This is a genomic window from Breoghania sp. (genome assembly GCF_030066895.1).
Classification (GTDB): Bacteria; Pseudomonadota; Alphaproteobacteria; order Rhizobiales; family Stappiaceae; genus Breoghania.
On sequence record NZ_JASJAV010000010.1, the window covers coordinates 55298 to 109088 of the forward strand.

The window sequence follows — 53791 nt, forward strand, 5'->3', positions numbered from 1 at the left end:
AGAAGACCTGTGCCGCCACCATGGCCTACGGCATGGAAGCGGTCGTGGGCGGCATCGATCTGCTGGCCATCGGTGATATGGGAATCGGCAACACCACGATTGCCGCCGCCATCATGCACGGCCTGTTCGGCGGTGAGGCGCGCGACTGGGTCGGCCCGGGCACCGGCATGTATGCCGCCGGTGTGGCGCACAAGGCCGAGGTCATAGCCCGTGCGGTGGAACGCAATGCCGGTTCGCTGAAGGATCCGCTGGAAGTGCTGCGCCGTCTCGGCGGTCGCGAGATCGCGGCCATGGCCGGTGCCATTCTGGCTGGTCGGATGCAGCGCGTCCCGGTCATCGTCGACGGCTACGTCGCAACGTCCGCCGTCGCCGTTCTCTACGCGATGGACCCGAGTGCGCTCGACCATTGCCTCTTCGGCCATGTGTCGGCCGAACCCGTCCACCGTTGTGCGCTGGAAATGATGGGCAAGCGTCCGCTGCTCGATCTCGGCATGCGGCTGGGTGAGGGAACGGGAGCTGCCATGGCTATGGGCATCGTCAAGGCCGCCGCCCGGACCCACGACGGCATGGCGACCTTCGCCGATGCGGGCGTAAGCGATAACGGCTAAGGGGCGCGTTTATTGCCCCTTTTCACTCTCTTCATCGTCATTGCCCGGCTTTGTCCGGGCAATCCAGCAGGCCACGGCATATGCGGAGGGTGCTGGATTCCCCGGACTTCGCCGGAGGATGACGGCGGAGAGTTCGGGGCTGACGACGCTTTCGAAGGTTAATTCGATCGACAAAACGGGGGCCCGCTTCGGATCTGAGCCAGCGCTAGGCGTGCGCTACGACGCCCGCTTCATCGACGACCGGTGCGTCGGCTCCAGCGCGGGCATCTCTTCCAGAACGCACGAGCACGGGAAGATGATGATCACTTTGGTGCCTTTGTGCAGCTTCGATTTCAGCTCCAGCTTGCCATCGTGCATGTTCATTAACGCCTGCACGATCGGCAGGCCGAGGCCCGTGCCCTGTTCGGCGCTCTTGATCGCCAGCGAACCCTGACCAAAAACCTGCAAGACAACCGGAATTTCATCCGCCGGGATGCCAGGGCCGTTGTCGCGCACGCTGACATACTGTCCGCCGCCCGCCATCCAGCCCGCCTTCACCGATATCTCGCCGCCTGAGGGCGTGAATTTAATGGCGTTGGAAATCAGGTTCAACACCACCGGCCGGATGGCGCGCTCGTCGGCCCACAGCTTCGGCAGATCTTCCTGGAACTGCTCGGAGATCGTTAGCCCCTTGTTCTTGGCGCGAAGCTTAATCGGGTGGATGCAGTCCTCCACCAGGAAGGGCAGGGTGATCGATTCCTCGTTCAACTCGTAGCGACCTGCCTCGATGCGCGAGAGGTCCAGAATCTCGTTGATGAGGTTCAGCAGATGCTCGCCCGAGGTATGAATGTCGCCCGCATATTCCTTGTAGGTTTTGTTCTCCAGCGGCCCCAGAACCTCGTTCTTCAGAACCTCCGAAAAGCCAAGAATGGCATTGAGCGGCGTTCTCAGTTCGTGGCTCATGGTGGCCAGGAAACGGGACTTGCCGAGGTTTGCCTCTTCGGCGCGGCGACGGCTGTTGTCGCTCACCGCCTTGGCCTGTTCCAATTCGATGATGAGCTCGTCCTTCTGGACGCGATATTCTAGCATCATCACGTTTGAGGAGAACATGCGGTGGCCGAGAATGGCGAAGAAGACCTGCGCCCCGCCGCCCATCGCCGCCATGGCGTAATAGATCGGCTCGTGATGCTGCAGGAACACGTAGGCCATGGCGATGGTTACCGGCAGCGTCGCGGCATAGAGCGCGCCGAGAATGCTCGATGACAGCATGGTCATCATGGCGATGATGACGAGCACGATGGCGAACTGAAAGATCTCGAAATTTTCCGTTGTGCGGTCCGCCTGCAGTTGTGCGGTCCGCCTGCAGCAGCATAATCGTCACCCAGGAGAAGCACTACAGAAAATCGCCCATGACGAAGTTGCGCCGCCATCGCTTCAGGTCGATGCCTGCGGTCGGCAACTTTTCGAAACGGTGCGCCATGGACAGGATCAGCAGATGGGCAAGCGTCACCAGGCTCAACCACGAGAGGATGGTGATCGCCCCGATCCAGAAATAGCAGATACCCGCGATGATCAGCGCGAAGGCGGGAAGGGCGAACGTCGCCGAAATCCGCGTCTTGGCGTAGATGAGCGTCAGTTCGTAATCGAAATCGGGGCGCATGCCGGAGGTGTTGCCAAGCTGTTCCCGCGCCGACTTGACTGTGCGCGAAACCGCGCGGCGACGGCCTGTACGCAGGCTGTTTTGCGCCGTTTTCTCGTCGGTTGATGCGTAGCTGTCGGCTGGCATGGGCAGGTGTGCGGGTTCCTGGTTTTGCGGCGCCGAAACCGCCGAAACCCTTGCAGCGTCCCCCATTCAAGGTGAATGACGCCGCTCAGGGTAGGCTCGGTCTTAACAGATTGTGGCCACAATTCCTTAAGAACTGATTCAACGGAGTGGTTAATCGGTAACCAAATGGCATTTCACGACGGCTCCTTTGTTGTCCGTGGACATGCGCGGAGAAGGACTTGCAGCGCCCCCGTGCGCATGCTCGACTTGCCGAGAAATGCAAGAATGGGGGAGGAGATAACGATGAAGCTTTACGACGGCGTCCTTGCGCCAAACCCGCGGCGTGTCCGGATATTTCTCGCGGAAAAGGGAATCGACGTGCCGTTGGCGCCGGTGGATATCGGGGCGCTGGAGCACAAGAGCGCCGAGTTCACTGCGCTCAATCCCGACCAGCGGGTGCCGCTTCTCATCCCCGATGACGGCACCCGTATCTCCGAGAGCGTGGCTATCTGTCGCTATTTCGAGAAAATCCATCCCGAGCCGCGGTTGATGGGCGTCAACGCCGTCGACAAGGCGCTGGTGGAGATGTGGCAGCGGCGCGTGTAGCTGGGCCTGTTTCTGCCCGTCGCCGCCGTCTTCCGTCATCTTCACCCGGCCATGAAGGAGATGGAGGTGCCGCAGATACCCGACTGGGCGGAAGCCAACCGGCCAACAGCGCTCGCGCAGATGCGTCTTCTCAATGAGGAACTGGCCGGGCGTGCCTTCATTGCCGGGGATCACTTAACCATCGCCGATATCACCGCAATGGTCGCGCTCGATTTCTGCAAGCCTGCGCGGGTGGAGATCCCCTCCGATCTCGCCAATCTCTATCGCTGGTACGAGACGGTAAAGGCGCGCCCGAGCGCGAAAGCCTGAGCGGGGGAGGGGCGCACCCTCTCAATCGTCATTACCCGGCTTTGTCCGGGCAATCCAGCGGGCGCCCATATCTGCTGAGGGTGCTGGATCCCCCGGCAGAGCCGGGGGATGACGACGGAACCTTTGGGACGCGCAAACGCATGGGCGTGGCGGGCCGCCTTTCCTTCATGGTTCGCCATTTCCTCCGCGCGGCGCAGTGCTTATCTTGGCTCCATGAAACAGGATGCGTCTCCGCCCAATCTCGACACTCTGCTTGCTGAAATCCGTGCCTGCCGTCTGTGCCTCGAGGCGCCGTTGACGCGTCCGTTGCCGCACGAGCCGCGTCCGGTGGTGCAAGCGGCCGGATCCGCGCGGCTCTGCATCTGCGGTCAGGCGCCGGGCACGCGGGTGCACGCCACGGGCCTTCCCTTCAACGATCCCTCAGGAGACCGTTTGCGCGACTGGCTGGAGCTTGATCGGGAAACCTTCTACGATGAGAGTCGCGTTGCCATCATTCCGATGGGCTTCTGCTTTCCCGGTCACGATGCCAAGGGCGGAGATCTCCCGCCGCGGCGCGAATGCGCGGCCACGTGGCACGATCGGCTGTTTCAGGCTTTGCCGGGGATCGAGCTAGTGCTCGCCATCGGTCAGTACGCGCAGGCCTATCATCTGGGAGCCGCGCGTCGCCGGACCTTGACGGAAACAGTCGCCGACTGGCGGACGATCATGAGCGCGGATCGCCATCCCCGCGTTCTGCCCTTGCCGCATCCATCGTGGCGCAACAACACGTGGCTGCGCCGAAATGCGTGGTTCGAAGCGGAGCTGCTTCCGGTGCTGCGGGAGGAGGTAGCGCTTCTGGTGGAGTGAGGGGGGAGGCCGAGCAAGCGGCCCATCCTTCCTCACGCCCGCTCCCGTGCCTGGCGAAATGCGGCGTTGCCGCTTAGCCCTTGTTCGGCTCGCCCATTTCCACCGGGCGCTTGGGATCCATCGTCCAGCCAACCATCGACACGTCGTAGAGCTTCACGTTCTCGTAGCCCAGAAGCTCGTGCAGCACGAACCAGTTGGCCGAGGCCCAGTGGCCGGTGTTGCAGTAGGACACGATCCTGCGCCTTCGGATCGCCAACCTTCGCCGCCGCGAGCATCGCCAGCCCCGCCTTCGGCTTCAGCTTGCCGGTGGAGGCGTCGAAGAACGTGTCCTGATCGAGATTGATCAAACCGGGTAGGCGGCCCCGGGGCGCGGCGCGAGCTTGTGCTTGGTTTTGCCGGTGAAGAAATCCATCGGGTGCGCATCGAGCAGCGCTGTCTTCGTGCCGAGATTTTCCGCCATCTCGTCGGTGGAGATGATGATGCTCGGATCGGGCTTTGCGGTGAAATCTGTCGCGACGGGCTTCGTCTCGTCCGTGGTGAGATCGAGCCCCGCCGCCTTCCAGGCGCGGGTGCCGCCGTCTAGAATGGCGAGATTGTCGAGCTCCAGTTCCTTCAGCGTCCAGTAGACCCGCGTTCCGGCGCCCAGCGCCGAGCTTGAGGCCTCGCTCGGCACGATGACGACCACCTTGTCGTCGTTCACGCCGATCTTGGAGAGATAGGCCTCGAGAGCCTCGACCGTCGGCATCTGCGCAGGAACGCCGTCGCGCTTGGCACGCCATGCGCCGGGATAGGGAGCCGACAGCGCGCCCGGCACATGCCCGCTCACATATCCGTCCGCCTTGTCCTTCGCATCGTGCGCGCGGACATCGAGGATGACGAGATCCTGGTCGCCCAGATGGTCCTGAAGTCAGTCGGTCGACACCAGCGGCGTGAGGGTGGGGGCAGCGGCAGCCGGCGCAAGAGCGCAAACCGAATCGTCGCAAGCGTGGCGGCGAAGGTCTTGATGTGGGGCAGCATGGCAGTTTCCATCAATTAAAAGATGAGGAGTGAATTGACATTCACACCGAAAAAGACAAGCGTGTCGATACTCAAAAATAGAAGAAAAATCTCAAATTCTACAAACACGGGAACTCTCAAGAAAGCGCATGTCGGATTTGACTGTGAATGTAGATTAAAATTCCAAGGACGTTTGCCGATGATCGACAAGGTCGACCGCCGTATCCTCTCCATTCTGCAAATCGACGCCACCGTTCCCGTGGCCGAGATCGGCCGTCGTGTCGGATTGTCCACCACGCCGTGCTGGCGCCGCATCCAGAAACTGGAGGAAGACGGCGTCATCAAGAAGCGCGTCGTCCTCCTCGACGAGACCAAGGTCAACGCCAAGGTGACGGCCTTCGTCGCCATCACCACCAACCAGCACACTGACGATTGGCTGCGAAAATTCGCTGACGTGATCCGCGAGTTCCCGGAGGTCGTGGAATTCTACCGCATGGCGGGCTCGGTCGACTATCTGCTGCGCGTGGTGGTGCCCGATATCGAAGCCTACGACGCCTTCTACAAGAAACTGATCGCCAAGATTGATATCGCCGACGTCTCCACCACCTTCGCGATGGAGCAGATCAAGAACACCTCCGAACTGTCGCTGAACTACATCGTCATCGGAAAGGATCGAGGGCAGTCGGAGTAGGGGGGCCTCTTGCGTCCTGGCGGATGCTGGAGAGCGTGTCTGCCGGACGGAACACGAGAGGTCGCGTGGCACGCCGTTCTCTCCGCCGTCATTGCCCGGCGAAGTCCGGGCAATCCAGCAGGCAGCGTCATGCACGGAGAGTGCTGGATCCCCCGGACAGAGCCGGGGGATGACGATGGATGGGGTCGGGGAGCAGGGCAATCCTCGAGCGGAGCCTCGGTCCCCACGGGCTGTGCCCCCGATCTCGCGCGCGCCTACTCCCCCGTCTTCTCAAGCCGTGCGATGAGGCTCGACGTATCCCAGCGCCGGCTGCCCATGGCCTGCACTTCCGAGTAGAACTGATCGACCATGGCCGTGACCGGCAGGCTGGCCCCGTTGGAGCGCGCCTCCTCCAGGCAGATGGAGAGATCCTTGCGCATCCAGTCGACCGCGAAGCCGAAATCGAACGTGCCTTCGGCCATGGTCTTCCAGCGGTTTTCCATCTGCCAGGACTGCGCCGCCCCCTTGGAGATCACGCCGATCACCTTTTCGATGTCGAGATCGGCCTTGCCCGCGAAATGGATCGCCTCTGACAGGCCCTGAACGAGCCCGGCGATGCAGATCTGGTTAACCATCTTGGTGAGCTGCCCGGCCCCGGTCTCGCCCATCAGGCCGACCGTCTTCGCATAACAGTCGATGACGGGTTTTGCCCGCTCGAAGGCATCCGCATCGCCGCCCACCATTACGGTGAGAGCGCCGTTCTCCGCGCCGACCTGACCGCCGGAGACGGGGGCATCGAGGAAGGAAAACCCGTTGGCGCGCGCCACGTGGGCAGAAGCGGTCGTGTTGTCGATGAAGACGGCGCCGTCCTTCATGCCCTTGAAGGCACCGTCGGGGCTGAGCGTGACCGAGAGCAGGTCGTCGTCATTGCCCACGCAGGTGAAGACGAAATCGCATCCTTCAGCCGCGACCACCGGGGTGGAGGCGCGCTCTCCGCCATATTCCTTGACCCAGGCCTCGGCCTTTTCCGCCGTGCGATTGTAGACGGTCACATCGTGCCCGCCCTTCGTCTTCAGGTGTCCGGCCATCGGGTAGCCCATGACGCCCAGACCGATAAACGCGACTTTTGCCATCAAATCCCCCTCGAGATGTTCCTCCAGCGATGGAGAGAGTGGCGCTCCCCGTTCGCCCGGCGCGAAGCCTAGTCCAAGTCGGGGCGGATGAGATAGCCCCTCAGGCGGAAAGCGCCTGGTCGAGGTCGCCGATCAGGTCGTCGACATGTTCGATGCCGATGGAAAGGCGCAGCAGGTTCTTCGGCACGCCCGTCGCATCACCCTCGATGGAATAGAGGTGCTCCACGAGGCTCTCCACGCCGCTCAGCGACGTCGCACGCAGGAAGATCTGAAGACGCCCGGCAAAAAACGGCCAGCGCCTCTTCCCGGCCACCCTTGATAAGCACGGAGACGAGCGAACCGAACCCGCCGGTCATCTGCTTGATGGCGATCTCATGCCCCGGATGGGTGGCGAGCCCCGGATAGAGCACCGTCTCCACCTTGGCGTGGCCTTCCAGGAATTGGGCGACCGCCAGAGCATTGGCGTTCATCCTCTCCACACGCAGCGACAGCGTGCGCAGGCCGCGCACAAGCAGCCAAGCCTCGAATGAGCCCAGCACAGCGCCCGCATCGTGGCGTTCCTTGCAGATCAGCCGCCAGTGCTCGGAAGAGGCGTCGCACGTGGAGACGACACCGGCCAGCAGGTCCGAATGCCCGTTCACGCCTTGATGGCGGAATGGATGACGAAATCTGCCCCGTATTTCATCGGCTGTCAGATCGGCGGCGTGGCGGTGGTCGCATCCGCCGCCAGCACTGCGCCCGCATTATGCGCAGCGTCCGCCGCCGCCTTGATGTCGGTGACCTTCAAGGTGGGGTTGGAGGGCGTCTCGATGAAGACGAGATCGGCCGCCGTCTGCGAAAGCGTTTCGACCAGCTTGGCATTGTCGCTGACGTCGCATTCCACCAGCGCGATGCCGTTGCGCTTGCAGAATTTGCGAACCCATGCGGTCGTGTCCCAGTAGATGCCCGACTGCACGATTACGACCGCCCTTGCGGCACGGAGCGGAAAACGGCGGCGATCGCGGCCATGCCGGAGGAGAGAACAGCCGGGTTTCCTCGCCCCTTCCATGCGGGCGATCAGCGCTTCTGCCTGGCGGTAGAGATCGTTGTCGTCGCGCGAATAAAGGTGGCTGGCGCTTTTCAGCGCATAGGTCGCATAGGTTTCGTCGCGCGCGAACGTGGTGGCCGGATCGATGCCGGGCACCACGGCGCCCGTGTGCTGATCCGGCTTGCCGCCTGCGTGGGCGAGGTGGGTGGCGATATTCTTTTCTGCGCTCATGATGGCTCTCAAAGGCGGAGCTTGCCGGGGGGCGGGACGGCGATAGGTGCGAGTCGTGCGGCCCGGTCGGGGAAAAGGGGCACGGTCGCGAAATCGGCGGCGAGAAAAGCAGCAGTCCCAGTTTGCCAGTCTCGGGCTTGAGCGCGACGGTTACCGTTTCAGGTGCCGTGTAATGCGGGCTTCCAGCCTGTCCCACAGCCTGCGGAGCTCTTCCACGACGGTGATATAGATTATGGCGGCCCACAGGTCGGCTTGGAAATCGTAGGTGCGGGCGTAGATGCGCCGCGTCTCGCCCATCAGATCGTAGACCGTGACGATGGAAACGATGGCCTAGCCCTTCAGCATCAGCACCAGCTCGTTGCCATAGGGGAGCAGCGCCGTGATGAAGGCTTGCGGCAGCACGGCGGAAGAAGATCACCACGCACGAAAGTCCCAGCGTCTCGCCCGCCTCGATCTGTCCCTTGGGCACGTTGCGGATCGCACCGGACAGGATCTCGACCTGATAGGCGGAGGTGTTCAAAGTGAAGGCGAGCAGCGCGCAGTCCCACGCGTCACGCAGGAACCACCACAGGCCGATATCTTGAAAGAACGGCCAGAAGGAACCGACGCCGTAATAGATCAGGAACACCTGTGCGATCAGCGGCGTGCCGCGAAAGAAATAGACATAAGCCGCCGCCATACGGCTGAAATAGGGGTTCTGCGACAACCGCCCGAGCGTCACCGGCAGCGAGACGACCGCGCCCACAACCACCGAGATGATGATGAGCTGGATCGTGATGACGAGGCCTTCAATATACTTGAAGCCGTACTTCTCCATGAATTCCGGGTCATAGGATCTGACGAGGAACAGGATCAGTCCAAGCGCGAACAGGATCCAGAAGCCCATCAGCGCGTAACCGGCGATACGCGCGAAGGTCTAGGGCCGCGGAGCGGTGCTTGCGGGCGGCGGGGCGACGTCTACGGCTTCGGCGTCGATGCTCATCGTTTGATCTTCCCGCGCCGCGCCCAGTTGTCGATGCGCGTCAATCCGATGGAGGAGATGGCCGACAGGGGCAGGTAGACCAGGTTGGCAACGCCGAAGAACAGGAAGGCTTCCTTGGAAACGCGCGCGGCGACGCCGGCCATGCGCAGGAGTTCGGACAGGCCGATGACGGAAACAAGCGCGGTATCCTTCAGAAGCACCAGCCAAAGGTTCGAGAGGCCGGGAAGGGCGAGGCGGATGAGCTGCGGCACGATGATGAGCCGCATGGTCTGGTAGCGCGACAGGCCCAGCGCGTACCCGCCCTCGTACTGGCCATATGAAATGTCTCAGAAGGCCGACAGGAACACTTCGCTGGCATAGGAGGAGAAACACCACGCCGAGCGCGACCATCCCGGTCAGGAAGCCGTTGATCTCGATGTAGAAGCCTTTGACGAACAGTCCGATGAAGGCTTGCAGCCCGATCTGCACCCCGTAATAGACGAGGAACAGGGTCATCAGCTCCGGCAGACCGCGAAAGATGGTGGTGTAGATGTTGGCAGCGCGATTGAGATTGGCGTCGCCCGAGTTTTTCGCCAGCGCGAGAGCGACGGTCAGGAGTGTCCCGGAAGCGATTTCGTCGCCCCATCCCTCGTTGCCGAAGGAGAGCAGTGTCAGGGCATGATCCATAAGTGGGCCGGTTGCGCAGAGCAAAAACAATAGCGCCGGCGGAGGCGGACTCCGCCGGACGCAACGGTGAGCCGGGAAGCAAGAGATGCACGGAACATCGTTCTCACATCCCGGCTATCGGGAACAACGGACAATCAGTCGCCGTAAACGTCTAACTTAAAGTACTTGCCGTTGATCTTCTTGTAGGTGCGTTCTTTGTAGGTGCGTTCTCGCGGATGGCAACGATTGCCTTGTTGAACCGCTCGCGCAGGTCGTTGTCTCCCTTGCGCAGGGCAATGCCGATGCCTTCGCCGTAGATGGCGGGATCCGGCTTCAGGGAGCCGAGGATCTTGCGGCAGGAGCCGGCGTCGCTGTCGATCCACTCACCCAGCACGACCACGTTGTCGATGATCGCATCGAGACGGTCGTTGGTGATGTCGAGCTTGTACTCATCCGCGGTCGGATAGGCCTTCACGTCCGAGCAATTGCGGCTGCGCGGATAATGAAACGCATAGTGTTCCTCTGGATACAGGTTTGTTGCCTTGCTACGGTGCACGTGCCGCGACCGACTGTCGGCTCGCTAAAATTGCAAGACCAATGTCTGTCCGCATACTCCCATTAAAAATTGCGACGGCGCAATCATATTGGGCCAGGGATGGTGTCGCATTAGCACCTTTTTTCACCGCAGTGCAGAAATTGAGCAGCCCCGGTGCGAGCGGACCAAACGTAAACTGTGCCGGGGAGGGGGGCGAGAGGGGCTACGCGCAGAGACGGTCGAGTCGGCCGCTCATGGGTGTCTCCTCGAGAGATCTCATCCCCTCACCCGGCGTATATGCGCCGATCTCTCCCCATGGGAGAGGTAATTTGGGGCCTTACCCGATCCCCATGGAGTGGTACGCTTGACTTGGCTCGACGTGAACGAGTTCCCTCTCCCATGGGGAGAGGGCTAGGGTGAGGGCGGGCTATCCGTATTCCGGGCCGCCCTCGGCCTCCGGTTACTTGTCGGGAAGCTCCAGTTCGGTGAAGGGGATGAAGTTCACCGTCGAACAGCGTTCCACCTTGGTGGTGTCTTCCGCGATCTCGATCAGGCCGTCCGCTTCGCGAAGTCCGGTGATCAGGCCGGATCCGTCACGCTCGAACTTGTTGACGCATAGCGTCCCCTTGTGGTCGCGGGTCAGTCAGCCGCGCGAGAACTCGCGCCGACCGGGCTTCTTCTTGATCTCGAAGGCGGCGGGAAGCTGAAAGCGGATAGGCTCCGGCCACGGTGCGCCCGACATGGCGATGAGCACGGGGCGCACATAGAGCAGGAAGCACACCATCGCGGCCACCGGATTGCCCGGAAGGCCCAGCATGATGCAGTCGCCGATCTGTCCGAAATTCATCGGCCGACCGGGCTTGATGGCAAGCTGCCACATGTGCCGGGTTCCCAGCGCATCGAGGGCTGCAACCAGATGGTCCTCCTCGCTCTTGCTGGCCCCGCCCGTGGTCAGGATCGCGTCGTATTTGCTCGATGCCGCCTTGATCGCGGCTTCCGTCGCTTTCCGGTCGTCCTTGAGAATGCCGAGATCGACCGCTTCCGCATTCACGCAATTGATCAGCGCGTGCAGCAGATAGTGGTTGGCGTCATAGACCTGACCGGGCTCGATCGGGTTGCCCGGGCGCACGATCTCGTCGCCGGTGGATACAAGCGCCACCTTCAGACGTCGCGCCACGGTCACCTCGGGGCCGGTCCGACGGACGCTATGGCGGCGATTTCCTGCGGCCGCAACCGGCTGCGCGCGGGAATGAGCTCCGCCCCCTTGGCCACGTCCTCGCCCGCCCGGCGCACATTGGTGCCCTTTTTTAGTCCCGGCGGAATGATGACGAAGGGCTGGCCGTCTTGTTCGTGCTTCTCGCAGTCTTCCTGCATAGCGATCGTATCGGCGCCCTCGGGCATGACCGCGCCGGTGAAGATGCGTGCTGCTCGGCCCGGCAGAAGCGGCGTCTCGGCCGGGTGACCTGCCGGGATGCGCTGATCGACGGGGAAGAACTCGCCGGTCGCCTCGTAGATGCCTTGCGCGAAGGCATAGCCGTCCATGGCCGAATTGTCGGTCGGCGGCACGTTGCGCGGCGAGGTGACGGGCTCCATCAGAATGCGCCCGGCCGCCTCTTCCAGCGAGACCGTCTCCGGCTTTGCGACCGGTTTCACCCGCGAGCGTAGAATCTCGATGGCTTCGTCGTGGCGCAGGCGTTCGTTGTCGTGCTGGAAACAGTCGTCCACGAGCGAGCGCAGTTCTGGGGGGGGGAAGGGCTTATTCGGCGTCATCGCGTTTCGGCAGTCGGCAGTAGTCGATGATGAAGTCGGCAATCGCGGAGATGTCGTTCAGGTCCAGCACCGGCACGGTTTCGCCCTCGATGGCATGGTCGGCGGCAATCGTCACGATGGCCGGATCGCCGGGCGTGAGCGGCTCGGTCTTCTTGGCATCTGAGCGTCGCGCCTCGATCTTGGCGCGTGCCTCCTGCTTGTAGCCTTCCACCAGCACGAGATCGCACGGAGAAATTCGGTTCAGCACCGCCTCCAGCGGCGGCTCGTCATCGCCGTGCAATTCGTGCATCAAGGCCCAACGACAACCGGAGACCAGCGCGACCTCGATCGCGCCCGCTTCACGGTGACGATAGCTGTCCGTGCCCTGATGGTCGATATCGAATGTGTGATGGGCGTGCTTGATCGTGGAGATCTTGTATCCGCGCCCGGTGAATTCCGACACCAGCCGTTCCACCAGCGTCATCTTGCCGGAGTTTTTCCATCCCGTGATGCCGATACGGTTTGCGTCATGCGTTGGCCTTGGTCTTTTCGTTCTCGTCCGGCGATGGCCCGGGTTCGTCCGACGTATCTGCGAGCATGCGCTCCGCCTGGACCAGGTCTTCCGGCGTGTTGATGTTGAAAAACGGGTCGGAGCCCTCGTGCGGCGGGAAGTCTACGGAAAGGTTGCGGTGCCGTTCGACCCAGGCCAGGACCTTGCGTGTGTCGGATGTCGCGGGCCACTCGGCCAGATCGTCCGCCGTCACGCGAGCAACGGCAAAATGGAGACGATGAAGGCGGCGCAATTGGGGCCGGTGGTGTGGTCGTGGGGGAGTGTGTCACGCAAGGCTCATCCTTCGAGATGCCGTCTGCGACGGCTCCTCAGGATGACGTTATCGTGTTGATGGAGCTGAAGAAGCTCGCCGCATGCACAACGTCATCCTGAGGAGGTCGCGGAAGCGACCGTCTCGAAGGATGGGCCCAGGTTCCCAGGCTCAAGGCTCCACACGCCCGCTAGATCTGCAGGATCCGGTTGGTCAGATGCGCCTCCGCCAGATCGCCCGCGATATAGGCCATGAGCGCCAGGACATCGGCCGCCGTTGCGGTCTCGGGGCGAGGCATTATCATGGCGAGTTGCGAGGGCAATTCGCGGCCGTGATCCATGCGCAGATCGGCGAAATAGAGCCAGCTGTCGTGAAAGAGCCGGTATTCGGCCGCCTTGCGCGACAGGATTTCCACATCTTCATGGCGTTCATGGCGCGGGTCGGCGACGGCGCATTCCAGCGAGGCGGTCGCGCGTTCCGCCTGCCCTTCGATGAGCTGGAAAACATGCGTGTCGGTGAAAATGAGCGCGCCCGTCACCCCGTTGAGGGCGTTCATGCGGCGCAGGCGGTGTGTGGTCTGCGCGATGGCGTCCTCGGGATCCTGGCTGAGGACGTCCGGCTTGATTCGGCTTCGGTAGCAGATCTGGTAGAGGCTCATGGCTTCCTCGCTGCCGTGTCGATTGTGAAAACGATCTGCGCCTGCTCTCCGAGCCCTCTTGCGACCGGGCCGTCGAAGGACCACGCCTTGAACGTTCATGGTCGGCCCGTTCGGGTAAAATTGAAGTAAATTTATATAGTATTCGTGCCATTACTGAGAGAGCCGGCTAAAGAACGGAAATCCGCCAATGGCGCAACAGCGTCAGGTTCGGCTCCACATGTGGCTGAATACGATGTTTTCCCAATGGCTACCGTCACCAAACTGTCGCTGATCCCGCGTAAGCCTCGCCGTAATATCGCGTACTGGCAAAAGGCCAGGTGCCGTGAGCGGAGATTGGCGATGGCCGACCAAGCTTTGAGTGATTCCTCCTGCCGCCTGAGGGAGGCGGTGCACTGCTCCGCAGCGGGCACCCGCGAGGGCTTTTTGGAGCACATGTTCACCTTTGCCTTCAAGGGGCTGGTCTATCCGCAGATCTGGGAGGATCCGGAAGTCGACATGACGGCGCTGAAGCTTCGTCCCGATAGCCGCATGGTCACCATCGCGTCGGGCGGCTGCAATGTGATGAGCTACCTGACCGCCGATCCGGCCGAGATCATTGCCGTCGACCTCAACCGCGCTCATGTCGCATTCACCCAGCTGAAGCTGGCCGCGGTGAAAAACCTGCCGAACCACGACACCTTCTACCGCTTCTTCGGCGAGGTCGACGAAAAGGCCAACATCACCGCCTACAAGCGCTTTCTGAAGGATCGGCTGGACGACACCACGCGGCGCTACTGGGAAGGGTGCAGCCTGTCGGGCTGGGGCCGTCGCCGCATCACGTTGTTCTCGCGCGATCTCTACTATCACGGGCTGCTCGGTTATTTCATCGGCGCCAGTCACTTCATCGCTCGTCTCTATGGCATCGACCCGAAGGACATGCTGCAGGTCCGCTCGCTCGACGAGCAGCGCACTTTCTTCGACACTGCGCTCGCCCCGATTTTCGACAAGCGTCTGGTGCGCTGGGCAATCTCTAAGAAGATGTCGTTCTACGGTCTCGGCATCCCGCCCACCCAGTACGAGGCGCTGGCCTCCGCGGGCGGCGGCGACATGGCGGGCGTCCTGCGCCAGCGGCTTGAAAAGCTCGCCTGCGATTTCCCCATGTCGGAGAACTACTTCGCCTGGCAGCCCTTTGCCCGCGGCTATGCGCCGAAGGGGGAGGGTGAGAGCACTGGCCCCGCCGGGTCGTTGCCGCCCTATCTCAAGCGTACACATTTCGAGGATATCCGCGAGTGGGCCGGCCGGGTCAAGGTCGTGAACCGCTCCTTCACCGAGCAACTGGCCGGCGAGGAAGATGGAAGCCTCGATGCCTATGTGCTGCTCGATGCACAGGACTGGATGACCGATGCTCAGTTGAACGCGCTGTGGAGCGAGATCACCCGCACCACGCGGCCCGGCGCCCGCGTCATCTTCCGGACCGCCGCCGAGCCGACCCTGCTGCCGGGCCGCGTGGCGGAGGAGACGCTGTCGCGCTGGACCTACCGCGAGGAGGAGAGTCTCGCCCTCAACGCCCGCGATCGCTCCTCGATCTACGGCGGCTTCCACCTCTACACGCTCAACTGATCCGGTCTCTCGCCATGTCCGATATCGCAGCCCCGCATAACGGCGAACTGATGGACCGAGTCTACCGGTATCAGTGCCATGTCCACGACCTGACCCGCAAGTACTACCTGCTTGGGCGCGATCACCTGATCGCCTCGCTGCACCCGCTCGAACGCGGTCACGTGCTGGAGGTGGGCTGCGGCACGGGACGAAACCTGATCGCGGCGGCGCGGGCCCACCCGCGCGCCCGCTTCTACGGCCTCGACATTTCCGAGGAGATGCTGGTCACCGCGCGCGCCAATATCGAGCGCGCGGGCCTTTCCGACCGCATCCATCTCGCCAAGGGCGATGCAAGCGATTTCGAGCCCACAGGCCTGTTCGGTCGGGCAGCGTTCGATCGGGTGTTCCTGTCCTATTCGATCTCGATGGTGCCGCCCTGGCGGCAGGCACTTGTCTGTGCCGCGTCTGTTTTGGTCCCCGGTGGGCGGCTGCACGTGGTCGATTTCGGTCAGCAGGAACATCTGCCGCGTTTCTTTCGCACGCTGTTGTTCCTGTGGCTGAAGTCCTTCCACGTGACGCCGCGGGCTGACCTTTTTCAGGCGCTTGCCGATATCGCGGAAGATGAGGGCGGCGCTCTTCACACCCGGCCGCTATATCGCGGCTATGCCTGGTACGGCGAGATCCGCGCGCTGTGAGGTGAGGGGACGGTTGTTGCGGAGGCCCATCCTTCGAGACGCCCGCTGACGCGGGCTCCTCAGGATGACATTGTCAGGGGGATAGCTCTGAAGAACCGCGCAAAACACACAACGTCATCCTGAGGAGCCCGCGTCAGCGGGCGTCTCGAAGGATGGGCCTCCGCAACAAACTCGGCATGGGCTAGCGACCAAAGGTCAATCAATTTACCGTTGCGTTTTCCGCTCTCTTCGCAACTATGTTTCGCACTTTGTCCGGGAAAATGGGGGGTACGATGAAACTGTCCAAATGCCTCTTGGCGCTGGCTGCTATGCTCGTCGGTGCGGTTGCGCTCGGCCCGTCCGCCGTTGCTCAGGGACCGTTGCTGGAAGTCTATGTCGCCTATCTCGGACCGGACGATCACTACAATTCCCGCGGTGCGCGCCTGACCGAGCCCTGGCAGGTGATCCGGCAGGACCGGGCGAACTTCCATCGCTTCGGCATCCACGATCGAGGCGACGAGGGCGATCGCTTCTTTGCGTCCTCCGCCAACCGCGCCCGCATGGAGCGGATGATCCTCAACGGATATATCGAGGGCAATGCGGGCTATCGCATCGTTGAAGGCAATTGCTGGATCCGGGTCGAGATCTATCGCGATTCAGTCCATATCGAAGTTCGATGATCCGGCGCCCGGCGGCATTCGCGCTGCTGGTTCTGAGCGTCGTCCCGGCTGCCGGGGCGGCGGGCCTTTCACTTGAGCGCAAGCTGGAAATCCTCGTTCAAAGTTATCCCGAAACTCTGTCCCACGTGGCGGACGGAAAGCTTTACTTGCGCGACGGCGGCCCGCCCATCGTGATCGATGATGGGCGCACGAAAACCCACGCACAGGCGCTCGTCGATGCCGATATCAAGGACATGCTCGCGCAGGTCTATCCGCCGGACCCCTGTGCGGGGATGCTCGCGGTCAATTTCGATCCCGGCCGCATTCGCTCTGAAAAGCTGATGCGGCGCATTTACGGCTCCAGCCGGAAGGCGGTGGTGGCAAAAACAGTGCGTGTCGACTGGTTCGGGCACTCGCTGCTTGTCACCCGCGTGGAAGGGGCGGCTCAAGCGTTGGAGCGGGTGCGCGCGGACATCGCCCGTTTGCCCGCCCGGATACGCAAACCGGCCATGAAGAGCGCCGGCACCTTCAACCGGCGAAAGATTGCGGGCACGGATCGCCTATCCGTCCATAGCTTCGCCGCCGCGATCGATCTCGATACCGATTACGCCGACTATTGGCGCTGGGTGGGTGGCAAGCCCGGCAACGTGCCGCGCTATGCCAACCGCTATCCTCTGGAGATCGTGGAGGTCTTCGAACGTCACGGTTTCATCTGGGGCGGGCGCTGGTATCACTACGACACCATGCATTTCGAATATCGCCCGGAAATGATCGCCATAGCGCGAGCCTCGGGCGCGAATGCCTGCAAGGACCGCTAGCGCCGCAGCTTACTCGCCTTCCACAGGAGCTCCGAAGATCACCACGGTGGCACAGACGAGGGCGAGCAGCAAAAAACCGACGGCCTTGCGCGGTTGCCTTCCGCGCACCGCACTCAGACACGCGATCCCGCATTGCAGCGCATAGAACAGTGCAAAGCACCGCGAGTCGAGCGTGATCAGCGAGTAGATATCGGTTTCCCAGGTGATGATCGCGGCAATGACGGCAATGAGCGGATAGGCGTCGTTCACCCGGATCCGTCCGCCCGCGATGTCGTGCACCAGTCCGCCCGCGCCCAACGTGTCCGCAATCGTCGCGCTTGACTGGTTGGCCAGCGCCCCGATCATGATAAGGATCGGCAGCATGAGCGAGATCGGCGCCAGCATGTCGACGATCGCGGCGATACCGCCGCCGTTCCCGCCATTGCCGAGGAGAGGTATCATGGCCGCGAAGAAGGCGAGATAGATGACGCCCACCAGGAATCTGGGCCTGTTGCATGGTGCTCGCGCGCAATTCCGTCTCATAGGCGTTGCCCAGAAAGTGCGAGGTCTCGAACCCCTGCACGACGATGAGCAGGTCGAGAAAGACCGCCAGGTTCTTCGTCTCGAAATGGCCCGGGACGGTTGAAACGGTGCCGGTGGCGAGCTCCACGAGCCCGAAGATCGCCAGTCCCGCGATCAGCCCGGCGATGATCGCCATCTTCAGCGAGATGATATAGACCTACAGCCGCTCCACGGCCTTGAAGCCGCGCATGAACCCCACGACGCCGATCGGCACCAGGCAGACCGTCACGAAGATCTTGACCACCAGCGGGTCGGTGACCGCGAAGGGCTTCAGCGCAAAGGAGGCGAAGAGGATGAGGTAGTAGGTGATGGAGACGAAATAGGCGAAGGCCAGGACGAAATGGGACAACCGCTCCAGGGAGGCGATGCCTAGCGGCCTGCCGGGCTCTTCAAGGAGCGGCTCCACATGGCGGATATTGTGGCGGATCGCGCCGCCGATCAGATAGGCCAGTACCAGAAGCCCGGCCATCGGCAGGATGGCCCATGCGCCCGAGAGAGAGCGCAGGATCGGCACCGTGACCAGAAAGCCGGAGCCGATGATGGAGGCAAGCGGGGTGGCAATGGCGCGCCAGCGCTGGTTCCCGATGAGCCGGGGCAGGGCGAGAACCGCTCCCGCCGCCAGGGTTATGAGAATGGCCGTTGCGCCGATGAGCACAGGCCTCAGACCATCATGAACGTCTGCATCAGGCTTTCGAACAGCCGGCGCCCGTCCGTGCCGCCCTGGGCGGGTTCGACCAGATCTTCCGGATGCGGCATCATGCCGAGCACGTTGCCCGCCGGGCTGACGATGCCAGCGATGTCGTTGATCGAGCTGTTCGGATTGGTGCCCTCCGCATAGCGGAAGACCACGCGGCCATCGCCTTCCAGACGCTTCAGCGTCTCCGGATCGACGAAATAGTTGCCGTCGTGATGGGCAACCGGGCAGCGCCAGATCTGATCCTTCTCGAAGGCGCTGGAGAAGGGCGTCTGGGTGTTGACGGTCTGGAGCTTGACCTCCTTGCAGACGAATTTCAGATCCGCATTGCGCATCAACGCGCCGGGCAGCAGGCCCGTTTCGGTGAGGATCTGGAAGCCGTTGCACACGCCGAGCACCATCTGGCCACCTTCGGCAAACCGGGAAACCTCGGTGAGAATCGGAGAGCGCCCGGCAATGGCCCCGCAGCGCAGATAGTCGCCGTAGGAGAAGCCACCCGGTAGAACCACCAGGTCGACATTGGGAAGCTCTGTATCCTGATGCCAGACGGCGACCGGCTTTTCACCGGTGACGAGCTCCAGCGCGTACAGCATGTCGCGGTCGCGATTGGAACCGGGGAAAACGACGACGGCTGATTTCATGGGTCTCACACTTTGAGCCAGGGGCTAGATCATAAAGAAGACGGCAAGAGCTGTGAGCACGGCCGGAAACAGCATGAACACCAGCGCTTTGACGATCAGAAAGCGAACGATGTGGCGTGTGTCGCCGCCGTTCGCTGCCCTTTCGGTCGCCGGATCGCGGATCTCCGGATCGATGCCCTCAGGCATGTCGGGGCTTGCGCTGTCATTCGGGGCGTCGGTCATGCGCATTCCCATTCCGTCTCCGGCCACTCTACACCGCTTTGCTCCGGAATCGAACGCTCGGCCGGTCAGATCAGCTCGATGGCGTAATTCTCGATCACGGTATTGGCGAGTAGCTTCTCGCACATGTCCTCAAGGTCGGCCTTGGCCTTGGCCTTGTTGGCGCCGTCCAGTTCGATATCGAACACCTTGCCCTGACGAACGCCGGCGACGCCGTCGAAGCCCAACGCGCCAAGCGCGCCTTCGATAGCCTTGCCCTGGGGGTTGAGAACGCCGGTTTTCAGCGTGACGGTGACACGTGCCTTCATGGTGGGTCCTGATACGGTCGGTCGGCAAATAAGAAAAACGCCCGTGCCGTTTTCCTGCACGGGCGTTTTAGGGGTTACATCATTGTATGGCGACTTAACAAGCCGCTACTTCACCAGCACCGGGCCGGTGCCGTGGGGACGATCGTTTTCGATCAGGATCCCGAGGCGGCGCGCCACTTCCTGGTAGGCCTCGACGAGGCCGCCCATGTCGCGACGGAAGCGGTCCTTGTCCAGCTTGTCGTTGGTCTTGATGTCCCACAGACGACATGAGTCGGGGGAAATCTCGTCGGCGACGACGATGCGCATCATCTCGCCTTCCCACATCCGTCCGCACTCCATCTTGAAGTCGACGAGGCGGATGCCGGCGCCCAGGAACAGGCCCGACAAGAAGTCGTTGACGCGGATGGCCAGCGCCATGATGTCGTCGATCTCCTGCGGCGTGGCCCAGCCGAAAGCCGTGATGTGCTCTTCGGAGACCATCGGATCGTCGAGTTCATCGTTCTTGTAGTAGAACTCGATGATGGAGCGGGGCAGTTGCATGCCTTCGTCCAGGCCGAGGCGTTTTGCCAGCGATCCTGCGGCAACGTTGCGCACCACAACTTCCAGAGGAATGATCTCGACTTCCCGGATGAGCTGCTCGCGCATGTTCAGCCGGCGGATGAAGTGGGTGGGGACGCCGATTGCATTCAGGTTAGTGAAGACGAATTCTGAAATGCGATTGTTCAGAACTCCCTTACCGTCAATAACCTCATGTTTTTTGGCGTTGAAGGCCGTCGCATCATCCTTGAAATGTTGGATAAGCGTGCCGGGCCTCGGTCCCTCATACAGGATCTTAGCCTTGCCTTCATAGATGCGCCGGCGGCGATTCATGGGCACATACCGTGGTCTGTTGAGAAAATCCATTTGCGATGGATACTCCGTTTCCCGCCGGATTTCGCGCTTGTTCTAGGAGCGCGCGAAAGCGGAATCGTGACGTTTCTCCCGCGAGTGAGGCAGGAACCTACCCGAATTGAGGGGGAAATACAATCGGCAGCAATGTCTTCGTCGCACATGTCGCGAAGGCTGGGGACGTCGCCGATTTAGCCGTCCTGCGACAGCCGCGCGAGATTTATTTGGGTCCCGCGGAAAGATATGTAAGAGCCGACAATGCAAGGCGTTGTTTACGCGGCCGTAAAAGACCATATTTACATGCAGGATGCCGTTACCGTAACGGCATTCACCGGCAACCGCTCGCGGCCGGTCTCAGGGCAGGAGAAGACCATGAGCACGTTTAACAAGCGCGAGGACGCGTTCGAAAATCGATACGTCAACGATGAGGAAATGCAGTTCAAGGCCATGGCGCGCCGCAATCGGTTGCTGGGGCAATGGGCTGCGGAGAAGATGGGTGTGACCGGCGAAGAGGCGGTCGAATACGCCAAGACGGTCGTGCGCGCTGATCTCGAGGAGCCGGGCGAGGAGGACGTGTTCCGCAAGATCCGTTCCGATTTCGACGCGGCGAAGGTGGAGCAGTCAGATCATCAGATCCGTCGCACGATGGAAGAGCTGATGAGTGAAGCGATCGCGCAGGTCAAAGGCGAGTCGTGATCGTTTTCTAGCCGATCCGTTCGGGCCGTTCCGCCGAAGGGTGGAGCGGCCTTTTTGTTTGCGCTATCAGTCGTCATTAATGTTTCAGTTTCCGGCGGGAGTTCGGCTGTTCGCTGGGCGCGGCGGGAAGTCGGCTGTGTGACGGCCTTTGAGAAGAACAATCATGATTGAGCCTGCGATGACGCTTGCGAACCGGCTGCGGGCCGGCGATACGATCGTAACCGCCTGGTCGATGATGCCGGACCGCGAACTGCCGCAGGAACTGGTGCGTGCAGGCTATCAGGCGGTGACGCTCGACATGCAGCACGGCCGCCACGACTACGCATCCGTGCGCGATGCCATTTCTGCGATCCTGCAGGCGGGCGGTCATCCCGTCGCGCGCATTCCCGTGGGTGAATTCGCAACCGCCAGCCGGCTGCTGGATGCGGGGGCAGAAGCCGTCATCGCGCCGATGATCGGCTCCGCCGCGGAGGCCGAGGACTTCGTCTCCTACATAAAGTATCCCCCGATGGGCACGCGAAGCTGGGGCCCGATTCGCGCCATGGAACTGCACGGCGTGAGCGAGGCGCAGGCCTATCTCATGAGCGCGGATGCCGAAACGGTTGGCTTCGGCATGATCGAAACGCGCTCCGCGCTGGAGGTGGTCGACGAGATCGTCGCCATGGACGGACTGGACGGGGTCTTCGTCGGCCCTGCGGATCTCTCCATCGCGCTTTCCGACGGCGCGCGCTGCGATCCCGGCGGGGACGAGGTGCAGGAAGCGGCGGCCCGGATCGCGGCGTCCGCGCGCGAGGCGGGCAAGCTGGCGGGCATCTACTGCAATACGCTGGAAGCTGCGAATGTTGCACGAGCCATGGGCTTCACCTTCATCTCCTGGGCGAATGACAGCTCCATCATCCGGGCAGGGGTGTCGGCGATACTCGACCCGTTCCAGAACGCCTAGGCAAGTTCGCGAATCTTCCTGTGCGGCGAGTTGTCTTGTCTGGAGATTGAAGAATTTCAATGAGCGAATATGATCACTCCCGGAAGTTGTAAAGTGGTCGGCTGAAGCGGCCGAAATCGCATGCTCGCGGGCGGTGCGCTTCTGCTGAGATCGATGGTTTCCCAATTGCGAGGGGCATCGGATCATGTGGAAGCTTTCCGTCATCATCTTCATCATCGCCGTCCCCGCGCTCGCCGGTATCGGTGCGTTGGTGCCGCTCACCGTTTTCGGCGTCGGCCAGATCGATGCGCGCGCCATGCTGGCGGCTATCGCGCTGGGCGTCATGATCGCGCTTCCGGTCAGCTATTGGGTGGCAAAGCGGATCTCGACTCTGGTTAATCCGCACCGCGGTCATCCGGCCTGAACAGGCTCTGAGGTCAGGACGAAATCCCCGACCCATAGGGAAGGGGGCTTCGCGGTCCCTGTCTTATGGGCTGCGCCCCCCTCGTCATGTACTGTTGTGCAGCTCGTACACCCTGTCCGAGATACAAACTCTTTTCCCTGATGCGCATGTCATGTGCTTATAACATTGGCAGCATCAGGAGTACGTTCATGACCTCTATCGAAAAAGCCGGAACCTTTGCTTTGGGCGACCGGACGGTGAAGCGCATCGGGTACGGTGCGATGCAGCTCGCAGGTCCCGGCGTTTTCGGTCCCCCGAAGGACCGTGATGCGGCTGTCGCCGTTTTGCGCGCGGCGGTGGAACTGGGCGTCGATCACATCGACACCAGCGATTTCTACGGCTCGCACGTCACCAACCAGATCATTCGCGAAGTGCTTCATCCCTATCCCGACGATCTCGTCATCGTCACCAAGATCGGGTCTTTGCGCGGGGATGACGGGTCCTGGGACGCGGCCTTTTCCGCCGAGGAGTTGACGCAGGCGGTTCACGACAATCTGCGCAATCTCGGCCTGGACGTGATGGAGGTCGTGAACTTGCGTCTCATGTTCGATCCCAATGTGCCCGCCGAAGGTCCGATCGAGGAGCCGCTGACGGCCCTGGCCGAGTTGCAGCGCAAGGGGCTCGTCAAGCATATCGGCCTTTCGCACGCCACGTCCCGTCAGGTGGCGGACGCGCGCAAGATCTGCGACATCGTCTGCGTGCAGAACATGTACAACGTCGCCATCCGCAACGACGATCCGCTGATCGACGAGATGGCGGCAGCTGGCACGCCGTTCGTGCCGTATTTCCCGCTGGGCGGTTTCACGCCGTTGCAGTCGGAGATGCTGAACGCGGTGGCAAAACGGCTCGGCGCCACGCTGATGCAGGTGGCGCTCGCCTGGCTGCTGCGTCGTTCGCCCAACATTCTGGCGATCCCCGGCACGTCCTCCATCGTGCATCTGAAGGAGAACATCGCCGCCGCAGAGCTTGAGTTGCCGGACGATGCGATGAGCGAACTGGACGCCATCGGCAAGAAGTCCGCGTAGAAATAGTTTTGAAAAAGGTGTGCCGCGGAACCGTCAAGAACGGCCCCGCAGCCTCCGGTCAGCGCAGATAGGCCTCGCCCGGAGCTTCATAGTCCGGCTTCGGCGCGTCCCAGCATTCGAAGTTCGCGGCATCGGTTTCGTCACCGGTACCGGTGTAGAATGCCTGTTGTGGATAGGGGCAGTGCGGCCGCGTGAACGTGACCTCCGCGTTCGCGTCATTGCCCGCATGGTGCACGGCCATGATCCGTGACGGTGCCTCGCCGTTCTCAACCCAGGCTTCGATCAACAATTGCCGATCCATGGTGTCGGCACCCTGGTCGCCGTTGCAGTGCTCCACGCCCGGCATCAGGAACAGCCGATAGAAGTCGCCGGTGTCACCCAGCTTCTTCTGCGCCCGATCGAAGTTAGGTGATGGAATCGAGCGCCAGCACCACCGGGTCCGACAATCCGTGGTAGTGCAGCATCTTGCCGCCCGCCGCCTTGAAGCGCGAGAGGTCGGCGTTCATCGCATTGACCGTGTCGGCGATGCAGTCATCGAGGCGCTGTATGTCCATCGACAGATCCAGATCCCACCACGACCACTGCGGATCGTCGAAGCCCCAGACCTGCCAGAAGCTCACCCGCACGGGCTGATGAATGTTGCCGAAATCGGCCCAATATACAAGACCCAGCCGGGCTTGCTCTCGACCTTGATGGCGTTTTCCGAGCCGACCGGCCAGCCGTAATAAATCCGTTCGGCGGCCTGGGGATTGCAGACGCCGTCATACATCTTGGCCAGCGCGTCGACCTCTGCTTGCGTGAAGCAGTCTTCTCCGTCCTCGCAGACGAGCGCCTGGAGGTCCGGCTTGCACGACAGCGGCTCGTTCAGGAACGCATCGGAGGCAAGCCCGCCCGCGTTGCTTGCGCGCTGTGCCTTGCACTGCTTGAAGATCGCTTTGGCAACCGTGGGCATCTTCTGGTTTGGGATGATCTGCTCGGCATTGTTGCTGTGCTCGTGATTGGCCAGATAGAGCCAGAGGAACCCGGCATTCAGATGGGTGTGGTTGTTGCCCGGCGCTCCCCGGCAAGAATTACGTTGAAGTCCTCCGGATAGCGCTGCGCCTTGCTGAAGGCCTGCTGACCGCCGGTCGAGCAGTCGTCGAAATAGGAGTAGTTAGGCCCCTTGCCATAGTAGGCGGCAATCGCGGCCTTGCCGCGCAGCGCGGTCTCATGAACCGCACGGTGGGCCCAGTCGACGATAGCCTCCGGATGTCCTTTGCCGAAGATCGGATCGTTGCCCTCATGTCCGGTATCGGTGAGCGCGACCGCATAGCCTTTCGAAAGCGCACGCTCGGCCTTGTCATAGGATATCTTCGAGCTGTAGCCGCCATTGCCGAACATCAGGAGCCGTCCGTTCCAGTCCTTTTCCGGCAGCCAGATCTCGAAGCCGATCCGGGCACCTTCCACCGGAGATGCCGTGCCCGTCGCCCGACAGAAGGGCGGGACTTCGGCCGTGAGCTTGCCACCGACGGTATCCGGATCAAGTTCCAGGATGAGTTCGGCGACAGTCTCGGTGGTCTCGTTGTTGAGAGCTAGACTGACCTCATCGCAGAAATCGCCGTCTGCCAGTGCGAGTGCCGCTCCTGTCACCAACAGTAGAGCAAGCAAAGCTGTTGATTTTACCATGCATCATACCTTTCCAAGCTCGCCGCATTGGATCGCGGCGCCACCCGCATCGCGGGTCCGGCAAGGCGCTCGACCATTGCGGCATGTAATTGAAATAAATGACAGATATGCGCCAGGTCAGAAGGCGAAATATCACCTTCCGGAGGCGTGAACGTTTGGACTTTCGGCAATATTCCGTGTCTTCCGTGGTCTTGGTCGTAAGGAACCTCGAAGCAGAAATGCTCAACCCCACGGCATGGTGCGTGGAAATACGTCGACGCGGGAAGGGACGTTACGACCCGTTGCCGTCGTCTTCCCGTCAGGGCGGCGTTTATCCGTCGCACGCGGCTGCCGATATCGTGCTTATCCTAGCCGCGACATGAACCTGGCGAAGGACAACAACCCTTCCGGCCACGGGCCCTGACCGCTGTCGGCGTTGATGTGGCCGGCCTCTCCCGCATCTTCGAACTTCGCGCCCCACTGGTTGGCGATCGTCTCCGACCGGGTCCATGCGGCGTGCGGATCGTTGCGGCTGGCAACCATCACCGTCTCGAAGGGCAGGGGCTCGCGCGGGATGGGCGCGAAGTTGTGGGTTTCGGGGGAGGAGCGCGTCGTGTCCTCCACATCCGCCATGGCGACGAGATAGGCGCCGACGACCTTGCCCGGTTCGAACTCCGGTGCGGCATGGGCAACCATTACGACGCCCAGCGAATGCGCCACCAGCACCACCGGGCGCTCAGCCGCGTTGACGGCCCGCACCAGCCGTTCCCGCCAGTCGGCGAGATGCGGCCGCTCCCAGTTTCCCATATCCACACATTTTGCCGTCGACAGCTTTTGCTGCCAGCGCGTCTGCCAGTGGTCGGGACCAGAATTGCGGAGCCCGGGGACGATAAGAATATCGACTTGGGAGGTTTCATGAGGTTGATAATGTCTGTCGGGACATTGTTCCCAGATGTGTGACCTTGAAGCCGTCGACGCTCTTCAGGCCGAAGCCGAACATGCGGTCGAACCCGATATGTCCGAACCAGATGATCGCGCAGGAGACCATCACGGGCAGGCCCAGCAGGATCCCGGCAATCGCGATGAGCGCCGGTACGATATAGGCGTGTCCGAGATTGTAGACGAGCGCGCCGATACGGGCGTTCACGGCGTAGCCGAGCATGGATAGATCCGGCACGAAGAACAGCACCACGAACAGCCACCACGATGCGCCCGCCGCATGATAGCAGGCAAGGGAGGTCAGGAAGATGGCCAACCTTCGAGCCTGAGCCAGGTGAATAGCGTGCGCTGGTCCGACATTCTGCAGTTTCTCGTCTCGTGAGGACCCGCCGCAAATGTCGGCTCCGCCTCTGGCACCTGGTGTCGAGGCTTACGCCTCGCCGAAAACCCGCTTGAAGATCGTGTCCACGTTCTTGGTGTGGTAGCCGATATCGAAGCGCTCGCGGACTTCCTCCTCGGAGAGATAGAACCGCACGTCCTTATCGGCCAGCAGCTCTTCCAGGAAATCGACCGTGGCCGAACCGGAGACGTGGTAGCTGTCCCACACCTTCATGGCGTTGCGCTGGACGAGGCGATAGGCATCCTCGCGCGAGCAACCGGCCTGGGTCAGCGCCAGCAGGATGCGCTGGGAATGAACGAGCCCGCCGAGCCGGTCCATGTTGCCCTTCATGCGCTCGGGATAGACCAGCAGCTTGTCGACGACGCCGGTCAGACGCACCAGCGAGAAATCGAGGGTCACGGTGGCATCCGGGCCGATCATCCGTTCCACGGAAGAGTGCGAAATATCGCGCTCATGCCACAGCACCATGTTCTCCATCGCGGGGATGGCATAGGAGCGCACCATGCGGGTCAGGCCGGTGAGGTTTTCGCTGAGCACCGGGTTGCGCTTGTGTGGCATGGCCGAGGAGCCCTTCTGACCAGGCGAGAAATATTCCTCCGCCTCCAGAACCTCGGTGCGCTGCAGGTGGCGGATCTCGACGGCCAGGCGCTCAACGGAAGAGGCGATGACGCCGAGCGTCGCGAAGAACATCGCATGCCGATCGCGCGAGATGATCTGGGTGGAGACGGGCTCGACGCTCAGCCCCATTTCCTTGGCGACGTGCTCTTCCACGCGCGGGTCGATATTGGCGAAGGTGCCGACGGCGCCCGAAATGGCGCAGGTCGCGATATCCTTGCGCGCGGCGACCAACCGCTCGCGGTTGCGGGCGAATTCCGCATAGGCCTCGGCGAGCTTCAGTCCGAAGGTGATGGGCTCTGCGTGAATGCCGTGCGAACGGCCGACGGTGACCGTGTTCTTGTGCTCCATCGCGCGGCGCTTCAGCGCCTCAAGCAGCTTGTCGAGATCGGCGATCAGCAGGTCGGCAGCGCGCGAAAGCTGGACGGCGAGGCAGGTGTCGAGCACATCGGAAGACGTCATGCCCTGATGGACGAAGCGCGCCTCGGGGCCGACGATCTCGGCCAGATGCGTGAGGAAGGCGATGACGTCGTGCTTGGTCTCGTGCTCGATCTCGTCGATGCGGCCGATGTCGAAGGTGGCGTTCCCGACCTTGTCCCAGATGGTCTTCGCCGCTTCCTTGGGGATCACGCCCAACTCCGCCAGCGCATCGGTGGCGTGCGCCTCAATCTCGAACCAGATACGGAACTTGGCTTCCGGCGACCAGATGGAGGTCATGTCGGAACGGGAATAGCGCGGGATCATCGGCGCGGGCCTCATTTAAGGAAAAAGGGGAGGATGGCCGCCCTCTAGCAGGAAATGGGGAGGATCACAATTGGCTGGGCGCTATTCAGTGCGTGCCCGTGCCACGGTTTCTGCGATTGCGCACCGCACCGCGCCGTCCATCAGTGCGCGAAAACAGCAGTCCGGCCGCAAAAAGCAGAGGAATTCCGGCCGGAAACAGCAAGGGCATGCCCGTCACCGCGAAAATGTAGACAGCTTGCGCCCCGGTGAGCAACGTCTGCCACAGCCAGTTATGGGTAAACGGCTCCGCATGCCAGGCCGCGTAGTAGCGGTTGAAATGAAGATAGAAGAGAAAGCCCGTGAATCCGATCGTGCCGAGCGTCAGCGACACGACCATGGCCGCAAAGCGCGCTGTCTTCTGCCGTCGCCGCATCACCAGGATGACGGCGGTCGGAAAACCCGTCACCGCCTCGATGACGGCTCCGGCAAAGAAGATCGACAGGATGGCGCCCATGCGCGCATCGATCGCCCGATCATCCCCAATGAAGCGGGAAAAGACGATCAGCGTCACCGCCGCGCCCCATCCGATCGCCATCAGCGCAAGGCGCTCCAGAAGCCGCGCAAGCGGCGTGCGCGGCTTGCGCCTGTCGATCCGGCGGCGGTCGGCGGACGCAGCAATGGGGAGGGCCGGTTGGGCGTTCATCCGGCAGATTTAACATGGAAAGATTGGGAAAGCGTTGCGTCGGGCGTGGCCGACCCGATCTTAGTTTTCCACCAGCTTGCAGTCGAAAGACTTGTTCATCTTCATGCCGAAGATGTTGGTATTATCGGTGCAGTTGGTGGAGACGCGGCGCGCGGTAACGAAGCGAAGCTTGGTGATGGCGTCGCCCGGTATGGCAGCGAGGCTCTCGCGGGCCCTTTCGGTCCAGATGCTTCCCTGATCGTCGGGCGGCAGCACAATTACGGTGTCGGGTGCGAATTCGGTCACATAGGGGAACGTCTTGATACGGTAGGTCCTTTTGATCCTCTCATCGCCGTACGACACCTTCTTTGTGAGGGCGTAGCGGCCGCTGCCTTCCATCGGACTGGTCAGAACCGTCATCCGCAATCCGCTGGCTCCGACAACCGGAACGGTATGCTGCAGGGAGAAGCTTTCCGTCGGCATAATGTCGAATTCGTAGTTATTTTTCAGTCAATTACTGAAAGTGTCGTCCGCGGCGACGGGGCAGAAGACGTGCTTGAACACTTCGTTGCTATTGGACAGTTCACTATTTTGCGCTCGAAAGAAACTCACAAGATAGGTGTTGGCCGGCACGAGCCGGTAAGTGTTGCCCGATGACGAAAGCTCGCTGACGGGAGTGGAGCCGCATGAAGCAAGGATCAGCGACACGAACAGCAGGGCAAGAACACGCATGAAAATACCGCAAACAGGATGAAAGATAGCGAAAGATAGGGGTATTCTCCTGTCAGATATATCGATATTCAATAGCGTAGACAGTTCATGGTCGTATCTTCCCTAGAGTTATACGAATTATTCAACCGCGAACCCGGTAGAAATCGATAAAGGCACGCAGGGCGGGGCGCATGTATTTGCGCGAAGGCGTGTAGATGTAGATACCGTCGAATGGCGTGCACCAGTCGTCCATGACGCTGACAAGGCGTCCGGCGGCGATATCCTTCTTTACCGCGTCTTCGAAGATGAAGGCGAGGCCGGCGCCATCCACCGCCGCCTGTCGCATCAGATCCTGGCTCGGCAGGATCAGCGGACCAGAGATGGAAACGATTATTTCCTGCCCGTCCTTTTCGAGTTCCCAGCGATAGATCTGACCGTTTGGAAACCGCCGACGAATGCACCTGTACGCCGCAAGATCGCGCGGGTGTGTAGGCGTGCCGTAGCGCTCCAGATAGTCCGTGCCGCGACGACCCAGTCGCGTAATGGACCGCTGGCCTTGACCGCGATCATGTCGGGGGAGAGATACTCGCCGAGCTGCAATCCGGCGTCGCAACCAGTCTCCACCAGATCCGCGAACGCATTGTGGGTGCGAATGTCGAGTTCTATCGCCGGATAGCGCTCAAGGAAGGCAGCCACCCGTGGCATGATCACGTCTTCCGCAACGAGGGTGGGCATGGTGAGCCGCAGCGGTTCGGCCGGTGCGCTCTCCTTGTCGATCAGTTCCGAAAATCCTGCCTCGATTTCCGCAAGCGGTTCATCGATCCGTGCAAGCAGCCGTTGGCCTTCCTCCGTCAGTTGCGTGCTGCGCGTGTTGCGCGCCAGCAATCTCGTATCGAGCGAGGCTTCTAGAGCCGAGACGGCGTGGCTGACGGCGGAGGGCGCGATGCTGAGCTGGCGCGCGGCAGCGCGGAAACTGCCGGAGCGTGCGATTGTCGCGAAAACGATGAGTTGGGGGAGGCCTGTCCGGTTAATTGTACGAAAATTTAGAACAACCTGATCTCGTTTGCACGTCTTATCCGTTCAAAGAACGCGCCTATCTTGCCTCTCATGTCGACATGGGAGCGAATGGAACTTCCGCGAAAGGATAGGACGATGAAAACACGAAACCTCGGATCCGCGTTGCAGGTCTCGGCCGTCGGCTTCGGCTGCATGGGGTTGAGCCACGCCTATGGCGGCTATGATCAGGGGGCCACGATCGAAACCCTGCACCGCGCGGTCGATCTCGGCGTCACGCTTTTCGATACCGCCGAGGTCTATGGCCCGTTCGAGAACGAGATCCTGGTCGGCAAGGTGCTGGCCCCGTTTCGCGACAAGGTGACGATTGCAACCAAGTTCGGCTTCGGGATGAGCACTGGCGATGCCGACTGGGGCGCGATCGCGGGAACGGACGGACGCCCCGAACATGCCCGCGAAGTGGCCGAGGCGTCCCTCAAGCGACTGGGGATCGACCTCTACTACCTCCACCGCGCCGATCCCACGGTGCCGATCGAGGATACCGTCGGCGCGATGGCCGATCTGGTGGCCCAAGGCAAGGTGCGTGCGCTCGGGCTTTCGGAAGTCTCGGCGGAAACCCTGAAGAAGGCCCATGCCGTCCATCCGATTTCCGCCCTTCAGAGCGAGTACTCGCTTTGGACGCGCGATGTGGAGACGAACGGTGTGCTCGAAACGTGCCGAGAGCTGGGCGTCGGCTTCGTGCCCTTCAGCTCCCTCGGGTGCGGCTTCCTGACCGGCACGGTGACCTCGACGCAAGGGCTGGGCGAGAAGAATTTCCACCGCGCGCTTCCCCGCTTCCAGGCGGAGCACGCTGAGGCGAACCGTCGCCTCGTCAGCGTCATCGAGGAAATCGCCCAGCGTAAGGGCGTTACGGCGGTGCAGATTGCTCTGGCCTGGGTGCTCGGACAGGGCGAAACCATCGTGCGATCCCCGGCGCCCGGCGGATTACCCATCTGGAACAGAACGTCGCCGCGGCGGATATCGAGCTGACTGCTGAAGAAGCCGATCTGCTGGCGCGCACCTTCACACCGGATCAGATCTCCGGCGGCCGCTATCCTGAAGCCATGGACGCGATGGTTCAGAAGTAGATCCCGAGTTCACGACGAGGGGGCGGGGCGACGGCGCATCAGGCGTTGATGGTGCCGCTGAAGGTCACCCGTTCCGCCCCCGTGAACGCCCGGATGCGGTCCAGTTCCGCCTCCAGTTTCTCCCTGCGCCCGGTGGATCGCCTCACCCCGGGCTCCCACCACAGCCCCACGACGCGCAATTCTCCGTCTTTGCGGAAATGCTTCATGTCGATCCGGCCGACGAGCCGGTCGCCTTCCATCAGCGGGAAGACGTAATAGCCGTATTCGCGCTTGGCCTCGGGCACGAACACCTCGATGCGGTAGCGAAAGCCGAACAGGCGTTCGGTGCGTGCCCGGTCGCGGATCAGCGGATCGAAGGGGCTGAGAACCCACAGCCGGGAAGGGGCTTGCGGTGCGGCGGCGAGCGCTTCTGCGATGTCGGGCCGGGCAACAGCTGCGCGGGTGGAGTCGTCCGCATTCTCCACCTCCACCTTGATCAACGCATTGCCGGCGCTTTCGCGCACACACCAGTCCTTGACCTCGTCCAGTCCGACCAGTTCCCAGAAGGCCGCGATTTCCGAAGGCGTCGCAAAGCCGAGACGTTGAAGGGCCGAGGAACAGGCCCAGTCGATGAAATCGGCCCGGCTGACCTCATGTTGAAAATGGTCGGCCGGAATGACCCGTCCCGTCAGATCGTAGACCTTCTGAAATCCCTCGTGCCGCACGATCGCCAGATCGCCCGTGCGCCACAGGTATTCCAGCGCGGTCTTGGTCGGATGCCACTCCCACCAGCCCTCGTTGGATTTGCGCGGTCCCGTATCGTTGCCGAGATCGCGCGCGCGTCGGACCGTTGTCGCGAATATGGCCGCGCACCTCATCGATCATGTGTGCGAATTCATCACGCTGCCATTTGGTGAAACGTTCCAGAAGTCTTGGCTTTTCTGCCGCAAACCGATGCCGCCAATAGGGAAAGAACCGCGCCGGGATCACCGACGCATCATGCGTCCAGTTTTCGAACAGCAGCCGGTCGCGTTCGTGCAACCGCTTCAGGTCCTTGTGGCGGTAGCCTTGAGCGCGGGAAAACAGGATCTGGTGATGGGCGTGCTCCACCGTCTGAATGCTGTCCAGCTGCACGAACCCGAGCTTCTCGATGAGCGCACTGAGCGCATCGGGCGATAGCCGGCTGCGCGGCGGGATGGACAGACCCTGCAAGTCGATCAGCAGGCAACGCGCGTCTGGATTGCGGATGAGAACTCAACAGGCTGGTGCAATGCAATTGGCTTGAGAGTCCTAATGCAATTGACCTGAGAGTCTTTACGAAAGGAAGCACAAGGGCAAGGGAGGCGTTGGGGAAGGTGAGGAGGAAGACAAAGGTAAAGGCGGGCGGCTACTTGCGTTGTTTCCGCGTTCACTAGCACCTCTGGTTCGAGCTGTTCTGGCGTTACTTCGCGTCCTCTCCGCCGTTATCCCATCCCCCGGCGAAGCCCGGGGGATCCAGCGCTTTCCGCATATGCCGCTGCCCGCTGGATTGCCCGGACTTCGCCGGGCAATGACGATGGTAAGAGAGAGAGAGGGGGGCGTCAGTCGGTTTGAACTGCCCCTCGCGTGCCTCCGCACAATTGTCTTCCCCGCGCACCCTCCACAAATACGAAAACACCCGCCGGAGGTCTGGCGGGTGTTCGATCCTTCCCCTTGCAGGGATTGAGCAGGGGAAGGATTGGGCGGTGCAAGGACTGTCGATCAGGCCTGCGGCTGGTCGCCGGTATCCTGCGGGTGCGTCGTATCCTTCTGGCGGAGTTCGTTCATGAACTGATCGAACTCGGCCCAATCCTTGGACATGTGCAGCCGCTCCAGGAAGTCGTGGAAGGCGTCCTGCTCTTCCTCCAGCCGCTTCAGCGTTTCCGCCTTGTACTCGTCGAAGGCGGCGTTGCCGCTGGAAGGCGACGTTTCCCATCGGTCTCCGCCATACATGTGGGCACGCATGCGCTCGCGCATGCGTGCCATCTTTTCCTGCATACGCTGCATCTTGCGTTCAAAGCGGTCCGAACCGCGTGCGTGACATCCCATGCGTCCACTCCAGAAAAGGTAAGCCAGGACAGCCAGTACCAGCGGCCAGAATACGATGAAGCCGACGATCATGACGGCGATCCATGCGGGGCGCCCCATGTCATCAAGCTTGTTTGCAACAGATGCTGCTGCCGTCATGATTGATCTCGTGTTAATGTGAATAACATTAACACGGTTATACCCTGACGCTCTGTCAAATGGTGTTTCTCCAGTTTCGGTGACGCACGGTCGCAGGGGCGTTTAACGGCGATTTTCCGGGCTTTGGAGAGCTCTGGATCAGGGGAAAGGACGGGGGGCAGAGTGCCCCATTCGCCGCAAGACACGTGCGCACCGCAGTGCGATCATGCACGCGCATGAGCGGTCGTTATGGTCGAAGGCAGGTGCGGGGAGGGGGCGAAGAGAAGGGAGCGGGATCAGCTCTTGGGCTCAAGCCCCTGAAGATAGATCAGCATGCCGGCCTCAAGCAGGTCTTCCGGCGAAATGGGTAGCTTGCGCCGTCCTTCGTCGGAGCGGCCGAAGAGCGAGGCGATGCCGTGTGTGAACGCCCAGATATGAAAGCTCACCATCGAGGCGGGAGGGCGTCCCTTGGTGGGAAGGTCTGCCACCAGCGTCTCAGATGCCTGGCGCAGCACCGCGTAGGAGCGTTCCGCCGCCTCGCGCAGCTGCGGGGTGGCGCTGTGCGGCAGTCCGGATTCGAACATGGTGGTGTAATAGGCCGGTTCCGCCCTGGCGAAGGCGAGATAGGCGCGTCCGACACGCTCGAAAGCCACGTGGGCATCCGGCCGTCCCTCGTCCCAAGCCGTTTCGAGTGCCTCGGCGAAAAGTCCGAACCCCTGGATTGCCACGTCGACCAGCAGCTCGTCGCGGTCGCGGAAATGGCGATAAGGCGCGGCAGGGTTGACCCCGGCCGACCGCGCGGCCTCCGCGACGTTGAACCCGGAAGGGCCCTTTTCCGCAATGAGGTCCAACGCCGCCTGAATGAGCACTTCCCTCAGATTTCCGTGATGATATCCGCGTCCGCCGCGTTTCCAGGTCATGTGACGAGTCTTCACATCATCGCAGGTGTTTTTGCGAGGGGAAAGAGGGGGATGAGGGAGGTGGAAGGCGCGTTGCGCCCGCTTGCCTGCGCTGGATTCCGGATCAGCGTTCGGCTTTGCCTCACTTGTCCGGAATGAGGGAGAGTGGGCTGAGTTGTAACCAAACGCGAACTCAGAAGCCCGGTGCTGCTCGTCCGGAATTTGCGTGCGGTTACAGCTCTCCCCTTGCTCGTCATTCCGGATGGTTTGCAGCGAAGCTGCACGGCCAGATCCGGAATCCAGCGCGGTCAGTCGGCGCGAAAGCGCTTCCATGCTCCTCCCTCTCCTCACTCCTCGTTCGGGTTCTTGTCGAAGGTTGCCGACAGCGCGAGGAGCCGCCGGTCGAGACCCTCGAACCCGAACTGATAGATGGAGATCAGCACCACCGGAACCGATCCTTGGCCTTCGCGCGGAAAGACGATGATATCTGACAGTCCGTAATGGATCGGGCAGCCGCGCGATTCCGGGATTTCCGTGTCCTCGTGCAGGATATGCAACGGCTCTCCGGTCGCATTTTCCAGAACGAGGGCGTAGCCGTGGGTGTTGTCGCTCACCGTTGCGCAATCGGCCTTGGGCATGGCGATTTTGGTCAGCCGCAGCCGTGCTGTGCCGAGCCCCAGCTCGTCGCCGTTATCCTTCAGCGTAAAGGGGAGAAACCGCGCCGCATCGCGGGCATCCTGCGCCCGGTCGGAGACGAGCGTCTGGTCGTTGACCCCGATATTGAGACACCACAAAAACGGATTGATCCGCTTGCGCGCGGCCTTGCGGGCCTGATCGACGGTCGCCTGAGCGTTGCGGATCAACTCGCGCGCAGGCGTACCGCGCACCCAGCTGTCGCTCGCCGTTTCCAGCACGAACACGTTGGAATAGGGAAAGCCGGAGCTGTCCTGAATGCCGTATTGCTCGAAGGCGAAATGACTGCCGTCCGGTGAAAAGCCGATGATCGTCCGATGGGCCGCATCGGCTGCCGACGCGGGCAAGGTGGCGAGGCTCAAAAGGGCAGTCGATGCCAGAACGGCCAATCCCGCTCGCAAAAACCCGGTGCGCATGGACGATGACCTCATTTCCGATGGGCGCACAACCTAAGATGATTCAGACGCGGATTGAAACCGGAGCTGGTTCCGGACGGCTCTCTAGAAGCCGAACCCCATCTGCCGCGTCCATTCCACCACGGCGCCCTCAAGGTCGAGAAGTTCCTGCTTGGTTGTCGTCCCGCGCGGCGCGGTGAAGCCGCCGAGGCGGCCGCCTGCCGCCAGAACGCGATGGCACGGCACGATGATCGGGATCGGATTGGCCCCTATCGACCGGCCGATCGCCCGCGCCGCCCCCGGTACGCCGAGCTTGTCGGCCAGCATTCCGTAGGTCACCGTCTCGCCCCAGCCGATCGTGCGCAGCATCTGGTAGAGAACCCGACGGCTTTCGGTGACGCAGGAAAGGTCGAGCGGCACGCCCTCGAAGCTCTCCGGTTCGCCCTTGAAATAGCGCCCCAACCGCGAAAGGGCATCGCGCACGAAATCCGGCGCATAGTCCGGCACAGGCCGCGCTTCGTAGGCGGCGTCCTCGTCCGGCAGCATCAGCCGCGTCAGCCCGTGTTCGTTCCATCCCAGCCGACATCGCTCGATCGGCGTATCAAACGTGCACCACGCGCTCGCCTTCCCCCAATCCGCCGCCAGGACCTTCTCCCCTTGTCCATGTTTCACACCGGAAAAAAAGCGGACAAAACATGAACGGAATGCTAGCGCGACTCGGGCTTTGTGGCAAGATCTGGCGCCGGGGAAGGAAGGGGGGTAGGGACGAGAGCTTGTTGCATTCTTACCGTCGTCACCCGCTGGATTGTCCGGAGAAAGCCGGGGCAATGACGATGGAGAGAAGGGGGCGAATGATTGTGAGCACTCCGGGCCGTGAGAGGCCAGGCGCCCATCCTTCGAGACGGCGCTGACGCATCTCCTCAGGATGACGTTATCGTGTTGTTATTTATGATGGAAAACACAACGTCATCCTGAGGAGGCCCGAAGGGCCGTCTCGAAGGATGGGCTACACGCCCTGACCGCAGTCTTCCTCGCCCCGGCTCAGACGTGCGCGGCGTCGGCGGTGGCGCGGATGGTCTTGATGTGGCGCTCGTAAACCTGCGCGTTCTCCGGCGAGCCGCCCTTGAAGACGGCCGAGCCGACCACCAGGACGTTGGCGCCCGCGGCTGTGACCAGCGGAGCCGTTTCCGCCGTCACCCCGCCGTCGACCTCGATGTCGATCGGCCGGTCGCCGATCATGTCGCGGATGCGGGCGACCTTGTCGATCACCGCCGGAATGAACTTCTGCCCGCCGAAGCCCGGATTGACGCTCATCACCAGGATCAGATCGAGCCGGTCCAGCACGTATTCCAGAACGCTTTCCGGCGTGCCGGGATTGAGCGACACGGCCGCCTTCTTGCCGAGAGCGCGGATCGCCTGCAATGACCGGTCGAGATGCGGGCCCGCTTCCGCGTGCACTGTAATGACGTCCGACCCGGCCTTGGCGAACGCCTCCAGATAGGGATCGCACGGCGCGATCATCAGATGCGTGTCGAACACCTTGTCGGTATGCGGCCGCATGGCGGCAATGACGTTGGGGCCGAAGGTTATGTTTGGCACGAAATGCCCGTCCATGACGTCGAGATGGATCCAGTCGGCGCCCGCGCCCTCCACGGCCTTGATCTCGTCGCGAAGGCGCGAGAAGTCACAAGCGAGCATCGAGGGGGCGATCAGGGTCGAGGTCATGGGTTCGAGCTTTCGTTGGTGCCGTATCGAAAAATGGTTGCAGGTCAGCCCGCTAGCATGCCGCGGGGTGTCCGGCAATGGCGGAAATCGGCCTCATGCCGCATCTATCCGTTGTCGACGGTCGCCATCCGCCCGGCAAGCGGCTTCAGGATCATCGGCAGAGTATAGGTCGGAAGCTGGCCGAGCGCGAAGTAGAGCCAGGTGAAATCCGGCACCACGCCGCCCATTGCCGCCACCATCAGCCCCATGTTCCGGTTGCCCGCTGCAAGCGCCACGGTAAAGGCATCCGCCCGCCCGATCCGGCGAAGGCCCAGATAGGTTATCGCGGTCTGGGTGAAGGAGACTGCAAAGGTCAGCGCCGTGACGGCCAGAATGAAAAACGGATCGCTCAGGAACCGCGCCGCCACGCCGTCCATCGCCGCGATGATGAAGGCGAAGAGCAGCAGAACGTTGAGGCCGTCGATCTCGGTCTTGGCGGCCTCGATGCGGGCGGCCCCGGCGATGTGGTGGATCAGCCAGGCAATCGCGATGGAGCCTGCGAGAAGTCCTGCAAGGTTCGCGGCCAGCCTGAAAGGCTCCAGCCGCAGTGCGGTTTCAAGCAGGAGCCCGGCGACGAGCGGGGCGGTCAGCGGCGTTGCCAGAACGCAGGCGACCATCACCGTCAGGCTCAATGCGCCATCGAGCCCCATCAGAAAGGCGAAGGCCGGTGCGGACATGACGGGCGGCGCGGCCGTGACGATGAAAAGCGCCAGCATCATCGCGGGCGAGATCGTTTCCAGATGAAAGGCGTGGGCGATGAGCCCGGCGGCAAAAGGCACGGCGGCAACGATCCACCCTGCCGCCAGTACGATCAGTCCCGGCCGTGTCAGACGACGCGCCACGCCTGCCGGTTCCACACGCAGGAAGGCCAGCACCAGAAGCGCAAAGATCGCATGCGGGATCCAGGGCCGCAGGACGGCGGAAAATGCGGGCAGCATCAGCCCGGACGCCGCATTTGCCGCCACCGCACACACACCATGACGCCCGAGAAACCCGAGGGCTGCCTACAAGGGGAGGAGGGCCCTTGCCGTGAGGCGCGAAATCGGATGGCTTAGCATGCGTTGTGTTCCGTAACCGGTTGATCTTGCTCTTGCCCCCCGTTTGCGCTCACAATCGGCAAGTTCCTACCACTCAACGGGATTCTCCATGGTGCAGAAGGTCTATGTGCTTGTGCTCGGCGCCGGCATTGTCGGTGTTTCGGCCGCGCTGCACCTTTTGAAACGCGGCCTGAAGGTCGCGCTGATCGACCGTCGACCTCCTGGGGAAGAAACCTCCCACGGGAATGCCGGAGTGATCGAGCGGGACGGTTTCGTTCCCATCACATTCCCCGATTCGCCGAAAAAGCTCACCCGCTATGCGCTCAACCGCGCACCGGAAGCCCATTATCACCGTACCGTCCTCCGCCAGACGCTGCCCTGGCTGAGGCAGCTACGCGCCCATTCCGGCTCCGTCGCCATCGATCGTTTCGCCCGCGCCGTCGATCAGCTCGAACGCCATGCGGTCGAGGAACATTACGCCTTCGCCCGCCCCGTCCAGGCGGAACTCTATTTCCACTCAACCGGTTGGCTGCACCTTTACCGTTCTACCGCAAGCTTCGCGGAGACGGATGCCGAACTGCACTATGCTCGTATTTTCGGTGCGCGCTACGAGGTTCTGGAGTGTGACGCGGTGCGCGTGCTTGAGCCGCATCTGTGGCCGGTCTTCACCAAGGCCGTGCACTGGCTCGACACCGAATTCGTCTCAAGCCCCGTCGCGGTCACCAAGGCCTATGCGGATTATTTCATCGCGCGAGACGGACGGTTTGCCATCGGCAATGCGAAGAGCCTGAAAGCCAAGGCGGGCGGGTGGCTGGTTGCGATCGAGGAGGAGCGCTACTGGGCGGAGTAGGCCGTCGTGGCACTGGGGCCGTGGTCGTCGGACGTTCTCAAGCCGCTTGGCTACGAATTCCCGATGCTGGTTAAGCGCGGCTATCACATCCACTACCGCCCCCTCGGCGGAGCCTTTCTCCGCCGCCCCGTGGTCGACGTGGAAAACGGATACCTGCTGATACCGATGGAGCGCGGCGTCCGGCTTACCACCGGCATCGAATTCGCCGAGCGCGATGCCCCGCCGACGCCGGTGCAGATCGCCCGCACCAAGCCGATCGCGCGCAAGCTCTTTCCCATCGACATGGAAGTCGATGGCGAGCCGTGGATGGGCTCGCGGCCGTGTTTTGCCGACAGCCTGCCGATCATCGGCCGGTCGCCACGTCACGAGAACCTGTGGCTCGACTTCGGCCACGGCCATATCGGCTTCACCACCGGTCCGATTTCCGGCCGCCTGCTTGCCGACATGATGACCGGACACACTCCGGTCATCGATCCCGCCCCTTACGAAGCGCGCCGTTTTCTGATGGTGTGAGGAAAGGGCGGCAAGGCGTGCGGCGCTCGTTTCACGTTTTCGAGAAGTGCCTTGATCTGAAATGATTATTTGAATTGAATGGACTGCCGTAACGGGGCCGTTGAGAGGGAAGTCATGTCGAAGACACCCAATACCCGCCGTATCCCCTTGCGTGCCGGCCTCGTGGAACGGGCCGGCCAACCCTTTCATCGACATCCCGGCGGCCGACGAAAGGCCCGAGACCGCCGCCGCCTTGCGCGCGCGCATCGCGCAAGCCCATCCCGAATTTGCCGATGTGCTGTCCGGTTGCCTACTGGTGGCGGGCGGCCGTGTGATCGGGACGAGGAAACGGTTCCCGCCGATGCCGATCTCACTCTTGTCCCGCCTATGCGGGGCGGCTGAAACCGGCACAAAACATGCCTGACAGATGATGACGACGGAATGAAACCGCCGATTCTCGGCAGCAGACATGATGGAGATGATGATGGCAGTTGCAGTTGAACGTGAAGTGCCCGCATCTGCGCCCGCCCGGCGCAACGTGGTGGTGGGCAGCTTCATCAACGGTATTCTCGATCCCGCCCAGCCGATGCCCGGTCAGGTTCAGGACGGCGGCACCATCATCGCCAACACCGCACCCGGCTGCTGGGGCCCGATGATCACGCCGAGCCTGCGCGGCAGCCATGAAGTCACCCGGTCGGTGGCGGTGGAAGGGGCGGAACCGGGCGACGCCATTGCGCTGCGCATCCGCGACATCACCGTGACCTCGCTTGCCACCTCGTCCGGCCACGACAGCTCGCCGGACGGCTATTTCCTGGGCGGCTCCGTACGTTGCCGCCCGCTGCCCGACCTGTGACAAGCTCTGGCCGGAAACCCATGTCGAGGGGATTGGCCAGCAATCGGTGATCTGCAATACTTGCGGCAATCCGGTCACGCCGTTCCAGTTCGTGCACGGCTACGTCGTTGCCTTCGATGACACCCGCGCCGTCGGCCTGACCCTTCCGAAGGCGACGGCCGACGAGATCGCCCACGAGGCGCCGCACTATGCGGTGTTGTCGGCAATTCCGCCCAGCACCCGATCCTTACCTTCGCGCCCTCCGACATGGTAGGCGTGATGATCCGCATGCGGCCGTTCCTCGGCCAGCTCGGCTCCACGCCTTCCAAGGCGCTGCCCGATAGCCACAACGCGGGCGATTTCGGCTCCGCCCTCATCGGTCCACCGCACCCCTATGCGATCACGGCGGAGGAACTTGCCGAGCATCGCACCGACGCGACGGTCACATAGATATCGATGCGGTGCGCCCCGGTTTGATCCTCGTGGTGCCGGTGAAGATCTCCGGTGGTGGTATCTATATTGGCGACATGCACGCCGCCTAGGGTGACGGCGAGATTGCCGGGTACACGATGGACGTGTCCGGCTCTGTCACCATGCAGGTGGAGGTGGTCAAGGGTCGCACGCTGGAAGGCCCGATGCTCTTCCCGCTGGTGGAAGATCTGCCGCCGCTCGCCAAGCCGTTCTCGGCGGAGGAAAAGGCAAAGGCCCGCGGGCTTGCCGCGCGCTGGGGCGTGGGAGAGGTGGAGGAAAGCGCTCCCATCTCCGTCATTGGCACTGGGGCCGATCTGAATGCCGCGACCGACAACGGCCTGAAGCGGGCGGCAAAGCTCCTTGACATGACGGTGGCGGAGGTGATGAACTGCGCCACGATCAGCGGCGCGATCAAGATCGGCCGCGAGCCCGGTGTCATTAAGGTGACCTTCCTCGCCCTCATGTCGAAGCTGGAGGCCGCAGGCCTCGCTACCTTCGCAAAGGAGCAATATGGCGCCTGAGAGTCGAGAAAATCGGCGATGCCGCGGTCTGCGGCACCTTTTGCCCGCCGGAAGGCTCGTGTGCGTCAGGCGTCGCGTGCGCTTTTCAGCAAGCCGATAATACCCGCAATGGTTTCGCCCCTGCGTTCGCGTGACTTCACGATCGTCAGGTCGACATAGGCATTGTCGATCTTCTCGTCGACTGCTATGAGCACGACGATCTTGGTCTTGTCCGGGTTGGGAACGGCATCGATAAGCTCCAGATCGTTGCCTTCGCGCAGGCCGATATCGATGATCACGATATCGAAGGCGCGCTCCTGCAACCTGCGTTTGGCACCGGCCAGTGTCGTCTCGTTGACGAGGTGGACGTCATTTTCAAGACCGGTATGAAGGATCTCCGCGAAATCGTGGTCATCTTTCAGATGGAGGCCGGAGAGGCGCCTGGGCTCGTTGGAGGGCTGGTCGTCGATCCGCTGCGGCTCTGTATCGGCAAGCTGGAATTCGATCCAGCAGGTCGTTTTCCCTTCTTCGCTACGAAAGCCGATGGAGCCTCCCATGCCCTCGATCAGCCTCTTGCTGATGTTGAGCCCCAGTCCGGTGCCGCCCTTCTTGCGGCTTTCTGCCGTGTCGGCCTGACTGAAGGGCGTAAAGATCCGTTCCTGGAATTTCTTCGGAATGCCCGAACCTGAATCGACAACGGAGACGCGCGCGTAGTCTCCGCGCCGTACTCCTTTGACCTCCACGAATTCTCCTTCCCGGGAGAACTTGGCGGCGTTGGAAATCAGGTTGGAAAGCACCTGCTGCAGGCGATCGTAGTCGACCGTCACCGGCAGCGCTTCGGTTGCCGGGACACGGCCTTGAGACGGACCTGACGATCGAGGGCATAGGTCGCGTTCAACTCGATCGCCTTGGCAATCTCTTCGTTCAGATCGACGATGGTGAACTTGAAGTTGACCTTGTTGGCATGCAGCTTCTCGAAATCCAGGATGTCGTTGACCAGAAGTATGAGGCGGGCGGTGTTTTTCTGCGCCATCTGCACCACGCGCAACGCCTTTTCCGGGATCAGCTTCGGCAGCATCTGCTCCACCAGCACCAGCGCGCCGCGTATGGAGGTCAGGGGGGTGCGCAATTCGTGACTGACGGTGGCGACGAATTTCCCCACATCCGTTCGATTTCGCGGCGACTCGATATGTCGCGAATGATGCCGCTGAATTTCGTCTCGCCTTCCAGCGATAATGCGGCGATGCCTATCTCCACCGGCAACGTGTTGCCCTGCTTGGTCCGAGCCTCGGTTTCGCGCAGAGAGCCGGCGACGCCGCTTTCGTGCTGCTTCTCGTATATCTCGATGAAGAGGTCGGAATCCCTGGCGATCTCGTCCGGCAGAAGGCGGCGGATGTTGTTGCCGATGATGTCATCTGCCCGATAGCCGAACATGCGTTCGCAACTCGGGTTGAACTCTTCGACCGTCCCGTCCTCGCCGACGAGGATCAGTCCGTCCAGAACGCTGTCGATGATGACCTTTGCACGCTCCTCGCTGTCGATCCGCGCCTGCGTTCGTCGCTTGAAGGAGATGGCGATGTCGCCGATCTCGTCGTCACGCTCGATCGGGAGGCTTTGCATCAGTTCCGTCCGGTTCGACGTATCCAGCATCTGCGCGAAATAGCTGAGCGGATTCATGAACCGTCTGGCAATGAGGATTGAGATGAGGCTGAAGAAGGCTGTCGTCGCAAAACAGTAGATCAGGACGCGATTTCGTATGGCGTAGGCGATCCCGTTAGAACACCGCGCTTGGCATCTGCAGGGCGAAGCCGATATCCGGATTGCTTTGGGAGACGCCGTCGAAATTGCGGAAGAAGGAAGAAGTAAGCGACCTGATCTCCGGCCTCTACCAGTCCCTCGTGCTCCGACCGTTTCCGGATTTCCTTCACAATGGCGAGAACGGCGGCCTCGGCCGCGTCGTGCGGCACGAATTTCAGGGTATTGAACCGTTCGCCCGGCTTGTGCTCCATATAGTCCCCGGCATTGTTCAACGCGATCGTATGGCTTTGGCGCGGGGTCTGGCGAAAGGCGTTTCGCAGCATCTGCTCGTAATCGGCATTGATGACGAGAAACCCGAACCTTCGACCGGCGCCGTCGTCCACCGGCATCACACCGCGAATGGTGTAGATCTTCCTCGGGTCGACGGTGCCCTTTTCCCGATTGAGCGTGATATCTGACAAGGCCACCAACCCGCCCGGAGTGTTGAGCCCGAGCTTGAAATAGGGTTCCGATGCCTTCTGCTGGAGATCTGGCTCATCCGTGATCAGCAGGCCGCGGTCCGTCCGGTCCACGCGAACGATTTCCCGGCCCTGGTCGTCCGCCCCGATGAACCGGAACTGGAAATATTCCGGCCGACTGCGCAACACCGCCTGAAAAATCATCGCCAGCCGCGCGCGCCAGAGTTCCGTGGTTGAGCTGTCGTTCGGATCTATGCCGGCGTTGTCTTTGGCCCGCATGATGCCCGTGATCGGCGGTGTGTCCATGATCGTCTGAAGATCCCGGACAATATCCAGATGAGCCTGATCGAAGCGTTGCGCCATGAGCCGCGTCTGCGAGGCGATCTTGGCGCTCGCCTGTTCTTCCGTCGAGGTCCGGACCTGATTGTATATGAGGATGCCCAGCAATCCAGTGCTGCAGATGACGCAGAACCCGACAAGAAACATGATGCAGTATTTCAGGGAACCCAGCCGGGGTCTGGCTTCTTGTAGCATGGCCTGTTCTGGGAAAATTTGGAACAATAGTCTTTAAATCGAAAATGTAGAGCAAATCGGCAAATATGGACCGATAGAGAATACGTAGAAAGAAACCTGAATTTAGAAAATCGTGGTATGCCGTGACAATCCGGATTGGAATTCAGTTCCGAAGGCCGTCGTTCGCCAAGTTGTGCCGAGCTTTGGTGTCCGGGCGACGTTCTAGTCCATGTGGATTTTGCCGGATCTCAGCTTCTTCACCGTGCCGCGCTTGGCCTTGGAATCGAGCCTGCGCCTCTTGGAGGCTTTGGTCGGCTTGGTCTTGATCCGGTGGCCTGGCGCTCCGCCACCTTCTGCAACAGCTCCACCAGCCGTTCGATGGCATCATCGCGGTTCTGCTCCTGCGTGCGGAAACGCATGGCCTGGATGACGATGACACCTTCCTTGGTCAGCCGGGAGCCCGCCAGCCGTTCTGCCTTCGCCTTCACTTAATCGGGCAGGGAGGGGGAATGGCGGATGTCGAAGCGCAATTGCACCGCGCTCGATACCTTGTTGACGTTCTGCCCGCCGGGGACCGCGGAGCGGATGAAGACCTCCTCGATCTCGCTCTCGTCGATGGCGATTTTGTCGGTGATCGCGATCATGGTTCAGCCGGTTGGATATGCGCACGCGAAGGTGGGTGAAACGGACGGTTGCGGGCCTTCGGTTCTATTGTTCCTCAACGGCAAGACTGCCATGCCCAAACATCAACGGTGCCTGTAAAGAGCATCGAGAGAACCGGCGAGTCGGAAAGCCCACCGGCGGAATAGCCTATCGGGAGGAAAAATGCCATGACCACGCAGACTACTCTGCATGTGAACGACGTGGAGCCCTCGCGGGACGACGACGTGCTCGACCTGCCAAAGATCGGATCGCGCGCCCGCTACGATCCGCTAATGGCTGTGATCCGCAACCGTGTCACGGCCCGCGCCTTCGATCCCGATTTCACCGTTCCCGAGGAACATTACGACCTGATCCTCGATGCCGCCCGTCATGCGCCGTTGGGCGCCAATTCCCAGCCGTGGCATTTCGTTGTCGTGCGCGATCCCGATACCAAGCGCGCGATCGCCGACTATTTCGTCGACGAGCAGCGCGCCCGGGCAAAGATGAAGATGAAATTCCCGACCCCCGCCTATCGCGGCCTCGCCACCGCGCCGGGGTTCATCGTGGTCGCCTCCGATTTTCGCTGGGTGCAGGCGTTCCCCGTGCTGAAGAACGACGACAGCGATCTCAACCGCATATGTACCGGGAGAACGTGGAGCGCATCCTGAATCGGTGGTCGCCGCCACCATGTCGGCGCATCTGGGCGCCGCCAGCCTCGGCTATGCGGTGTGGTGGGTCACGGCCATCGGTCAGGAAAACGCCCAGAAGGCGATGAAACCGCTGCTCGGCATTTCCGACGAGCTGTCCGTCCTCGACATCTTCGCCTTCGGCCCGCCCGCGCGCCCGCCCTACAAGCTCTGGAAGAAATCTCTCGATGAGATCGTCGACCACGACCGCTTCGACCAGACCCATTTTATGAGCGATGCCGAGCTGGAGGAATGGATTCGCTCAAAGCGTCACAAGGTGATGTTCAAGGACGCCGATCAGGTGGATTGAGGGGAGGGCTGCATCGTCTCAATGGAACAGCGTCGTCAGTCCGTAGATCCCGGCCGACATGACGGCGGCCACCGGCACGGTGATCACCCAGGCGGCGATGATGGTGGTGAAATGGGCGCGGCGCACCAGCTTGCGGCGCTGCAATTCCTCCGGCGGGGCGAGGCTTTCGTCCCAACGGTCGGCGCCGCCCTTGCGCTGCCTGCGCATGTGCTCACGCCGCCGCTTGCTGTGGGCCGTATAGTACTCGCGGAAGAAGCCGACCCCGAAGACCGCCCCCACCGCGATGTGGGTGGAGGAGACAGGCAGGCCGAATGCCGAGGCGAAGATCACCGTCACCGCGGCCGACAGCGCCACGCAATAGGCCCGCATCGGGTTCATCTTGGTGATCTGCTGGCCGACCATGCGAATGAGCCGCGGCCCGTAGAGGAACAGGCCCAGCGAAATCCCGGCCGCGCCGATCAGCATGATCCAGACCGGAATGTTCACCGCGGAGCTGATGTCGCCGAACTCCACCGTATGCACAATGGCGGCAAGCGGGCCCACCGCATTGGCCACGTCATTGGCGCCGTGGGCAAACGAGAGGAGGGCGGCCGAACAGATCAGCGGCAGGTGGAAGAGCTTGCGCAGCGACTGGTTGCGGTTCTCCATGCCCTGCGATTGATAGTAGACCCAGGGTTTGGTGGCGACGAAGGTCAGAGCGAAGACCGCAACGCCCAGAATCGCGATTTCCCAGGCGTTGGGATGCCAGACCTTCTTCAGTCCCTTCACCGATAGATAGCAGGCGAAGGTTGCGGCCATGAAGGCCATCAGGAGCGGCACCCAGCGCCGGGCGGCGGCAATCTTGTCGTCCTGGTAGACGATGTTGATCTTGATCAGCGCCAGAAAGGCGGCCGCGATGACGCCGCTGAGCAGCGGCGAGATCACCCAGCTTGCCGTGATCGCGCCCATGATCGACCAGTCGACGGCGGAAAATCCGGCCGCCGCAATGCCCGCTCCCATGACGCCGCCTACCACCGAATGCGTGGTGGAAACGGGCGCGCCGATCCAGGTGGCGACATGAACCCACAAGGCGGAGGAGAGCAGGGCGGCCATCATCGCCCAGATGAAGGTGTTGTTGTCGGCAATGAGCGCCGGATCGATGATGCCCTTGGAAATGGTGGCGACCACGTCGCCGCCGGCAAGCAGCGCACCCACGGTCTCGAATGTCGCCGCGATGCCCAGTGCGCCGATCAGCGTCAGGGCCCGCGCGCCCACCGCGGGGCCCACATTGTTGGCCACGTCGTTGGCGCCGATGGTCAGGGCCATGTAGCCACCCAGAACCGCTGCAACCACAATGAACAGCGTGGATGACGAGATACCCATCGTCAGCCCGGCATAGAGCCCGGCGAGGACGAGAAACACCAGCGTAAGTCCGGGCGCGGCAAGCCGTGCGGAGAGCGATCGCCCCGCCCGCTCCAGCGTCATGAACTTGTTGAGGTCCTTGTCGAGCGACGACTTCCTGGTCGCCGCCTGTCGCTGTGTGGCCGTGTCTTTCACGGTCATCCTCGTCCGCCCGTTCTCATGCGCCGACCTCGTGTTCGCCGGCTTGTGTTTTTTAACCGACCGTCGTCGGCCGACCTTGTCGGTGGCCCCGGTCATAGGCGGATGACGGTTTTATGACAACGTGTCGAAGTTATGGACGCGCGCAATTCACGCAGGATTCAACCTGTGCTCACGCCGCTTCCTTCATCTCGAGATTGAGAAGAAGCGCGGCAAGCTGCGGTTCCTGGACCAGTTCGGCCGCCTCCTGGGGCGACATCCAGCGCCGTTCACGTTCTTTCTTTTCAGGCCAGCTTTTCAGCTAGTCCTTCACTTTCATCGGAAAGATGCCGACTCGGCACATCACATCGTGACGGTCATCGAGCCGCTTGACGTAGTCGTAATGGCCAATCTCATCGAGCTCGATCTTGCCGCGCACGCCCGCTTCCTCATAAGCCTCCAGCATGGCCAGCTTGTGCGGCACCATACTCTTTTTCGGCCAGCCCTTCGGGATGATCCAGCGCCGCATCTCCCGGCTGGTGACCAGAAGAACCTCAAGCTTGCCCTTGGAATTGCGAAACGGCAGGGTCGCAAATTGCCGTTTCCGCTTCATCGGGGTCGCGGGTTCGAGCGTGGCCGGTCGTATGACGGCAGAGACGACTTTGAGAATAGAGTTCATCGGCGGACTTCGTCTTGCAGCATCGGGAAGCGGCTTTTCGATCTCCGGAAGCTGTCGAACGCGTTCGGAGACGGAAAAACCGCGCGGTATCGGGCTGTCAATATATCGACGGGGGCGCGTGTGTCTATGCGCGGAGTTCTGGATGCCCGAATTATGTGAAAGTAGAATTTGAGTATGACAGAATTTTAGGAATCTGTATTCACACGTAAGGGGGATGCACAGGTCCACGCAAGCAGTGCCGTTGTAGGATGGCGAGACTTTTGCGCTTTTGCCGAAGAAATATTCATTTCTGTACAAATAGAATGGAACTGCCGTCAGGCAAGGTCGGGAATGGAAACCCCGAAGATCTGTGCCAGCAGGATTAGGTTGAGCCCCAGCACGAGCACCATCCCGGCCACGGCAACCGTTTGCGTGGCGTGGGAATTGCGGAATTCGCCCATCAGGTCGCACCGTCCGGTGGCGATGATCAGCGCGATCATCGGGATGGGCAGCACCAGCGACAGGATCACCTGGCTGACGACGAGCGCCTCGGTGGCATTGACGCCGATCCCGACGGCGACGAAGGCGGGCACCATGGTGATCAGCCGGCGCAGCCAGATCGGAATGCGGAACCCGACGAAGCCCTGCATGATCATCTGCCCGGCCATCGTTCCGACGACGGAACTGGAGATGCCCGAGGCGATCAGCGAGATGAGGAAGACGGCCGCAGCCCCGATACCCAGCAGCGGCGTCAGCGTGTGATAGGCGGTTTCGATTGCGGCCACGTCGGAATGGCCTAGATGAAAGGCCGCCGCCATGATCACCATCGCCATGTTGACGAGCCCGGCCACGGCGAGGGCGACGATTACCTCGCGGTTGGAATAGCGGACGAGCGTGCGCTTCTGCTCGGTATTGACGCGGCCCGCGCGGTGCTGGGTCAAGCCGGAATGCAGGAACAGAGCGTGCGGCATCACGGTGGCACCGACAATGCCGACGGCGATCGTCAGCGCGGTAGGGTCCGGGATCTCAAGTCCCACCATGCCGCCTGCCGCGCTCGACCAGTCGACCGGCGCAATGAACAGTTCCAACACGTAGCAGGCGCCGATCAGCGTCACCAGCGATCCGATGATCAGCTCCATGGCGCGAAAGCCAGAGCGCTCGAACAGCAGGATCGCGTAGGTAACGACGGCGGTGGCCGCCATACCCCAGATCAGCGGCATGCCGAGGAGCAGCGCAAGGCCAATGGCTCCGCCCAGGAACTCGGCGAGATCGGTCGCCATCGCCGCCACTTCGCTTGCGATCCACATGAACCAAACGATGGGGCGGGGAAAGCGATCGCGGCAGATTTCCGCCAGGTTCTGCCCGGTTGCGATGCCAAGCTTGGCCGACAGCGCCTGAAATAGCATCGCGATCAGGTTGGCCGCCAGCACAACCCAGAGCAATGCGTAACCGTAATGCGCTCCTGCCTGGATGTTGGTGGCGAAATTGCCCGGATCCATATAGGCGATGGAGGCGATGACGGCGGGGCCGGTAAACAACAGCACCGACCCTCGGGTACGTCCAGCCAGGACCTCGCGGATAGCGGCTGTGGTGCGTTGCGAGAGATCCATCGATTCAGCCTGCGATATGTCGCTCATCGCACGTCCTCGACATATTATCCGGCCGCCTTGGGGGCCTTTTTCTCGGATGCGCGCCCTGTGCGCTTCAAACGTACGTCAGGGCTCGGCGGCCGAAAGGTCGCCGCGCGGGCGTACTTTGCCCGGGAAGGCCGCGTCCCGAAAAAGGCTTCGTCTCCGGATCGTGTGGCCCTTTGAAAAGGCCGGGGAGGCGAGTCCGTGCGGGGCGGAAGGCAAGTTCGTTGTTCGATCGGATCCGCTCCTTGCGGGTTCGGTCCTCGTTCCAACGAAAGTGAATATAGCAATTGCTATATTAGATTGCAAAGCCAAAATTAGAGAGTATGTGCTATTATAAATGACGCAGCGGGGCAGGGCGGTTTTCGAGTTTGTCCCGGGCGTTGCGGCGCTTGCGGGGTCGGAAACGGACGGTGTGAATAACGGTTGCGAGCGGTTCCCCGTGTCATTCGTTTCTGGCGCAATGGTTTTCGGCGCGGTATTTCTTTCAGCGAATCCGGGCGCGCTTGGCGCCGCGAGTGAAACCGCGCAGGATCTTGGGAGGATCGAAAGGACGGGTGTAATGCAGTTTGGCAAGGGCAAGGCGCGCCCAGTCGCGGAGCTTTCCGGCTCGGAACTTATTGACGAAGAGGCGCATCGCGCCGGGTTTTGCAAGGTTCGCGCGGCACGTCGCACTGAACTGGCGGAAGACTATATCGAGCTGATCGACGACCTGATAACCCATCAGGGAGAGGCGCGGCAGGTCGATATCGCAGCCCGTCTCGGCGTCACCCAGCCCACCGTTGCCAAGATGTTGCGCCGCCTTGCGGAAGACGATCTGGTCGAAAATCGGCGCTATCGCGGCGTGTTTCTGACCGAAGCTGGCCGCACCATGGCCGGAGAAACCCGCCGCCGCCATGCCGTCGTGGAACGTTTCCTCCTTGCGCTGGGCGTCAGCCCTGACACCGCCCGTCAAGATGCCGAGGGTATCGAGCATCACGTCTCCGCCGAAACGCTGACCGCCATGCGCTGCTTCACCGACAAGTAGGTGAACCCATTTTCAGGTGGCGCGCTCGCATTCCTGCTCCAGGTAAAATGTTGGGGGTGACAATTGGCGCAAGGCGGCGTCACAACGTGAACGTGCAGCCCCCCGATTGACCCGACGCCGCGTACGGTTACGTTACCCTGTGAGGGTGTGGCCACATCCTGGACAAGTCTGCCGTGTTCACGCGCGTGCAATGAGAAAAATGGGGTATCCGCCTATGGCAGAAGTCACCAAGGAAGCCGTTCTTGACCGGCTTTCCAAGGTAAAGGGGCCGGATCTGGAGGGAGATATCGTCTCTCTCGGTCTGGTCTCCGATATATTCATCTCCGACGGTCGTATCATCTTTTCCATCACGGTTCCCGCCGAACGGGCGGAGGAACTGGAGTCCTTGCGTCAGGCGGCGGAGAGAGTCGTTTCCGATATGCCGGGGGCGGGCAAGGTCATGGTCGCGCTGACGGCGGAGAAGAAACCGGGAAGCCCGTCGCCGCAGCCCGCAAGGCCTGCCCCGCAGCCAGCTCCCCCCAAGGCGGCATCCGCGCCGAGCGGTGCCGCGCCTCAGGAAAAGGCCGAAAAAAAGCCCGGCATCCCGGGCATCAAGGCGATCATTGCGGTCGCCTCGGGCAAGGGCGGCGTCGGCAAGTCCACCACCGCGATCAATCTGGCGCTGGCGCTGAAGATCAACGGCCTGAAGGTCGGCGTGCTCGATGCCGATATCTACGGCCCCTCCATGCCGCACCTTCTCCATGTCTCCGGCCGTCCCGAACCAGTCGAGGGCCGCATTCTTAAGCCACTTGAAGGCTACGGGATGAAGGTGATGTCGATCGGCTTCCTCGTGGAAGAGGATACCCCGATGATCTGGCGTGGGCCGATGGTCATGTCCGCGCTGACCCAGATGCTGCGTGAGGTCGCCTGGGGCGAGCTTGACGTGCTGGTGGTCGACATGCCGCCGGGAACGGGCGATGCGCAGCTCACCATGGCCCAGCAGGTGCCACTGGCCGGTGCGGTCATCGTGTCGACGCCGCAGGATCTGGCGCTGATCGATGCGCGCAAGGGCCTCAACATGTTCCGCCGCGTGGACGTGCCGGTGCTCGGCATCGTGGAGAACATGAGCTATTTCCTCTGCCCCCATTGCGGCGAGCGGTCCGACATTTTCGGCCACGGCGGCGCGAAGGCGGAAGCCGAAAAGCTCGGCGTTTCCTTCCTCGGCGAAATCCCGCTGCACATGGATATTCGCGAGAAGTCGGATGCCGGTACGCCGGTCGTCGTCTCTGATCCCGACAGCCTTCATTCGCAGCTTTATCGCAACGTGGCCTCCAAGGTCTGGGCCGAGGTGGAGCGCAACCGCGCCGATACCGAGCAGGCGGCCCCGGCAATCGTGTTCGAATAACACCGTTGCCATCGACGGATTGAACGGGGCGCGGGTCTCCCGGTCCGCGCGCTTTTTCGTGTCCGAATCGCCCTGAGGGCATTGTCCGGGGTTCGCGGTTTTCCGAATTTTTTCCTTGGTAAATTTCGTGCGCGGCAGGGCGCATGGCGGTGCGGGGGCTTCACGTCCTGCAGAGCGTGTCGTTTTCCTCTTTTCCCTCCCCGGAAACGACTTTCCGTGTCACGAAATTTAGCCTCGAACATACCTCGTAATTTCTCTTAAGTAGCTATATTAAATATTTTTTTCAGTTTCTCCGGTATAGCTCTCGCGCCTAAAATTCGGGTCGGGAGAAACGAACATGACAGCCAATGCCGTGCGTACGCGTCCAGATGCGACAGCTCTTGCCGTGAGCGAGGAGGATCTGCTGCGGGCGCGCTTCTACGAGCTCATGGCGCACCTGCTGGCAACGCCTCCCGATGCGAACATGCTCGCCGATCTCGTCCGGTTGGAGGGCGACGACAGCGAACTGGGCCTGCCTCTCGGAGAACTGGCCGTGGCGGCGGCCCATGCCGTGCCGCAGGATGTCTCCTCCGAATTCCATGATCTCTTCATCGGCCTGGGGCGCGGCGAGCTGCTGCCCTACGCCTCCTACTATCTGGCCGGCTTTTTGAACGAGAAGCCGCTGGCCCGTCTGCGGGCCCGGATGCGCGCGCTCGGTATCGAACGCGACCCGACCGTCAGCGAGCGGGAGGATCATATGGCCGCGATCCTCGACATGATGGCCGGACTGATCGTCGGCCGGTTTGGACCTCCAGCCGATCTCGTCGCCCAGAAGGACTTCTTCGAGGCGCATCTGGGCGATTGGGGGCCTTACTTTTTCCGCGATCTCGAAAAGGCGGAGACGGCCCGTCTCTACCGCCCGTTCGGCAGGCTCGGGCGCGTGTTCCTAGGCGTCGAGGTCGCGGTTTTCGCAATGATCGAGCAGCATGAAAGCGGGCGGTGAGCCGCCCGAATTCAGTGAGCAGGAGGACGTGATGTCCCGACAGGAAGATGGATCCGGCAAGCGGAACAAGGGGGCGGCGGCGACCGATCGGCGAGCTTCCTGAAGCTGGCGAGCCTCGGCACGCTGGCGGGCGGTGCTGCCGCCATCACCGGCACCGAGGCTTCGGCTGAAGAAGCGGTGGAGGAGGGGCGTTCCCGGCGGATACCGGCTGACCGAACATGTGCGCCGCGCCTACGAGACCGCGCGCTTTCGAGGCTTGTCGCAACAGGCGTTCCGCCTGCGGTCCGCGCGCCATTCGCGCCTGACCGGGATTGCGACGGAATTTGAGGGAGAACGAGCGATGCTCAGGAAAAAGACGAACGGCACGGCCTACCGCGCGCCCCTTTCATCGGTGCTGCGCGAGGTGGCAGGCTCCGCCATCGATCGGCGCAGCTTTCTCAAGCGCTCCGGCTTGACGATCGGCGGCATCGCCGCGTTCTCCGGCCTGTCCAGCGGCATGGTGAGGAAGGCGAGTGCCGCGGAAAACGCCAAGACGTCGACGAGCGACGTCGTCATCCGCAAGTCCGT

Annotated in this window: 64 protein-coding genes and 11 pseudogenes (2 of these 75 cut by a window edge); 26 read left to right on the forward strand and 49 right to left on the reverse strand. The window is 61.9% G+C overall.

Translation table 11 applies throughout. The features are described from left to right. Positions 1-608, forward strand: the 3' portion of a protein-coding gene (cobT, locus tag QNJ43_RS11520; protein WP_300470112.1) for a nicotinate-nucleotide--dimethylbenzimidazole phosphoribosyltransferase. 418 nt of this gene lie to the left of the window's left edge; the window shows 608 of its 1026 coding nt (coding positions 419-1026); its start codon lies beyond the left edge, outside the window; its stop codon occupies positions 606-608. Positions 609-824: 216 nt separating this feature from the next. Here cobT and QNJ43_RS11525 read toward each other — a convergent pair whose 3' ends face one another. Beyond that, the gene (locus QNJ43_RS11525; protein ID WP_300470114.1) at positions 825-1883 is read right to left on the reverse strand and encodes a HAMP domain-containing sensor histidine kinase; all 1059 of its coding nucleotides are present in this window, start codon (positions 1881-1883) and stop codon (positions 825-827) included. Between the two features lie 97 nt (positions 1884-1980). After that, positions 1981-2373, reverse strand: a complete 393-nt coding sequence (locus tag QNJ43_RS11530; RefSeq protein ID WP_300470116.1) for a hypothetical protein — start codon at positions 2371-2373, stop codon at positions 1981-1983. Between the two features lie 282 nt (positions 2374-2655). On the opposite strand from QNJ43_RS11530, the pseudogene QNJ43_RS11535 reads away from it, so the two are divergent. Both QNJ43_RS11535 and QNJ43_RS11540 read left to right on the forward strand, forming a co-directional pair. Beyond that, positions 2656-3267, forward strand: a pseudogene (locus QNJ43_RS11535) (glutathione S-transferase). 213 nt (positions 3268-3480) lie between these two features. Beyond that, complete coding sequence (locus QNJ43_RS11540; protein ID WP_300470118.1) at positions 3481-4113, forward strand: uracil-DNA glycosylase family protein; 633 nt, start codon at positions 3481-3483, stop codon at positions 4111-4113. A gap of 73 nt (positions 4114-4186) precedes the next feature. Here the strand turns inward: QNJ43_RS11540 and QNJ43_RS11545 are convergent, their stop codons facing one another. Next, positions 4187-4345: a rhodanese-like domain-containing protein gene (locus tag QNJ43_RS11545; RefSeq protein WP_300470120.1), complete on the reverse strand. Its 159-nt coding sequence runs from the start codon at positions 4343-4345 to the stop codon at positions 4187-4189. Positions 4346-4456: 111 nt separating this feature from the next. Then, complete coding sequence (locus QNJ43_RS11550) at positions 4457-5008, reverse strand: rhodanese-like domain-containing protein (RefSeq protein WP_346432954.1); 552 nt, start codon at positions 5006-5008, stop codon at positions 4457-4459. Here QNJ43_RS11550 and QNJ43_RS11555 point away from each other — a divergent pair. Continuing rightward, the gene (locus QNJ43_RS11555; RefSeq protein WP_300470122.1) at positions 4967-5149 is read left to right on the forward strand and encodes a hypothetical protein; all 183 of its coding nucleotides are present in this window, start codon (positions 4967-4969) and stop codon (positions 5147-5149) included. The genes QNJ43_RS11550 and QNJ43_RS11555 overlap by 42 nt on opposite strands. 159 nt (positions 5150-5308) lie before the next feature. Beyond that, a complete protein-coding gene (locus QNJ43_RS11560; RefSeq protein WP_300470124.1) occupies positions 5309-5800 on the forward strand; it encodes an Lrp/AsnC family transcriptional regulator in 492 nt (163 codons plus the stop codon). Between the two features lie 254 nt (positions 5801-6054). Here the strand turns inward: QNJ43_RS11560 and QNJ43_RS11565 are convergent, their stop codons facing one another. The 13 genes and pseudogenes from QNJ43_RS11565 to QNJ43_RS11625 all read right to left on the reverse strand — a co-directional run bounded on the left by QNJ43_RS11565 (position 6055) and on the right by QNJ43_RS11625 (position 13560). After that, a complete protein-coding gene (locus QNJ43_RS11565; RefSeq protein WP_300470126.1) occupies positions 6055-6912 on the reverse strand; it encodes an NAD(P)-dependent oxidoreductase in 858 nt (285 codons plus the stop codon). Positions 6913-7012: 100 nt separating this feature from the next. Then, positions 7013-7138 (reverse strand): PLP-dependent transferase, encoded by a 126-nt coding sequence (locus tag QNJ43_RS11570; protein WP_300470128.1) that lies wholly within the window; start codon positions 7136-7138, stop codon positions 7013-7015. Beyond that, entirely contained in the window at positions 7110-7553 is a 444-nt protein-coding gene (locus QNJ43_RS11575) for a PLP-dependent transferase (protein WP_300470132.1), read from the reverse strand. The genes QNJ43_RS11570 and QNJ43_RS11575 overlap by 29 nt, the downstream gene beginning before the upstream one ends. A gap of 50 nt (positions 7554-7603) precedes the next feature. Then, complete coding sequence (locus QNJ43_RS11580; RefSeq protein ID WP_300470134.1) at positions 7604-8170, reverse strand: PLP-dependent transferase; 567 nt, start codon at positions 8168-8170, stop codon at positions 7604-7606. A 150-nt stretch (positions 8171-8320) separates the two neighbouring features. Further along, positions 8321-9056 (reverse strand): annotated as a pseudogene (locus QNJ43_RS11585) (ABC transporter permease). A gap of 92 nt (positions 9057-9148) precedes the next feature. After that, positions 9149-9818 (reverse strand): annotated as a pseudogene (locus QNJ43_RS11590) (ABC transporter permease subunit). Positions 9819-9952: 134 nt separating this feature from the next. Then, a pseudogene (locus tag QNJ43_RS11595) lies at positions 9953-10278 on the reverse strand (transporter substrate-binding domain-containing protein); the annotation flags it as partial. A 514-nt stretch (positions 10279-10792) separates the two neighbouring features. After that, a complete protein-coding gene (locus tag QNJ43_RS11600; protein WP_346432955.1) occupies positions 10793-10975 on the reverse strand; it encodes a hypothetical protein in 183 nt (60 codons plus the stop codon). Beyond that, positions 10976-11509, reverse strand: coding sequence for a molybdopterin molybdotransferase MoeA (locus tag QNJ43_RS11605; RefSeq protein WP_300470136.1), 534 nt, complete (start codon positions 11507-11509; stop codon positions 10976-10978). A gap of 2 nt (positions 11510-11511) precedes the next feature. Further along, the gene (locus tag QNJ43_RS11610; RefSeq protein ID WP_300470138.1) at positions 11512-12102 is read right to left on the reverse strand and encodes a hypothetical protein; all 591 of its coding nucleotides are present in this window, start codon (positions 12100-12102) and stop codon (positions 11512-11514) included. Next, complete coding sequence (gene mobB, locus QNJ43_RS11615) at positions 12089-12598, reverse strand: molybdopterin-guanine dinucleotide biosynthesis protein B (protein WP_300470338.1); 510 nt, start codon at positions 12596-12598, stop codon at positions 12089-12091. Before mobB ends, QNJ43_RS11610 begins: the two co-directional genes overlap by 14 nt. A 10-nt stretch (positions 12599-12608) precedes the next feature. Further along, positions 12609-12845: a hypothetical protein gene (locus QNJ43_RS11620; protein WP_300470140.1), complete on the reverse strand. Its 237-nt coding sequence runs from the start codon at positions 12843-12845 to the stop codon at positions 12609-12611. Positions 12846-13092: 247 nt separating this feature from the next. Continuing rightward, positions 13093-13560: a BLUF domain-containing protein gene (locus QNJ43_RS11625; RefSeq protein WP_300470143.1), complete on the reverse strand. Its 468-nt coding sequence runs from the start codon at positions 13558-13560 to the stop codon at positions 13093-13095. 339 nt (positions 13561-13899) lie between these two features. Here QNJ43_RS11625 and QNJ43_RS11630 point away from each other — a divergent pair, with 339 nt between their 5' ends. From QNJ43_RS11630 to QNJ43_RS11645, 4 genes are all read left to right on the forward strand, one after another. After that, positions 13900-15159 carry a DUF3419 family protein gene (locus QNJ43_RS11630; RefSeq protein WP_300470145.1) on the forward strand — a complete coding sequence of 420 codons (1260 nt, stop codon included), beginning with the start codon at positions 13900-13902 and terminating at the stop codon, positions 15157-15159. Between the two features lie 14 nt (positions 15160-15173). Beyond that, entirely contained in the window at positions 15174-15833 is a 660-nt protein-coding gene (locus QNJ43_RS11635) for a class I SAM-dependent methyltransferase (protein WP_300470148.1), read from the forward strand. A 272-nt stretch (positions 15834-16105) separates the two neighbouring features. Beyond that, the gene (locus tag QNJ43_RS11640) at positions 16106-16492 is read left to right on the forward strand and encodes a hypothetical protein (RefSeq protein ID WP_300470150.1); all 387 of its coding nucleotides are present in this window, start codon (positions 16106-16108) and stop codon (positions 16490-16492) included. Continuing rightward, a complete protein-coding gene (locus tag QNJ43_RS11645; protein WP_300470152.1) occupies positions 16489-17289 on the forward strand; it encodes a M15 family metallopeptidase in 801 nt (266 codons plus the stop codon). The genes QNJ43_RS11640 and QNJ43_RS11645 overlap by 4 nt, the downstream gene beginning before the upstream one ends. A 9-nt stretch (positions 17290-17298) precedes the next feature. On the opposite strand, the gene QNJ43_RS11650 is transcribed toward QNJ43_RS11645, so the two are convergent. The 6 genes from QNJ43_RS11650 to purC form a co-directional block, all read right to left on the reverse strand. After that, positions 17299-17763 (reverse strand): hypothetical protein, encoded by a 465-nt coding sequence (locus QNJ43_RS11650; RefSeq protein ID WP_300470154.1) that lies wholly within the window; start codon positions 17761-17763, stop codon positions 17299-17301. Between the two features lie 244 nt (positions 17764-18007). Beyond that, positions 18008-18505, reverse strand: a complete 498-nt coding sequence (locus QNJ43_RS11655; protein WP_300470155.1) for a hypothetical protein — start codon at positions 18503-18505, stop codon at positions 18008-18010. Positions 18506-18510: 5 nt separating this feature from the next. Next, positions 18511-19185, reverse strand: coding sequence for a phosphoribosylformylglycinamidine synthase subunit PurQ (gene purQ / locus QNJ43_RS11660; RefSeq protein ID WP_300470157.1), 675 nt, complete (start codon positions 19183-19185; stop codon positions 18511-18513). A gap of 24 nt (positions 19186-19209) precedes the next feature. Continuing rightward, entirely contained in the window at positions 19210-19407 is a 198-nt protein-coding gene (locus QNJ43_RS11665) for a phosphoribosylformylglycinamidine synthase-associated small membrane protein (protein ID WP_300470160.1), read from the reverse strand. Positions 19408-19472: 65 nt separating this feature from the next. Further along, entirely contained in the window at positions 19473-19712 is a 240-nt protein-coding gene (gene purS / locus QNJ43_RS11670; protein ID WP_300470163.1) for a phosphoribosylformylglycinamidine synthase subunit PurS, read from the reverse strand. A 105-nt stretch (positions 19713-19817) separates the two neighbouring features. After that, positions 19818-20615, reverse strand: a complete 798-nt coding sequence (gene purC, locus QNJ43_RS11675) for a phosphoribosylaminoimidazolesuccinocarboxamide synthase (RefSeq protein WP_300470165.1) — start codon at positions 20613-20615, stop codon at positions 19818-19820. A gap of 243 nt (positions 20616-20858) precedes the next feature. Here purC and QNJ43_RS11680 point away from each other — a divergent pair, with 243 nt between their 5' ends. From QNJ43_RS11680 to QNJ43_RS11695, 4 genes are all read left to right on the forward strand, one after another. Further along, positions 20859-21296: a DUF1476 domain-containing protein gene (locus QNJ43_RS11680; RefSeq protein ID WP_346432946.1), complete on the forward strand. Its 438-nt coding sequence runs from the start codon at positions 20859-20861 to the stop codon at positions 21294-21296. Between the two features lie 163 nt (positions 21297-21459). Beyond that, on the forward strand, positions 21460-22239 hold the full coding sequence (locus QNJ43_RS11685; protein WP_300470167.1) for an aldolase/citrate lyase family protein: 780 nt from the start codon (positions 21460-21462) through the stop codon (positions 22237-22239). Between the two features lie 184 nt (positions 22240-22423). Then, entirely contained in the window at positions 22424-22642 is a 219-nt protein-coding gene (locus QNJ43_RS11690) for a hypothetical protein (protein WP_300470169.1), read from the forward strand. 188 nt (positions 22643-22830) lie between these two features. Continuing rightward, entirely contained in the window at positions 22831-23706 is an 876-nt protein-coding gene (locus tag QNJ43_RS11695) for an aldo/keto reductase family oxidoreductase (RefSeq protein ID WP_300470171.1), read from the forward strand. Between the two features lie 58 nt (positions 23707-23764). On the opposite strand, the gene QNJ43_RS11700 is transcribed toward QNJ43_RS11695, so the two are convergent. From QNJ43_RS11700 to QNJ43_RS11750, 11 genes and pseudogenes are all read right to left on the reverse strand, one after another. After that, positions 23765-24124 carry a tannase/feruloyl esterase family alpha/beta hydrolase gene (locus QNJ43_RS11700; RefSeq protein WP_346432956.1) on the reverse strand — a complete coding sequence of 120 codons (360 nt, stop codon included), beginning with the start codon at positions 24122-24124 and terminating at the stop codon, positions 23765-23767. Then, positions 24111-24332 (reverse strand): tannase/feruloyl esterase family alpha/beta hydrolase, encoded by a 222-nt coding sequence (locus tag QNJ43_RS11705; protein WP_300470173.1) that lies wholly within the window; start codon positions 24330-24332, stop codon positions 24111-24113. Before QNJ43_RS11705 ends, QNJ43_RS11700 begins: the two co-directional genes overlap by 14 nt. Continuing rightward, positions 24323-24841, reverse strand: coding sequence for a tannase/feruloyl esterase family alpha/beta hydrolase (locus QNJ43_RS11710; protein ID WP_346432957.1), 519 nt, complete (start codon positions 24839-24841; stop codon positions 24323-24325). The genes QNJ43_RS11705 and QNJ43_RS11710 overlap by 10 nt, the downstream gene beginning before the upstream one ends. After that, complete coding sequence (locus QNJ43_RS11715; RefSeq protein ID WP_300470346.1) at positions 24736-25335, reverse strand: tannase/feruloyl esterase family alpha/beta hydrolase; 600 nt, start codon at positions 25333-25335, stop codon at positions 24736-24738. The genes QNJ43_RS11710 and QNJ43_RS11715 overlap by 106 nt, the downstream gene beginning before the upstream one ends. A gap of 378 nt (positions 25336-25713) precedes the next feature. Continuing rightward, a complete protein-coding gene (locus QNJ43_RS11720; RefSeq protein WP_300470348.1) occupies positions 25714-26304 on the reverse strand; it encodes an alpha/beta hydrolase in 591 nt (196 codons plus the stop codon). Then, positions 26264-26605 (reverse strand): DUF4260 domain-containing protein, encoded by a 342-nt coding sequence (locus QNJ43_RS11725; RefSeq protein WP_300470175.1) that lies wholly within the window; start codon positions 26603-26605, stop codon positions 26264-26266. Before QNJ43_RS11725 ends, QNJ43_RS11720 begins: the two co-directional genes overlap by 41 nt. 114 nt (positions 26606-26719) lie before the next feature. Beyond that, entirely contained in the window at positions 26720-28048 is a 1329-nt protein-coding gene (purB, locus tag QNJ43_RS11730) for an adenylosuccinate lyase (RefSeq protein WP_300470178.1), read from the reverse strand. 85 nt (positions 28049-28133) lie between these two features. Beyond that, positions 28134-28730 carry a hypothetical protein gene (locus tag QNJ43_RS11735; protein ID WP_300470180.1) on the reverse strand — a complete coding sequence of 199 codons (597 nt, stop codon included), beginning with the start codon at positions 28728-28730 and terminating at the stop codon, positions 28134-28136. 60 nt (positions 28731-28790) lie between these two features. Next, the gene (locus QNJ43_RS11740; RefSeq protein ID WP_300470182.1) at positions 28791-29192 is read right to left on the reverse strand and encodes a hypothetical protein; all 402 of its coding nucleotides are present in this window, start codon (positions 29190-29192) and stop codon (positions 28791-28793) included. A 27-nt stretch (positions 29193-29219) separates the two neighbouring features. Next, complete coding sequence (locus tag QNJ43_RS11745) at positions 29220-29441, reverse strand: hypothetical protein (protein WP_300470184.1); 222 nt, start codon at positions 29439-29441, stop codon at positions 29220-29222. 121 nt (positions 29442-29562) lie between these two features. Next, positions 29563-30452, reverse strand: a pseudogene (locus QNJ43_RS11750) (LysR family transcriptional regulator). 120 nt (positions 30453-30572) lie between these two features. Here QNJ43_RS11750 and QNJ43_RS11755 point away from each other — a divergent pair. After that, positions 30573-31561 (forward strand): annotated as a pseudogene (locus QNJ43_RS11755) (aldo/keto reductase). A 38-nt stretch (positions 31562-31599) separates the two neighbouring features. On the opposite strand, the pseudogene QNJ43_RS11760 reads toward QNJ43_RS11755, so the two are convergent. The 7 genes and pseudogenes from QNJ43_RS11760 to QNJ43_RS11790 all read right to left on the reverse strand — a co-directional run bounded on the left by QNJ43_RS11760 (position 31600) and on the right by QNJ43_RS11790 (position 38440). Further along, a pseudogene (locus QNJ43_RS11760) lies at positions 31600-32788 on the reverse strand (crosslink repair DNA glycosylase YcaQ family protein). A 492-nt stretch (positions 32789-33280) separates the two neighbouring features. After that, entirely contained in the window at positions 33281-33706 is a 426-nt protein-coding gene (locus tag QNJ43_RS11765) for a DUF2852 domain-containing protein (RefSeq protein ID WP_300470186.1), read from the reverse strand. Between the two features lie 314 nt (positions 33707-34020). Continuing rightward, positions 34021-34644: a TetR/AcrR family transcriptional regulator gene (locus QNJ43_RS11770; protein ID WP_300470188.1), complete on the reverse strand. Its 624-nt coding sequence runs from the start codon at positions 34642-34644 to the stop codon at positions 34021-34023. Positions 34645-34970: 326 nt separating this feature from the next. Beyond that, positions 34971-35732: a DUF2259 domain-containing protein gene (locus tag QNJ43_RS11775; RefSeq protein ID WP_300470190.1), complete on the reverse strand. Its 762-nt coding sequence runs from the start codon at positions 35730-35732 to the stop codon at positions 34971-34973. An 84-nt stretch (positions 35733-35816) separates the two neighbouring features. Further along, the gene (locus QNJ43_RS11780; RefSeq protein ID WP_300470193.1) at positions 35817-36383 is read right to left on the reverse strand and encodes a methylated-DNA--[protein]-cysteine S-methyltransferase; all 567 of its coding nucleotides are present in this window, start codon (positions 36381-36383) and stop codon (positions 35817-35819) included. 369 nt (positions 36384-36752) lie between these two features. Further along, complete coding sequence (gene rpe / locus QNJ43_RS11785) at positions 36753-37436, reverse strand: ribulose-phosphate 3-epimerase (protein WP_300470195.1); 684 nt, start codon at positions 37434-37436, stop codon at positions 36753-36755. Positions 37437-37540: 104 nt separating this feature from the next. Continuing rightward, positions 37541-38440: a sodium:proton symporter gene (locus QNJ43_RS11790; RefSeq protein WP_300470197.1), complete on the reverse strand. Its 900-nt coding sequence runs from the start codon at positions 38438-38440 to the stop codon at positions 37541-37543. A 181-nt stretch (positions 38441-38621) separates the two neighbouring features. On the opposite strand from QNJ43_RS11790, the pseudogene QNJ43_RS11795 reads away from it, so the two are divergent. From QNJ43_RS11795 to QNJ43_RS11815, 6 genes and pseudogenes are all read left to right on the forward strand, one after another. Then, positions 38622-39875, forward strand: a pseudogene (locus QNJ43_RS11795) (FAD-dependent oxidoreductase). 151 nt (positions 39876-40026) lie between these two features. Further along, the gene (locus QNJ43_RS11800) at positions 40027-40278 is read left to right on the forward strand and encodes a hypothetical protein (RefSeq protein WP_300470199.1); all 252 of its coding nucleotides are present in this window, start codon (positions 40027-40029) and stop codon (positions 40276-40278) included. 60 nt (positions 40279-40338) lie between these two features. Further along, positions 40339-40707: an acetamidase/formamidase family protein gene (locus tag QNJ43_RS11805; protein WP_300470201.1), complete on the forward strand. Its 369-nt coding sequence runs from the start codon at positions 40339-40341 to the stop codon at positions 40705-40707. Positions 40708-40753: 46 nt separating this feature from the next. After that, entirely contained in the window at positions 40754-40960 is a 207-nt protein-coding gene (locus tag QNJ43_RS11810; protein ID WP_300470203.1) for a hypothetical protein, read from the forward strand. Next, complete coding sequence (locus tag QNJ43_RS27095; RefSeq protein ID WP_346432947.1) at positions 40954-41136, forward strand: hypothetical protein; 183 nt, start codon at positions 40954-40956, stop codon at positions 41134-41136. Before QNJ43_RS11810 ends, QNJ43_RS27095 begins: the two co-directional genes overlap by 7 nt. 35 nt (positions 41137-41171) lie before the next feature. Then, positions 41172-41678, forward strand: a pseudogene (locus QNJ43_RS11815) (acetamidase/formamidase family protein). A gap of 65 nt (positions 41679-41743) precedes the next feature. On the opposite strand, the gene QNJ43_RS11820 reads toward QNJ43_RS11815, so the two are convergent. From QNJ43_RS11820 to arfB, 5 genes and pseudogenes are all read right to left on the reverse strand, one after another. Continuing rightward, entirely contained in the window at positions 41744-42484 is a 741-nt protein-coding gene (locus QNJ43_RS11820) for an ATP-binding protein (protein ID WP_300470205.1), read from the reverse strand. Then, on the reverse strand, positions 42481-42786 hold the full coding sequence (locus QNJ43_RS11825) for a histidine kinase dimerization/phospho-acceptor domain-containing protein (protein WP_300470207.1): 306 nt from the start codon (positions 42784-42786) through the stop codon (positions 42481-42483). The genes QNJ43_RS11820 and QNJ43_RS11825 overlap by 4 nt, the downstream gene beginning before the upstream one ends. Next, positions 42771-43334, reverse strand: a complete 564-nt coding sequence (locus QNJ43_RS11830; RefSeq protein ID WP_300470209.1) for a PAS domain S-box protein — start codon at positions 43332-43334, stop codon at positions 42771-42773. The genes QNJ43_RS11825 and QNJ43_RS11830 overlap by 16 nt, the downstream gene beginning before the upstream one ends. Positions 43335-43396: 62 nt before the next feature. Then, a complete protein-coding gene (locus QNJ43_RS11835; RefSeq protein WP_300470212.1) occupies positions 43397-44359 on the reverse strand; it encodes a hypothetical protein in 963 nt (320 codons plus the stop codon). A 249-nt stretch (positions 44360-44608) separates the two neighbouring features. Continuing rightward, a pseudogene (gene arfB, locus QNJ43_RS11840) lies at positions 44609-45030 on the reverse strand (alternative ribosome rescue aminoacyl-tRNA hydrolase ArfB). Between the two features lie 186 nt (positions 45031-45216). On the opposite strand from arfB, the gene QNJ43_RS11845 reads away from it, so the two are divergent. Then, positions 45217-45696: a nitroreductase family protein gene (locus QNJ43_RS11845; RefSeq protein WP_300470214.1), complete on the forward strand. Its 480-nt coding sequence runs from the start codon at positions 45217-45219 to the stop codon at positions 45694-45696. A 19-nt stretch (positions 45697-45715) separates the two neighbouring features. Then, positions 45716-46024 (forward strand): hypothetical protein, encoded by a 309-nt coding sequence (locus tag QNJ43_RS11850; RefSeq protein ID WP_300470218.1) that lies wholly within the window; start codon positions 45716-45718, stop codon positions 46022-46024. 18 nt (positions 46025-46042) lie between these two features. Here the strand turns inward: QNJ43_RS11850 and QNJ43_RS11855 are convergent, their stop codons facing one another. From QNJ43_RS11855 to QNJ43_RS11865, 3 genes are all read right to left on the reverse strand, one after another. Then, entirely contained in the window at positions 46043-47488 is a 1446-nt protein-coding gene (locus tag QNJ43_RS11855) for an anion permease (protein ID WP_300470350.1), read from the reverse strand. Positions 47489-47864: 376 nt separating this feature from the next. Next, positions 47865-48221 carry an NUDIX hydrolase gene (locus QNJ43_RS11860; RefSeq protein WP_346432948.1) on the reverse strand — a complete coding sequence of 119 codons (357 nt, stop codon included), beginning with the start codon at positions 48219-48221 and terminating at the stop codon, positions 47865-47867. Between the two features lie 314 nt (positions 48222-48535). Then, positions 48536-49837 carry an Nramp family divalent metal transporter gene (locus QNJ43_RS11865; protein WP_300470220.1) on the reverse strand — a complete coding sequence of 434 codons (1302 nt, stop codon included), beginning with the start codon at positions 49835-49837 and terminating at the stop codon, positions 48536-48538. Between the two features lie 556 nt (positions 49838-50393). Here QNJ43_RS11865 and mntR point away from each other — a divergent pair. From mntR to QNJ43_RS11885, 4 genes and pseudogenes are all read left to right on the forward strand, one after another. Then, positions 50394-50858, forward strand: a complete 465-nt coding sequence (mntR, locus tag QNJ43_RS11870; protein ID WP_300470222.1) for a manganese-binding transcriptional regulator MntR — start codon at positions 50394-50396, stop codon at positions 50856-50858. 214 nt (positions 50859-51072) lie between these two features. After that, positions 51073-52242 carry an iron-sulfur cluster carrier protein ApbC gene (gene apbC / locus QNJ43_RS11875; protein WP_300470224.1) on the forward strand — a complete coding sequence of 390 codons (1170 nt, stop codon included), beginning with the start codon at positions 51073-51075 and terminating at the stop codon, positions 52240-52242. 337 nt (positions 52243-52579) lie between these two features. Next, entirely contained in the window at positions 52580-53224 is a 645-nt protein-coding gene (locus QNJ43_RS11880) for a molecular chaperone TorD family protein (protein ID WP_300470226.1), read from the forward strand. A gap of 340 nt (positions 53225-53564) precedes the next feature. Continuing rightward, positions 53565-53791, forward strand: a pseudogene (locus tag QNJ43_RS11885) (formate dehydrogenase subunit alpha); it runs 2629 nt beyond the window's last position.

Coding starts and splice junctions, on each gene's coding strand:
- QNJ43_RS11530 (WP_300470116.1), bottom strand. CDS start 2,373: ATGCCAGCCGACAGCTACGCATCAACCGACGAGAAAACGGCGCAAAAC.
- QNJ43_RS11540 (WP_300470118.1), top strand. CDS start 3,481: ATGAAACAGGATGCGTCTCCGCCCAATCTCGACACTCTGCTTGCTGAA.
- QNJ43_RS11560 (WP_300470124.1), top strand. CDS start 5,309: ATGATCGACAAGGTCGACCGCCGTATCCTCTCCATTCTGCAAATCGAC.
- QNJ43_RS11565 (WP_300470126.1), bottom strand. CDS start 6,912: ATGGCAAAAGTCGCGTTTATCGGTCTGGGCGTCATGGGCTACCCGATG.
- QNJ43_RS11580 (WP_300470134.1), bottom strand. CDS start 8,170: ATGAGCGCAGAAAAGAATATCGCCACCCACCTCGCCCACGCAGGCGGC.
- QNJ43_RS11610 (WP_300470138.1), bottom strand. CDS start 12,102: ATGACGCCGAATAAGCCCTTCCCCCCCCCAGAACTGCGCTCGCTCGTG.
- QNJ43_RS11625 (WP_300470143.1), bottom strand. CDS start 13,560: ATGAGCCTCTACCAGATCTGCTACCGAAGCCGAATCAAGCCGGACGTC.
- QNJ43_RS11630 (WP_300470145.1), top strand. CDS start 13,900: ATGGCCGACCAAGCTTTGAGTGATTCCTCCTGCCGCCTGAGGGAGGCG.
- QNJ43_RS11635 (WP_300470148.1), top strand. CDS start 15,174: ATGTCCGATATCGCAGCCCCGCATAACGGCGAACTGATGGACCGAGTC.
- QNJ43_RS11640 (WP_300470150.1), top strand. CDS start 16,106: ATGAAACTGTCCAAATGCCTCTTGGCGCTGGCTGCTATGCTCGTCGGT.
- QNJ43_RS11645 (WP_300470152.1), top strand. CDS start 16,489: ATGATCCGGCGCCCGGCGGCATTCGCGCTGCTGGTTCTGAGCGTCGTC.
- purQ (WP_300470157.1), bottom strand. CDS start 19,185: ATGAAATCAGCCGTCGTCGTTTTCCCCGGTTCCAATCGCGACCGCGAC.
- QNJ43_RS11665 (WP_300470160.1), bottom strand. CDS start 19,407: ATGACCGACGCCCCGAATGACAGCGCAAGCCCCGACATGCCTGAGGGC.
- purS (WP_300470163.1), bottom strand. CDS start 19,712: ATGAAGGCACGTGTCACCGTCACGCTGAAAACCGGCGTTCTCAACCCC.
- purC (WP_300470165.1), bottom strand. CDS start 20,615: ATGGATTTTCTCAACAGACCACGGTATGTGCCCATGAATCGCCGCCGG.
- QNJ43_RS11680 (WP_346432946.1), top strand. CDS start 20,859: ATGCAAGGCGTTGTTTACGCGGCCGTAAAAGACCATATTTACATGCAG.
- QNJ43_RS11685 (WP_300470167.1), top strand. CDS start 21,460: ATGATTGAGCCTGCGATGACGCTTGCGAACCGGCTGCGGGCCGGCGAT.
- QNJ43_RS11690 (WP_300470169.1), top strand. CDS start 22,424: ATGTGGAAGCTTTCCGTCATCATCTTCATCATCGCCGTCCCCGCGCTC.
- QNJ43_RS11695 (WP_300470171.1), top strand. CDS start 22,831: ATGACCTCTATCGAAAAAGCCGGAACCTTTGCTTTGGGCGACCGGACG.
- purB (WP_300470178.1), bottom strand. CDS start 28,048: ATGATCCCGCGCTATTCCCGTTCCGACATGACCTCCATCTGGTCGCCG.
- QNJ43_RS11735 (WP_300470180.1), bottom strand. CDS start 28,730: ATGAACGCCCAACCGGCCCTCCCCATTGCTGCGTCCGCCGACCGCCGC.
- QNJ43_RS11740 (WP_300470182.1), bottom strand. CDS start 29,192: ATGCCGACGGAAAGCTTCTCCCTGCAGCATACCGTTCCGGTTGTCGGA.
- QNJ43_RS11745 (WP_300470184.1), bottom strand. CDS start 29,441: ATGCGTGTTCTTGCCCTGCTGTTCGTGTCGCTGATCCTTGCTTCATGC.
- QNJ43_RS11765 (WP_300470186.1), bottom strand. CDS start 33,706: ATGGGGCGCCCCGCATGGATCGCCGTCATGATCGTCGGCTTCATCGTA.
- QNJ43_RS11770 (WP_300470188.1), bottom strand. CDS start 34,644: ATGACCTGGAAACGCGGCGGACGCGGATATCATCACGGAAATCTGAGG.
- QNJ43_RS11775 (WP_300470190.1), bottom strand. CDS start 35,732: ATGCGCACCGGGTTTTTGCGAGCGGGATTGGCCGTTCTGGCATCGACT.
- rpe (WP_300470195.1), bottom strand. CDS start 37,436: ATGACCTCGACCCTGATCGCCCCCTCGATGCTCGCTTGTGACTTCTCG.
- QNJ43_RS11805 (WP_300470201.1), top strand. CDS start 40,339: ATGGCAGTTGCAGTTGAACGTGAAGTGCCCGCATCTGCGCCCGCCCGG.
- QNJ43_RS27095 (WP_346432947.1), top strand. CDS start 40,954: ATGGTAGGCGTGATGATCCGCATGCGGCCGTTCCTCGGCCAGCTCGGC.
- QNJ43_RS11830 (WP_300470209.1), bottom strand. CDS start 43,334: ATGAATCCGCTCAGCTATTTCGCGCAGATGCTGGATACGTCGAACCGG.
- QNJ43_RS11835 (WP_300470212.1), bottom strand. CDS start 44,359: ATGTTTCTTGTCGGGTTCTGCGTCATCTGCAGCACTGGATTGCTGGGC.
- QNJ43_RS11845 (WP_300470214.1), top strand. CDS start 45,217: ATGACCACGCAGACTACTCTGCATGTGAACGACGTGGAGCCCTCGCGG.
- QNJ43_RS11850 (WP_300470218.1), top strand. CDS start 45,716: ATGTCGGCGCATCTGGGCGCCGCCAGCCTCGGCTATGCGGTGTGGTGG.
- QNJ43_RS11855 (WP_300470350.1), bottom strand. CDS start 47,488: ATGACGCTGGAGCGGGCGGGGCGATCGCTCTCCGCACGGCTTGCCGCG.
- QNJ43_RS11860 (WP_346432948.1), bottom strand. CDS start 48,221: ATGAACTCTATTCTCAAAGTCGTCTCTGCCGTCATACGACCGGCCACG.
- QNJ43_RS11865 (WP_300470220.1), bottom strand. CDS start 49,837: ATGAGCGACATATCGCAGGCTGAATCGATGGATCTCTCGCAACGCACC.
- mntR (WP_300470222.1), top strand. CDS start 50,394: ATGCAGTTTGGCAAGGGCAAGGCGCGCCCAGTCGCGGAGCTTTCCGGC.
- apbC (WP_300470224.1), top strand. CDS start 51,073: ATGGCAGAAGTCACCAAGGAAGCCGTTCTTGACCGGCTTTCCAAGGTA.
- QNJ43_RS11880 (WP_300470226.1), top strand. CDS start 52,580: ATGACAGCCAATGCCGTGCGTACGCGTCCAGATGCGACAGCTCTTGCC.